47 protein-coding genes and 3 tRNA genes (2 of these 50 running past the window's edge) are annotated in these 56,859 nt (G+C 74.2%); 23 read left to right on the top strand and 27 right to left on the bottom strand.

Going from position 1 to position 56,859, the window contains the following annotated elements; all coding sequences use genetic code 11:
• Positions 1 to 1,892: the 3' portion of a Dyp-type peroxidase gene (locus ABT093_RS21305; protein WP_350566478.1), read on the top strand. The gene continues 481 nt to the left of window position 1, outside the view; only the last 1,892 of its 2,373 coding nucleotides appear in the window; its start codon lies beyond the left edge, outside the window; the stop codon is at positions 1,890 to 1,892.
• Between the two features lie 246 nt (positions 1,893 to 2,138).
• Complete coding sequence (locus tag ABT093_RS21300; protein ID WP_350566476.1) at positions 2,139 to 3,350, top strand: alpha/beta hydrolase; 1,212 nt, start codon at positions 2,139 to 2,141, stop codon at positions 3,348 to 3,350.
• Between the two features lie 13 nt (positions 3,351 to 3,363).
• Here ABT093_RS21300 and ABT093_RS21295 read toward each other — a convergent pair whose 3' ends face one another.
• Positions 3,364 to 4,341 carry a helix-turn-helix transcriptional regulator gene (locus tag ABT093_RS21295; protein ID WP_350566474.1) on the bottom strand — a complete coding sequence of 326 codons (978 nt, stop codon included), beginning with the start codon at positions 4,339 to 4,341 and terminating at the stop codon, positions 3,364 to 3,366.
• Positions 4,342 to 4,648: 307 nt separating this feature from the next.
• Positions 4,649 to 5,110 (bottom strand): MerR family transcriptional regulator, encoded by a 462-nt coding sequence (locus tag ABT093_RS21290; protein WP_350566472.1) that lies wholly within the window; start codon positions 5,108 to 5,110, stop codon positions 4,649 to 4,651.
• A gap of 108 nt (positions 5,111 to 5,218) precedes the next feature.
• On the opposite strand from ABT093_RS21290, the gene ABT093_RS21285 reads away from it, so the two are divergent.
• Positions 5,219 to 6,049, top strand: coding sequence for a serine hydrolase domain-containing protein (locus tag ABT093_RS21285; protein ID WP_350566470.1), 831 nt, complete (start codon positions 5,219 to 5,221; stop codon positions 6,047 to 6,049).
• 5 nt (positions 6,050 to 6,054) lie between these two features.
• On the opposite strand, the gene ABT093_RS21280 is transcribed toward ABT093_RS21285, so the two are convergent.
• Positions 6,055 to 6,831, bottom strand: a complete 777-nt coding sequence (locus ABT093_RS21280) for a pirin family protein (protein WP_350566468.1) — start codon at positions 6,829 to 6,831, stop codon at positions 6,055 to 6,057.
• 289 nt (positions 6,832 to 7,120) lie between these two features.
• Here ABT093_RS21280 and ABT093_RS21275 point away from each other — a divergent pair, with 289 nt between their 5' ends.
• From ABT093_RS21275 to fabF, 5 genes are all read left to right on the top strand, one after another.
• Complete coding sequence (locus ABT093_RS21275) at positions 7,121 to 8,317, top strand: PucR family transcriptional regulator (protein WP_350566500.1); 1,197 nt, start codon at positions 7,121 to 7,123, stop codon at positions 8,315 to 8,317.
• Positions 8,318 to 8,407: 90 nt separating this feature from the next.
• Positions 8,408 to 9,355, top strand: coding sequence for an ACP S-malonyltransferase (locus ABT093_RS21270; RefSeq protein ID WP_350566466.1), 948 nt, complete (start codon positions 8,408 to 8,410; stop codon positions 9,353 to 9,355).
• Positions 9,352 to 10,386, top strand: a complete 1,035-nt coding sequence (locus tag ABT093_RS21265) for a beta-ketoacyl-ACP synthase III (protein ID WP_350566464.1) — start codon at positions 9,352 to 9,354, stop codon at positions 10,384 to 10,386. Before ABT093_RS21270 ends, ABT093_RS21265 begins: the two co-directional genes overlap by 4 nt.
• Positions 10,387 to 10,465: 79 nt before the next feature.
• Positions 10,466 to 10,708, top strand: a complete 243-nt coding sequence (locus ABT093_RS21260; protein WP_350566462.1) for an acyl carrier protein — start codon at positions 10,466 to 10,468, stop codon at positions 10,706 to 10,708.
• Positions 10,709 to 10,849: 141 nt separating this feature from the next.
• On the top strand, positions 10,850 to 12,115 hold the full coding sequence (gene fabF, locus ABT093_RS21255; RefSeq protein ID WP_350566460.1) for a beta-ketoacyl-ACP synthase II: 1,266 nt from the start codon (positions 10,850 to 10,852) through the stop codon (positions 12,113 to 12,115).
• A 128-nt stretch (positions 12,116 to 12,243) separates the two neighbouring features.
• Here the strand turns inward: fabF and ABT093_RS21250 are convergent, their stop codons facing one another.
• Positions 12,244 to 12,738: a DUF3145 domain-containing protein gene (locus ABT093_RS21250; protein WP_350566458.1), complete on the bottom strand. Its 495-nt coding sequence runs from the start codon at positions 12,736 to 12,738 to the stop codon at positions 12,244 to 12,246.
• A gap of 363 nt (positions 12,739 to 13,101) precedes the next feature.
• Positions 13,102 to 14,145: an NADP-dependent oxidoreductase gene (locus ABT093_RS21245; protein WP_350566456.1), complete on the bottom strand. Its 1,044-nt coding sequence runs from the start codon at positions 14,143 to 14,145 to the stop codon at positions 13,102 to 13,104.
• 90 nt (positions 14,146 to 14,235) lie between these two features.
• Between ABT093_RS21245 and ABT093_RS21240 the strand changes: the two genes are divergently transcribed.
• Entirely contained in the window at positions 14,236 to 14,700 is a 465-nt protein-coding gene (locus ABT093_RS21240) for a MarR family winged helix-turn-helix transcriptional regulator (protein WP_350566454.1), read from the top strand.
• Between the two features lie 149 nt (positions 14,701 to 14,849).
• A complete protein-coding gene (locus ABT093_RS21235; RefSeq protein WP_350566452.1) occupies positions 14,850 to 16,370 on the top strand; it encodes an LCP family protein in 1,521 nt (506 codons plus the stop codon).
• Positions 16,371 to 16,395: 25 nt separating this feature from the next.
• Here ABT093_RS21235 and ABT093_RS21230 read toward each other — a convergent pair whose 3' ends face one another.
• A complete protein-coding gene (locus tag ABT093_RS21230) occupies positions 16,396 to 17,292 on the bottom strand; it encodes a pyridoxal-phosphate dependent enzyme (RefSeq protein WP_350566451.1) in 897 nt (298 codons plus the stop codon).
• Positions 17,293 to 17,489: 197 nt separating this feature from the next.
• Positions 17,490 to 17,563, bottom strand: a tRNA-Ile gene (locus ABT093_RS21225).
• 254 nt (positions 17,564 to 17,817) lie between these two features.
• Between ABT093_RS21225 and ABT093_RS21220 the strand changes: the two genes are divergently transcribed.
• Complete coding sequence (locus tag ABT093_RS21220) at positions 17,818 to 18,567, top strand: trypsin-like serine peptidase (protein WP_350566449.1); 750 nt, start codon at positions 17,818 to 17,820, stop codon at positions 18,565 to 18,567.
• Between the two features lie 120 nt (positions 18,568 to 18,687).
• Here the strand turns inward: ABT093_RS21220 and ABT093_RS21215 are convergent.
• Positions 18,688 to 18,760: transfer RNA gene (locus ABT093_RS21215), tRNA-Asn, on the bottom strand.
• A gap of 60 nt (positions 18,761 to 18,820) precedes the next feature.
• Positions 18,821 to 18,893, bottom strand: a tRNA-Asn gene (locus tag ABT093_RS21210).
• Between the two features lie 247 nt (positions 18,894 to 19,140).
• On the opposite strand from ABT093_RS21210, the gene ABT093_RS21205 reads away from it, so the two are divergent.
• From ABT093_RS21205 to ABT093_RS21190, 4 genes are all read left to right on the top strand, one after another.
• Entirely contained in the window at positions 19,141 to 19,434 is a 294-nt protein-coding gene (locus tag ABT093_RS21205; RefSeq protein WP_350566447.1) for a hypothetical protein, read from the top strand.
• Between the two features lie 175 nt (positions 19,435 to 19,609).
• Positions 19,610 to 21,043 carry an FGGY family carbohydrate kinase gene (locus tag ABT093_RS21200; protein ID WP_350566445.1) on the top strand — a complete coding sequence of 478 codons (1,434 nt, stop codon included), beginning with the start codon at positions 19,610 to 19,612 and terminating at the stop codon, positions 21,041 to 21,043.
• A gap of 163 nt (positions 21,044 to 21,206) precedes the next feature.
• Positions 21,207 to 22,613 carry a glutamate decarboxylase gene (gene gad / locus ABT093_RS21195; protein ID WP_350566443.1) on the top strand — a complete coding sequence of 469 codons (1,407 nt, stop codon included), beginning with the start codon at positions 21,207 to 21,209 and terminating at the stop codon, positions 22,611 to 22,613.
• A gap of 448 nt (positions 22,614 to 23,061) precedes the next feature.
• Positions 23,062 to 24,213 (top strand): helix-turn-helix domain-containing protein, encoded by a 1,152-nt coding sequence (locus ABT093_RS21190; RefSeq protein WP_350566441.1) that lies wholly within the window; start codon positions 23,062 to 23,064, stop codon positions 24,211 to 24,213.
• Here ABT093_RS21190 and ABT093_RS21185 read toward each other — a convergent pair.
• From ABT093_RS21185 to ABT093_RS21165, 5 genes are all read right to left on the bottom strand, one after another.
• Entirely contained in the window at positions 24,210 to 25,409 is a 1,200-nt protein-coding gene (locus ABT093_RS21185; protein ID WP_350566440.1) for an RNA polymerase sigma factor, read from the bottom strand. The two genes, ABT093_RS21190 and ABT093_RS21185, sit on opposite strands and share 4 nt — an antisense overlap.
• A 119-nt stretch (positions 25,410 to 25,528) precedes the next feature.
• Positions 25,529 to 27,436, bottom strand: coding sequence for a DNA primase (gene dnaG, locus ABT093_RS21180; protein ID WP_350566438.1), 1,908 nt, complete (start codon positions 27,434 to 27,436; stop codon positions 25,529 to 25,531).
• 79 nt (positions 27,437 to 27,515) lie between these two features.
• A complete protein-coding gene (locus ABT093_RS21175; protein WP_350566436.1) occupies positions 27,516 to 28,832 on the bottom strand; it encodes a deoxyguanosinetriphosphate triphosphohydrolase in 1,317 nt (438 codons plus the stop codon).
• Between the two features lie 132 nt (positions 28,833 to 28,964).
• Complete coding sequence (locus tag ABT093_RS21170; protein ID WP_350566434.1) at positions 28,965 to 29,963, bottom strand: SGNH/GDSL hydrolase family protein; 999 nt, start codon at positions 29,961 to 29,963, stop codon at positions 28,965 to 28,967.
• A 161-nt stretch (positions 29,964 to 30,124) separates the two neighbouring features.
• Positions 30,125 to 31,069: a PAC2 family protein gene (locus ABT093_RS21165; protein WP_350566432.1), complete on the bottom strand. Its 945-nt coding sequence runs from the start codon at positions 31,067 to 31,069 to the stop codon at positions 30,125 to 30,127.
• Between the two features lie 706 nt (positions 31,070 to 31,775).
• On the opposite strand from ABT093_RS21165, the gene ABT093_RS21160 reads away from it, so the two are divergent.
• The gene (locus ABT093_RS21160; RefSeq protein ID WP_350566430.1) at positions 31,776 to 32,504 is read left to right on the top strand and encodes a GNAT family N-acetyltransferase; all 729 of its coding nucleotides are present in this window, start codon (positions 31,776 to 31,778) and stop codon (positions 32,502 to 32,504) included.
• A 3-nt stretch (positions 32,505 to 32,507) separates the two neighbouring features.
• Here the strand turns inward: ABT093_RS21160 and ABT093_RS21155 are convergent, their stop codons facing one another.
• Complete coding sequence (locus ABT093_RS21155) at positions 32,508 to 33,758, bottom strand: ADP-ribosylglycohydrolase family protein (RefSeq protein WP_350566428.1); 1,251 nt, start codon at positions 33,756 to 33,758, stop codon at positions 32,508 to 32,510.
• Between the two features lie 110 nt (positions 33,759 to 33,868).
• Here ABT093_RS21155 and ABT093_RS21150 point away from each other — a divergent pair, with 110 nt between their 5' ends.
• Positions 33,869 to 34,870, top strand: coding sequence for a putative endonuclease domain-containing protein (locus ABT093_RS21150; RefSeq protein ID WP_350566426.1), 1,002 nt, complete (start codon positions 33,869 to 33,871; stop codon positions 34,868 to 34,870).
• 129 nt (positions 34,871 to 34,999) lie between these two features.
• Here ABT093_RS21150 and ABT093_RS21145 read toward each other — a convergent pair whose 3' ends face one another.
• The 6 genes from ABT093_RS21145 to ABT093_RS21120 form a co-directional block, all read right to left on the bottom strand.
• Positions 35,000 to 35,542, bottom strand: coding sequence for a ribonuclease domain-containing protein (locus ABT093_RS21145; protein ID WP_350566424.1), 543 nt, complete (start codon positions 35,540 to 35,542; stop codon positions 35,000 to 35,002).
• 287 nt (positions 35,543 to 35,829) lie between these two features.
• On the bottom strand, positions 35,830 to 38,538 hold the full coding sequence (gene ppdK / locus ABT093_RS21140; protein WP_350566422.1) for a pyruvate, phosphate dikinase: 2,709 nt from the start codon (positions 38,536 to 38,538) through the stop codon (positions 35,830 to 35,832).
• A 564-nt stretch (positions 38,539 to 39,102) separates the two neighbouring features.
• The gene (gene dusB / locus ABT093_RS21135; RefSeq protein ID WP_502884272.1) at positions 39,103 to 40,176 is read right to left on the bottom strand and encodes a tRNA dihydrouridine synthase DusB; all 1,074 of its coding nucleotides are present in this window, start codon (positions 40,174 to 40,176) and stop codon (positions 39,103 to 39,105) included.
• 259 nt (positions 40,177 to 40,435) lie between these two features.
• Entirely contained in the window at positions 40,436 to 41,329 is an 894-nt protein-coding gene (locus tag ABT093_RS21130; RefSeq protein ID WP_350566419.1) for a DUF4097 family beta strand repeat-containing protein, read from the bottom strand.
• Entirely contained in the window at positions 41,326 to 41,970 is a 645-nt protein-coding gene (locus ABT093_RS21125; protein ID WP_350566417.1) for a response regulator, read from the bottom strand. Before ABT093_RS21125 ends, ABT093_RS21130 begins: the two co-directional genes overlap by 4 nt.
• Entirely contained in the window at positions 41,958 to 43,187 is a 1,230-nt protein-coding gene (locus ABT093_RS21120; RefSeq protein WP_350566415.1) for a sensor histidine kinase, read from the bottom strand. Before ABT093_RS21120 ends, ABT093_RS21125 begins: the two co-directional genes overlap by 13 nt.
• Positions 43,188 to 43,321: 134 nt before the next feature.
• Between ABT093_RS21120 and ABT093_RS21115 the strand changes: the two genes are divergently transcribed.
• The gene (locus tag ABT093_RS21115) at positions 43,322 to 43,948 is read left to right on the top strand and encodes a hypothetical protein (protein WP_350566413.1); all 627 of its coding nucleotides are present in this window, start codon (positions 43,322 to 43,324) and stop codon (positions 43,946 to 43,948) included.
• A 368-nt stretch (positions 43,949 to 44,316) separates the two neighbouring features.
• Here the strand turns inward: ABT093_RS21115 and ABT093_RS21110 are convergent, their stop codons facing one another.
• Positions 44,317 to 45,225, bottom strand: a complete 909-nt coding sequence (locus ABT093_RS21110; RefSeq protein ID WP_350566411.1) for a helix-turn-helix transcriptional regulator — start codon at positions 45,223 to 45,225, stop codon at positions 44,317 to 44,319.
• A 100-nt stretch (positions 45,226 to 45,325) separates the two neighbouring features.
• Between ABT093_RS21110 and ABT093_RS21105 the strand changes: the two genes are divergently transcribed.
• Entirely contained in the window at positions 45,326 to 46,798 is a 1,473-nt protein-coding gene (locus ABT093_RS21105) for an MFS transporter (RefSeq protein ID WP_350566409.1), read from the top strand.
• Between the two features lie 65 nt (positions 46,799 to 46,863).
• Here ABT093_RS21105 and ABT093_RS21100 read toward each other — a convergent pair whose 3' ends face one another.
• The 4 genes from ABT093_RS21100 to ABT093_RS21085 form a co-directional block, all read right to left on the bottom strand.
• Entirely contained in the window at positions 46,864 to 47,130 is a 267-nt protein-coding gene (locus ABT093_RS21100; RefSeq protein ID WP_350566407.1) for a hypothetical protein, read from the bottom strand.
• Positions 47,130 to 47,636, bottom strand: coding sequence for an RNA polymerase sigma factor (locus ABT093_RS21095; RefSeq protein WP_350566499.1), 507 nt, complete (start codon positions 47,634 to 47,636; stop codon positions 47,130 to 47,132). The genes ABT093_RS21100 and ABT093_RS21095 overlap by 1 nt, the downstream gene beginning before the upstream one ends.
• 302 nt (positions 47,637 to 47,938) lie before the next feature.
• Entirely contained in the window at positions 47,939 to 48,496 is a 558-nt protein-coding gene (locus ABT093_RS21090; protein ID WP_350566405.1) for a hypothetical protein, read from the bottom strand.
• Positions 48,497 to 48,893: 397 nt separating this feature from the next.
• The gene (locus ABT093_RS21085) at positions 48,894 to 51,203 is read right to left on the bottom strand and encodes a DUF7927 domain-containing protein (protein WP_350566403.1); all 2,310 of its coding nucleotides are present in this window, start codon (positions 51,201 to 51,203) and stop codon (positions 48,894 to 48,896) included.
• 284 nt (positions 51,204 to 51,487) lie between these two features.
• On the opposite strand from ABT093_RS21085, the gene ybiA reads away from it, so the two are divergent.
• Both ybiA and ABT093_RS21075 read left to right on the top strand, forming a co-directional pair.
• Positions 51,488 to 52,081 carry a riboflavin biosynthesis intermediates N-glycosidase gene (gene ybiA, locus ABT093_RS21080; protein WP_350566401.1) on the top strand — a complete coding sequence of 198 codons (594 nt, stop codon included), beginning with the start codon at positions 51,488 to 51,490 and terminating at the stop codon, positions 52,079 to 52,081.
• A 190-nt stretch (positions 52,082 to 52,271) separates the two neighbouring features.
• Positions 52,272 to 53,609, top strand: a complete 1,338-nt coding sequence (locus ABT093_RS21075; RefSeq protein ID WP_350566399.1) for a hypothetical protein — start codon at positions 52,272 to 52,274, stop codon at positions 53,607 to 53,609.
• Positions 53,610 to 53,703: 94 nt separating this feature from the next.
• Here the strand turns inward: ABT093_RS21075 and ABT093_RS21070 are convergent, their stop codons facing one another.
• Entirely contained in the window at positions 53,704 to 55,086 is a 1,383-nt protein-coding gene (locus tag ABT093_RS21070; RefSeq protein ID WP_350546272.1) for a glycine--tRNA ligase, read from the bottom strand.
• Between the two features lie 191 nt (positions 55,087 to 55,277).
• Between ABT093_RS21070 and ABT093_RS21065 the strand changes: the two genes are divergently transcribed.
• Positions 55,278 to 56,264 carry a metal ABC transporter substrate-binding protein gene (locus ABT093_RS21065; RefSeq protein ID WP_350566397.1) on the top strand — a complete coding sequence of 329 codons (987 nt, stop codon included), beginning with the start codon at positions 55,278 to 55,280 and terminating at the stop codon, positions 56,262 to 56,264.
• A 12-nt stretch (positions 56,265 to 56,276) separates the two neighbouring features.
• Positions 56,277 to 56,859, top strand: partial view of a metal ABC transporter ATP-binding protein gene (locus ABT093_RS21060; RefSeq protein ID WP_350566395.1) — the 5' portion only. The gene runs 197 nt beyond the window's last position; only the first 583 of its 780 coding nucleotides appear in the window; it begins with the start codon at positions 56,277 to 56,279; its stop codon lies off the right edge, out of view.

The following is a 56,859-nucleotide window of genomic DNA, read 5'->3' as shown; positions in this document are numbered from 1 at the left end:
AGAAGGACCTCCAGGCGGCCGTCGAGGCCCAGCGGATCGCCGCCGCCGAGTGCCGGGTGCTGATCGTCTACCAGCAGAACGCGCAGACCCTGCTCGGCAGCCGCCGCGGCAAGGAGCACTTCGGCTTCAAGGACGGCATCAGCGAGCCCGGCGTGCGCGGCTTCGACCGGCCCGCCCCCGACCGGCCGGAGGAGGTCGAGGGCCACCCGGGGACCCGGATCATCCCGGCCGGGGAGTTCGTCTGCGGCGAGGAACCGGCCCCCGGCAGCTTCCGGGACTTCCCCGCGTGGGCGCACGGCGGCTCCTTCCAGGTCGTCCGCCGGCTCGCCCAGGACGTCCCCGGCTGGTGGTCGCAGGCCGGCGTCAAGCTCAAGGAGCTGAGGCTCGCCAAGGCCGTCCCGGACGGCGCCACCACCGAGTGGCTGGCCGCCCGGATGGTCGGCCGCTGGCGCTCCGGCGCCCCGGTGTGCCACTTCAGGGACCACGACGTCCCGAACGACCCGGGTGCCGCCTCCGACAACGACTTCGACTTCCGGGACGACCTGGAGGGCCTGGTCACCCCGCTCTGGTCGCACCTGCGCAAGACCAGCCCGCGCGCCGGCCTCCAGGCGCCCGACCCCGGTCAGCCGCCGCTCGACGCCAAGGCGCTCGACGGCCGCCGGATCATGCGCCGCGGCACGCCCTACGGGGCGCCGTTCGACCCGGCCTCGGAGGGCCCGGGCGGACCGGACGACCCGCGCGGCCTGCTGTTCGTCTGTTACCAGGCCGACATCCAGCGGCAGTTCGAGTTCATCCAGGCCGACTGGATGGACCAGCCGGACTTCCCGCCCGGACGCAACCCGGTGCCCGGGAAGGACCCGGTCACCCAGGAGGCCCCCGACGTCGACTTCGAGAGCCGGGAGTCGAACGGCAGCATCAAGCACACTCCGCTGAGCTTCGCCCAGTTCGTGCAGACCACCGGATCGGTGTACGCCTTCATGCCGTCCCTCAGCACCCTGCGGGGGCTCGCCGACGGACGGCTCGTCGGCCCCGCCGCCGGCGGCCAGACGGGCCAGACAGGTCAGACGGGCCAGGGCGGCCAGGGCGGCGGGCAGAGCCAGACCCAGACCCAGCCGGGCGGCCAGAGCACCGCCGTGGGCGGTCCGGCGTACCCCTGCGACGACTTCCTGCCCGTCCCCGACCAGTGGCGGCGCGGCGGCCGGAGCCAGTTCTGGGTCGGCCACGGCGACCGGTACCGGAAGATCTCGGTGGCCGACGGCTCCGCCCACACCGACCAGGTGGTCAAGGGCGACACCCCGCTGAGCAGCCACCCCTGTTTCCAGGGCGTCGGCCGGATCGACTGCGTCCTGCCGATGCCCGACCTGCAGAACCCCGGCGGCAAGAGCTGGTACTGGGTCTTCCACAGCACCGGCGGCCGCCAGCAGTACCGGGCGGTCTCGATCAGCGGCGGCGGCGGGCACACCGGCGCGCTGGAGCGCCCGGACCGCGACCTCACCTCCTGGGCCTCGCTGGGCGGGGTCGAGCGGGTGGACTGCTTCCTGCCCGTCCCCGACCAGCAGCGGGTGGGCGGCAAGAGCTGGTACTGGTGCTTCCACACCACCGGCGGCCGCCAGCAGTACCGGCTGATCTCGGTCGCCGACGGCGCCGCGCACACCGACGTCCTGGAACGCTCCGACCGGCAGCTGTCCCAGTGGGGCTCGCTGAACGGCGTCACCGCGGTGGACTGCTTCCTGCCCGTCCCGGACGCCCAGCGGATCGGCGGCAAGAGCGAGTACTGGGTCTTCCACGGCGACAGCTACCGCCGGATCTCGGTGGCCGACGGCAGCGGCCACCCGGACCGCCTGGTCAGCGGCGCGCGCTCCTGCTCGGCCTGGAACTCGCTGAGCGGGTAGGGCCTCCGGCCCCGTCCCGGCCCCGCCCCGGCGCCCCCGCGACCGCCCGGTCGCGGGGGCGCACCGGTGCTCACGCGAACGATCGGGACGCATCCGGGACACTCCCGGTTCATGTGATCCATCCCACAGTTTGAGCCGCGCCCAGCGCGCCTCCTGGCCCCTAGGCTTGCGCAGGGAAGTTGGCAGTCGTACCACCCTCCGGGCCCCGTCCGGGATCGGTGACGGGACTCTCAGGGAGTTGAGGCGATGCGCCGTCGGCGGTGGAAGCACGTCCTGATCGGCGCCTTCGCGGGCGCCGCCGTCCTCGCCGACGCCGGTGCGGCGGCCGCCCAGGCCGCGGCGGCCACCGAGCAGTTGGCCATCTCCACCCCGCCGGCCGGCAGCGCCGCCTGGGTCGAGGACCACACCTACGACCGGGACCTGCCCGACCCGGCCACCACCGCCCCGGCCGCCGCCGCCGAGTTCTTCGCCCAGCTGTCCCCGGCCGAACTGGACCGGCTGGTCGAGGCCTACCCACTGGTGGTCGGCAACTTCGACGGCGCCCCGCTCGCCCTGCGCTACCGGGCCAACCGGATCGCGCTGGCCGCCGAGCGCGACCGCGCCCGGGCCCGGGCCGCCGACCACGCCCTCGCCCCGGAGCAGCGCGCGCTCGCCGTCTCCCGCGCCAACGACGTGCAGAGCCTGCTCGCGCCGGGCCGTCAGATCCTCGCCTTCGACCCGCGCGGGCGCGGCCTGCTCACCGAGGTCTGGGGCGACCTCGGCGGCGCCGACCGGGTCGCCGTGCTCGTCCCCGGCTCCGACGCCGACCTCGGCCACTTCGACCAGGCCGTCGAACCGCTGCGCTCCCCCGCCGGCATGGCCCGGGCCCTGTACCAGGAGGAGCACCGGCAGTCCCCGGGCACCCGCACCGCGGTGGTCGCCTGGACCGGCTACGTCACCCCCTCCGGCCTCGGTCCCGACGCGGTGACCTCCCGGCTCGCCGACGTCGGCGCCCCCCGGCTGCGCCGGCTGCTCGCCGGGCTCAAGGAGACCACCCGGCCCCAGGCCCCGCCCGCGCTGTTCTGCCACTCCTACGGCTCGGTGGTCTGCGGCACCGCCGCACCGGACATCCCCCGGGCGGCCGCCTCGCCGGCCGACACCACCGGCATCACCGACCTGGTGGTGTTCGGCTCCCCCGGCATGGGCGTGGAGAGCAGCCCGGAACTCGGCGCCGGGGTGCACGTCTGGGCCACCCGCAACGAGACCGACTGGATCGGCAACGTGCCGTACCTGGAGGTCGGCGGGCTCGGCCACGGCGCCGACCCGACCTCGCTGGACTTCGGGTCGGAGCGGATCTCCTCGGCCCGGTCCTCCGGCCACAACGGCTACTTCGCCACCGGAACCGACAGCCTGCACAACTTCGCGGCCGTCGCCCTCGGCGCCTACCAGGACGTGGTCCGCCCCGCCCCGGAGGCCTGACGGCTCGGCGTCCTCAGCGCCCCTCGGGGTAGAGCCGGACGGCCTCGGCGGCGGCCCGGCCCATCTCCCGGCGGGCGGCCGGCGGGGAGAGCACCTCGGCGTCCGCGCCGAACGCGAGCAGCGCCCGGACGGCGGGCAACGACTGGAAGCCGAGGGCGAGTTCGACCCACTCCTCGGGCGCCCCGCCGCCGGTCTCCGGCGGCGGGGCGGTGAGCCGGGCGCCGTGGATCCGGACGAACATGTCCAGCCGTCCGCGCCGCACCCGCACCTTCACCGTCAACTCCTTGGGCAGCCGCTCGACCTGCTCGCGCAGTACCGCCCAGACCTCGCCCAGCGTCACCCCGGGCCGCCGGCGCACCGGCTCCTCCGAGGTCTCCGCGTAGAGCACCCGGTCGGCCCGGAACAGCCGGGGCTCGCCGTGCAGATCGGCCGCCAGGTACCAGACCGAGGCCTTGCTGACCAGGCCGTACGGGTCCACGGTGTACTCCAACGGCGCGGGCGTGCCGCTGTGCCGGTAGCGCAGCCGCAGCCGGCGGTCGGCGAACACCGCGTACTGCAGCTCGCCCAGGTCCGGCCCCTGCGGGGCACCCGCCTGCAGCCAGCGCGCCGGGTCGACCAGGACGCGCTCGCTGATCCGCTCAGCGCCCGGCCGGTGCGGGGCGGGCAGCGCGGCCATCACCTTGCGCAGCGCCGAGCCGAGCGCGCCGTCCAGCCCGAGGTCGCTGTGCGCGCCCTGGGCGGAGAGCACGAACAGGGCGCGCGCCTCGTCGGCGGTCAGACCGCTGACGTCGGTGCGGTAGCCGGGCAGCAGGCTGATGCCGCCGTGCCTGCCGCGCTCGGTGCAGACGGGAACGCCGGCCGCCGAGAGCGCCTCGACGTCGCGGTAGATGGTGCGCACCGACACCTCCAGCCGTTCGGCCAGTTCGGTGGCGGGCACCCGGCCGCGGGTCTGGAGCAGCAGGAGGATCGAGAGCAGGCGGTCGGCCTTCATGAACCGAGGATCCCAGAAATCATGACGACGGTTGTCAGGTTTTACCGGGAGATTGCCTCCCGCAGCGAAAACCTTCCGCACCAATGGAGTTGACCCGTCCCACGGACACCACCCAGGACCCCCGCCCGCTGTACCGGCTCGCCCTCGACCGGCTGGAGGAGCTGATCGCCGAGGCCGCGCCGGCGATCGCCCCGGCCGCCTGCCGGCCGAACCACGCGGCGGCGGCGTCCCGTTCGGCCCGCCCCGGCCGGTGCCGACCCGTACACCCGGCTCGCCGCCCACCTCGGCCGCGCGCTCCGACCGGCCCTCAGTGGCTCGCCGCGCACCGGGCGAGCCGCCCGTTGTACACGTCGATCTTGTGGTCGAGCACGGCCAGCGTCGCGTGCAGGTCCGCGATCTGCTGGCGCACCGCCTCCCGGTGGGCGAGCAGCAGGTCGCGGCGGTCCCCGGAGGTCCGCTCGCCCTCCCGGGCCAGCTCCACGTACCGCAGCATGTCGGCCACCGGCATCCCGGTCAGCCGCAGCCGCCCGAGGAAGGCCAGCCGGTGCAGGTCGGCGTCGCTGTACCGGCGCTGGCCCGAGGCCGAGCGGTCCACCGGGTCGAGCAGGCCGATCCGCTCGTACCAGCGCAGGGTGTGCGCGGTCAGCCCGCTGGCCGCCGACACCTCGCCGATGGTGTGCCGAGGCGTGCGGTCGGGCGCGCCGACCGGATCCCGGAACACGTCCCAGCAGGTGCGCAGCTCGGCCTCGAACGATGCGAGTGCGGTCATGGTCGGCCCCCCGGTGACGAACGTGACGACGACCCTAACGGCTTGGAGTGCACTCGAAGCAAGCCGGCCGTCCCGCCGGGCCGACCGGCCCGGTTAGAGTCGGGGCCCATGGAGAGCTTGCGGAAGATCGAGACCTGGCCGGTGCCGCACGCGGCGGCGGCCGTCGTACGGGGCGCGGACGGCGCGGTGCTGGGCGCGTACGGACCGCAGGACCACCTGTTCCCGCTGGCGTCGGTGACCAAGCTGCTCACCTCGTACGCCGTACTGGTCGCGGTCGAGGAGGGCGTCTTCGAGCTGGACGACCCGGCCGGGCCGGAGGGCTCGACCGTCCGGCACCTGCTGGCCCACACCTCGGGCCTGGCCTTCGACGAGAACAAGGTGATGGCCGCGCCCGGCAACCGCCGGCTCTACTCCAACGCCGGCTTCGGCGTCCTGGCGCAGGCCCTGGAGCGGGCCGCCGGCATCGAGTTCGGCCGCTACGCCGCCGAGGCCGTGTTCCAGCCGCTCGGCATGCACGCCACCCTGATCAACACCGCGCACCGCTCCCCCGCCGGGGCCGGCGGCCTGTCCACCGTCGCCGACCTCACCCGGTTCGCCGCCGAGCTCCAGGCGCCCAAGCTGCTCGACCCGGGCACGCTGCGCGCCGCCACCCGCGAGGTCGCCTTCCCGGGCACCAGCGGCGTGCTGCCCGGCTTCGGCCACCGCCGGCCCAACGACTGGGGCCTCGGCTTCGAGATCCGCGACGGCAAGGCGCCGCACTGGACCGGCACCGCCAACTCCCCGGCCACCTTCGGCCACTTCGGCCAGTCCGGCACCTTCCTGTGGGTGGACCCGCAGGCCGGCGCGGCCTGCATCGCGCTCACCGACCGTGACTTCGGCCCGTGGGCCGCCGAGGTCTGGCCGGCCCTGAGCGACGCCGTCCTCGCCGAACTCCCGTAGGGCCCTCAGCCGTACGAGACCGGCGAGTGCATCTCCCACAGGAGCAGCTCCGCGCCGTCCTCGCCGGCCGTCGGCGCCACGAAGGCGTCCCCGGTGATCCGCACGCTGTCGCCGGGGACCATCGAGCGGCCCCCGCCCTGCGGGCCGGGCACCGTCCGGTAGCCCAGCGAGCCGGCCGTCAGGTGCGCGTACCGGTAGGCGGCGGCCGGCAGGGCGGGCAGCGGCTGCCACGGCCCGGCCGTCACCAGCCAGAGCGCGGCGTCACCGCGCCGCAGCCGCAGCGCCCGGGTACCGGCGTCCCGCGCCAGCCCGGAGGCGAGCAGCGTCAACCCGTCGGCCGCGCGCTCCACCCCGCGCAGTCCGTACGCGGGGGGCGCGTCGAAGACGTCGGGCTGGAGCCACATCTGGACGAACCGGACCGGCCCCTCGGCCCCGCCGACGTTGCGCTCGGTGTGCGTGACGCCGGAGCCGGCGCTCAGGTGCTGGACCATGCCGGGGCGCACCACCCCGTCGTGCCCGCACGAGTCCCGGTGGGCGAGCGCGCCCTCCAGCACCCAGGTGAGGATCTCGGTGTCCCGGTGCCTGTGCTCGTCGAACCCGGCGCCGGGGGCGAGGAGTTCCTCGTTGCACGCGAGCAGGGCGCCGAAGTGGGTGTTCTTCGGGTCGTAGTGCCCGGAGAAGGAGAACGCGTGCCTGGTCTCGACGCCCTCGGCGGGCGTCGAGCGGTAGCGCTCGGCGGTGCGGCGCAGATCGGCGCGGGGGCGGGCGGGGGCATCGGTCACGGGACCCACCGTAGCCTGCTCGATGGCTCGGTCCGGGCGCTCTGGACCCGGTGCCGACACTCGTCACGCCCGCCCACTCGCGCGTGGCACCGGTGACGGGTGTGACCGCCACCACCCCGCCGCTGTGCCGGGCCCTGTGCACGAGCAGTCACTCCGGTGAGGCAGTCTTGTCCCTGTGCCAGCCGCTTCCGCGAACTCCAAGAGCGATCCGACCGCCAATCCCGACAAGAGCGGGAAGAGCCCGACGCCGGGCGCCGGGAGAGACCGGCCCGGACGGGCGGCACCGCGCCTGACCGCGCAGGAGCGCCGGCTCGCCGCCGAGCGCGCCGAGCGCCGGGCCGCGACCCTCAAGCGGCTGGAGAAGTCCTCGGGCAAGCTCGCCTCGGCCGCGATCGCCCGGATGGACGACCAGCTCGGCTGGTACCGGCGGATGCCGCCGGAGCACCGCTCCTGGATCGGCCTGGTCGCCCAGGCCGGCATCGCCGCGTTCACCGAGTGGTACCGCAAGCCGGACGCCCCGCAGGCGATCTCCACCGACGTCTTCGGCACCGCGCCGCGCGAGCTGACCCGGGCGATCACCCTGCGCCAGACCGTCGAGCTGATCCGCACCACCATCGAGGTGATGGAGGAGGCCATCGAGGAGGTGGCCGCCCCCGGCGACGAGGCCGACATGCGCGAGTCGGTGCTGGTCTACGCCCGGGAGATCGCCTTCGCCACCGCCCAGGTGTACGCCCAGGCCGCCGAGGCCCGGGGCGCCTGGGACGCCCGGCTGGAGGCGCTGGTGGTCAACTCGCTGCTCTCCGGCGACGCCGACGAGGGCGTGCTGTCGCGGGCCGCCGCGCTCGGCTGGGGCCAGCCGAGCCAGGTCCGGGTGGTGATGGGCTCGGCTCCGGACGGGGACAGCGAACTGGTGGTCGAGGCGATCCGCCGCGCCGCCCGGTACGCCAAGCTGCACGTGCTGACCGGGGTGCTGGGCAAGCGCCTGGTGGTCGTGGTGGGCGGCGACAAGGAGCCGGTGCACGCGGCCCGGGCCCTGATCGGCCAGTTCGCGCCCGGCCCGGTGGTGGTCGGCCCGACCGTGCCGGACCTGCTCTCGGCGACCCGCTCGGCGCACGCCGCCGCGGCCGGCCTGCGGGCCTGCGCGGCCTGGCCGGACGCGCCGCGCCCGGTGCTGGCCGACGACCTGCTGCCGGAGCGCGCGCTGGCCGGAGACCAGGCGGCCCGGCGCCAGCTGGTGGAGGAGATCTACACACCGCTGGACGAGGCGGGCTCGGCACTCCTGGAGACCTTGAGTGTCTATCTGGAACAGGCCTCCTCGTTGGAGGGAGCCGCCCGGATGCTCTTCGTCCACCCCAACACGGTGCGCTACCGGCTCCGACGTGTGACCGACGTCACGGGCTACGCTCCCTCCGACGTGCGTTCGGCCTTCACCCTGCGTATCGCACTGGCGCTGGGGCGGCTCACCGCCGCTGGGGAGTCAAGCTGACCACGCTGTAGGGACCTTACAATCCCGGATGCTTTTCTTCGTTACCGTCGCCTACCCGCCCGCGGGCGCCTGGCGAGAGAGGGTTGAACCGTGCTCGTAATCGTCGCCCCTGGACAGGGTGCCCAGACCCCCGGTTTCCTCCGCCCTTGGCTGGAGCTCGACGGTGTCGCCGACCGCCTTCAGGGCTGGTCGGAGGTCGCCGGGCTCGACCTCGTGCGCGCCGGAACGGAGGCGGACGCCGAGGAGATCAAGGACACCGCCGTCGCCCAGCCGCTGCTGGTGGCGGCCGGCCTGGTGACCGCGCGGGCGCTGTTCCCGGACGAGGACGCCGCCCGCGCGCTGGTCGGCGCGGTCGCCGGCCACAGCGTCGGCGAGATCACCGCCGCGGCCGGCGCCGGCGTGCTGAGCGCCCGCGACGCGCTGACCTTCGTGCGCGAGCGCAGCCTCGCGATGGCCGAGGCCGCCGCGGCCACCGAGACGGGCATGCTCGCCCTGCTCGGCGGCGACCCGGAGGAGGTCGCGGCGAAGCTCGCCGAGCACGGCCTGACCGCGGCCAACAACAACGGCGGCGGCCAGATCGTCGCGGCCGGCACCCTGCCGCAGCTGGACGCGCTGCGCGAGGACCCGCCGGCCGGCGCCCGCCTGGTCGCGCTGAAGGTGGCGGGCGCGTTCCACACCGCCCACATGGCCCCCGGTGTCGAGCGGCTGGCCAAGCTGGCCCCGACCCTGCCGGTCTCCGACCCCAAGGTCGCGTACGTCTCCAACCAGGACGGCGGGGTCGTCGCCTCCGGCGCCGAGGTGCTGAGCCGCCTGGTGTCGCAGGTCTCCAACCCGGTCCGCTGGGACCTCTGCATGGAGACCCTGCAGCGGCTGGGCGCGACCGCCGTCATCGAGCTGGCCCCCGCGGGCACCCTCACCGGACTGGTCAAGCGCAACCTCAAGGGCGTGGCGACGCTTGCCCTCAAGACCCCCGCGGACCTGGACAAGGCCCGCGAGATCGTCGCGGAGCACGGCGGTCAGGAGCAGGAGCAGGCATGAGCAACACCCCCCAGATCCGCCCGGTCACCGGGGCGCGGTACTCCCGCATCCACGGTGTGGGCGGCTACCGCCCGGTCCGGGTGATCCCGAACGCCGAGGTGCTGACCTGGATCGACTCCTCGGACGAGTGGATCCGCACCCGCAGCGGGATCGCCGAGCGCCGCTGGGCGGGCCCCGAGGAGTCGGTCGCCGAGATGTCGGTGCAGGCCGCCGGCAAGGCGATCGCGCAGGCCGGGATCGACCCGGCGCGGATCGGCGGCGTGATCGTCGCCACCGTCTCGCACCTCAAGCAGACCCCGGCCATCGCCACCGAGATCGCCCAGCGGCTCGGCTGCGGCACCGCCCCGGCCTTCGACATCTCGGCCGCCTGCGCCGGCTTCGGCTACGGCCTGGGCCTGGCCGACGGCATGGTCCGCGGCGGCACCGCCGAGTACGTGCTGGTGATCGGCGTGGAGCGGCTCAGCGACCTGACCGACACCTCGGACCGCTCGACCGCGTTCATCTTCGGCGACGGCGCCGGCGCCGCGATCGTCGGCCCCTCCGACACCCCCGGCATCGGCAAGCTGATCTGGGGCTCGGACGGCTCGCAGAAGGACGTCATCTCGCAGACCGAGGCCTGGGACACCGCCTTCGCCAAGGAGGACGCCGTCAACGGCGCCGGCGAGGAGGTCAAGTGGCCGGCCCTGCGGATGGAGGGTCAGACCGTCTTCCGCTGGGCCGTCTGGGAGATGGCCAAGGTCGCCCAGCAGGCGCTGGACGCCGCCGGGATCACCGCCGACCAGCTCGGCGCGTTCATCCCGCACCAGGCCAACATGCGGATCACCGACGCCATGATCAAGGCCCTCAAGCTGCCCGAGTCGGTCCCCGTCGCCCGTGACATCGCGGAGACCGGGAACACCTCGGCGGCCTCCATCCCGCTGGCGATGGAGCGCATGCTGGAGAGCGGCGAGGCGCGCAGCGGTGACCTCGCCCTGATCATCGGGTTCGGGGCGGGTCTCGTGTACGCCGCGGCAGTCGTTACGCTCCCCTAGGCGTTTTCGCCCGATCCACCCGCAAACCTGCGTCCGTCCGCCGGGCAGGCGCATTCAACACCGAAGAGGAGCAGCCAGTATGGCTACCAAGGACGAGGTCCTGGACGGTCTCGCCGAGATCGTCAACGAGATCGCCGGCATCCCGACCGAGGACGTCGAGCTCGACAAGTCCTTCACCGACGACCTGGACGTCGACTCGCTGTCCATGGTCGAGGTCGTCGTGGCCGCCGAGGAGCGCTTCGACGTCAAGATCCCGGACGACGAGGTCAAGAACCTGAAGACCGTCGGCGACGCCGTGGACTACATCCTCAGCCACGCCTGAGCAGTCGGCTCGTTCGACGCCTGACATCGGCCGGCTCCTCCCGGGTCGGCCGACCCGCCGGCCGGGACGCCCACCGGGCGCCCGGCCGGGCTCACCCTCGGCCGCCGCCGACCCCCGCACAACGTGAGAGAAGAAGATCCAGTGACTGTTGAGAACCGTACCGTGGTCGTCACGGGTATCGGCGCCTTCACGCCGCTGGGCGGCGACGCCGCCACCACCTGGGAGAACCTGCTCGCCGGGCGCTCCGGGGTGGCTGCCCTGACCGAGGAGTGGGCCGCCGAGCTGCCCGTGCGGATCGCCGCGCGCACCGCCGTCGAGCCGGGTGAGATCCTGCCCCGTCCGCTGGCCCGCAAGCTGGACCGCTCGGCCCAGTTCGCGCTCATCGCCGCCCGCGAGGCCTGGGCCGACGCCGGCTACGAGACCCCGGCCACCGACGAGTCGTCCAAGCTCGCCCCGGAGCGGCTGGGCGCCGTGATCGCCTCCGGCATCGGCGGCGTCACCACCCTGCTCGACCAGTACGACGTGCTGCGCGAGAAGGGCGCCCGCAAGGTCTCCCCGCACACCGTCCCGATGCTGATGCCCAACTCTCCGGCGGCCAACGTCGGCCTGGAGGTCGGCGCCCGCGCGGGTGTGCACACCCCCGTCTCCGCCTGCGCCTCCGGCGCCGAGGCGATCGGCTACGCGATCGAGATGATCCGCAGCGGCCGTGCCGACGTCGTGGTGGCCGGCGGCACCGAGGCGGCGGTCCACCCGCTGCCGATCGCCGCGTTCGCCAACATGATGGCGATGTCCAAGAACAACGACGACCCCGAGCGCGCCTCCCGCCCGTACGACAAGGCCCGGGACGGCTTCGTGCTGGGCGAGGGCGCCGGCGTGGTCGTGCTGGAGTCCGTGGAGCACGCCGAGGCCCGCGGGGCCCGGATCTACTGCGAGGCGGTCGGCCAGGGCCTGTCCTCGGACGCCCACCACATCGCCCAGCCCGAGCCGACCGGCGCTGGCGTGGCCCGCGCGCTGGCCGACCTGTTCGAGCGCAACCAGCTGGACAAGTCCGAGATCGTGCACGTCAACGCGCACGCCACCTCGACCCCGCAGGGTGACACCGCCGAGCTGAAGGCGCTGCGCAAGGAGCTGGGCGAGGACCTCGACCACATCGCCATCTCGGCCACCAAGTCGATGACCGGTCACCTGCTCGGCGGCGCCGGCGGCATCGAGACGGTCGCCACCGTGCAGGCGCTGTACCACCGCGTCGCCCCGCCGACCATCAACGTCGACGAACTGGACGAGGACGTGGAGGCGGACATCGTCCGCGGCGAGGCCCGCAAGCTGCCCGAGGGCCGGATCGCCGCGCTGAACAACTCGTTCGGCTTCGGCGGCCACAACGTGGTGCTGGCCTTCCGCACCCGCTGACCGCGCTTCGAACCCGACAGGACGGGGCCGGCGCTCACCGAGTGAGCGCCGGCCCCGTCCTCGTCCGTTGTCCCGGTGATCGGACCAGCCCCGTGATCGGACCACCTGGTGATCGGACCACCTGGTGATCAGACCACCTGGTGCAGCCAGCGCACCGGGGCGCCCTCCCCGGCGTAGCGGAAGGGCTCCAGCTCGTCGTCCCAGGGCTTGCCGAGCAGCATGGCGATCTCCGCCTCCAGGTCCGCCCCCTCGCTGCGGGCGCGCAGCAGGACGGCCCGCAGCCGGTCCTCGGGGATCAGGATGTCCCCGTGGATGCCAGTGACGGCGTGGAAGATGCCGAGCCCGGGCGTGCTGCTGTACCGCTCGCCCTCGGCGGCGGCGCAGGGCTCGCTGGTGACCTCGTACCGCATCAGCTGCCAGCCGCGCAGCGCGGAGGCGAGCTTCGAGGCCGTACCGGGCTCGCCCTGCCAGGACAGCTCGGCACGCCAGTGCCCGGGCGCGGCCGGCTGGCGGATCCAGTCCAGGCTCACCCGCACGCCGAGCACCCCCGCGACGGCCCACTCGACGTGCGGGCACAGCGCGCGGGGCGCGGAGTGGATGTACAGGACTCCACGTGTCGTCACCGGGACCTCCAGGCTGTGGACGAGGGTCGCCTTCCCCAGCTGCCTCGCGTTCGTGCCCGTAGTTGATCCACAGTTACCCACGTTAGCTGACATTAAGCCACTAAATTGAGCAAAACGGACAGGCTTTCGCTCAATGCTAGTCGAATCCGCAACGAGGTCCACCCCTCGGTCGGATCTCTCCCCCGAACGGCCCCATCGCCAGGCAAAACCACCGTACCGCGCCGCCCCTCGGCGCGGATGACGCACTTTCGGATCCGGCCGGAATGCGGTAGTGCGGCCGGACTCCCTCTGCCGGGTACGCGAACCGCCTCGCACCGGGCGGGCCGGTGCGAGGCGGTGCGGGCGGGCGGCCCGGACGCGGCGTCAGCCGTCCAGGCGGACCACCATCTTGCCGGTGTTGGCGCCGCGCAGCATGTCCAGGAAGGCCTGCGGGGTGTTCTCGAAGCCGTCCACCACGGTCTCCTCGAAGCGCAGCTTCCCGTCCTTCAGCCAGCCGCCCACCTCGGCGAGGAACTGCGGCCGCAGCGCGTCGTGGTCGCCGACCAGCACCCCCTCCAGGCGCAGCCGCTTGCCGATCACGGACAGCGCCAGGTTGCGCGGACCGGGCGCCGCTTCGGTGTCGTTGTACTGGGCGATGGCGCCGCACAGCACGGCGCGCCCGTGCACGCCCAGCGCGCCGATCGCGGCCTCCAGGTGATCGCCGCCGACGTTGTCGAAGTAGAGGTCGATGCCCTCCGGGGCGGCCTTGGCGAGTTGCTCGCGGACCGGGCCGTCCTTGTAGTTGAAGGCGGCGTCGAAGCCGTACTCCTCCGTCAGCCGGGCCGCCTTCTGCGCCGAGCCGGCCGAACCGACCACCAGCGAGGCGCCCTTCAGCCGGGCGATCTGGCCGACGATCGAGCCGACCGCGCCGGCCGCGCCGGAGACGAAGACCCGGTCGCCCTCCTTGAGGCCGCCGACCGCCAGCAGGCCCGCGTACGCGGTCAGGCCGGGCATCCCGAGCACGCCGAGGTAGGCGGAGAGCGGCACGCCCTCGATCCGCGGCACCTTGACCGCGTGCTTCGCCGGCAGGGTCGCGTACTCGCGCCAGCCGAGCCCGTGCAGCACGGCGTCGCCCGGGGCGAAGCCCTCGGCGTTCGAGGCGACCACGCGGCCGACGGCGCCGCCGTCCATCGCCGCCCCGACCTCGAACGGCGGGATGTAGGACTTCACGTCGTTCATCCGGCCGCGCATGTAGGGGTCCACCGACAGGTGGGTGTTGCGGACCAGGACCTCGCCCGGACCCGGGGTGCGCACCGGCGCCTCGACGAGGGCGAAGTCGGCCGGGGTCGGCCAGCCCTGGGGGCGGGCGGCGAGGTGCCACTCGCGGGTGGTGGCGGGCGCTTCCGGCGCGGTCGGCTCGGCGGTCATGGTGATCTCCCCACATGAAAGGTTGAGTAGGTGAAGTAACAATGTGCATGAAAATTTCACGTTGTCAAATATTCAGGTAGAGTGGTGACCATGAACGCCCAGCCGACCCGGGACACCGCGCCACCGGCCGACGAGATCACCCGCGAGGTCGTCGACCTCATGGCCAACCTGGTCGCGCTCTTCCACCGCGAGTACGAGGAGGCCGCCGCCGCCCGCTCGCTCACCGGAGCGCAGGCCAAGGTCCTCGCCCTGCTGCGGCGCGGCCCGATGCCCATGCGCCAGATCGCCCAGACGCTCAGCTGCGAGCCCTCCAACATCACCGGCATCGTCGACCGGCTGGAGACCCGCGGCTTCGTCACCCGCCGGCCCGACCAGCAGGACCGCCGGGTCAAGCTGGTCGCCGCCACCGACACCGGCAGCACCGCCTCCGAGGAGCTGCGCGAGTCGCTGAACTTCGCCCGCGAGCCGCTCGCCGCGCTCGGCCCGGACGAGCGGACCCAGCTGCGCGACCTGCTGCGGCGGATGCTCACCGGCGCCTCCGGACCGGGCGCGTGAGGAGCATCACAGCGCCGGCCGGCGAATTGGCCGCCGATCGGAGGTAACCGAACACTCCCCCGAAACGTCTAACGTTCGAAGACCGGCACCTGTCCGCGACCAGGCGGGACGGGTGGGGAAACAGAGCAGAAGACGGGGGGACGGGAAGGATGAGCAGCAGCTCGCGCCGTCGGCGTGTCATACGGACCGTCATAGGACTCGCCGCCGTCCTGGTGCTGTCCGTGGCCGGAGCCGGGGCCTGGTTCTACCACCGGCTCGACACCAACATCACCACCTTCGACGCCGGCGGCGTCGCCACCGAACGCCCGCCCGCGCCCGTGCCGACCGCACCGGGCGCCTCGGTGCCGGTCAACGTCCTGCTGCTCGGCTCGGACACCCGCAACGACGGCAACGCCGACCTCGGCGGCGGCGACGAGGGCGTCGGCCACTCCGACACCGCGATCCTGCTGCACGTCTACGCCGACCGCAAGCACGCCGTCGGCGTTTCCATCCCCCGCGACACCCTGGTCACCATCCCGTCCTGCCGGCTGCCCAGCGGCGACTGGACCAAGCCGCGGACCAACCAGATGTTCAACGAGGCCTTCACCATCGGCGAATCGGAGCAGGGCAACCCGGCCTGCACCCAGAACACCGTGGAGGCCCTCACCGGCCTGCGCATGGACCACACCATCGTGGTCGACTTCAAGGGCGTCGCCGCGATGACCGAGGCCATCAACGGCGTGGACGTCTGCGTGCCCAACGACGTCAACTCGCACAACATCAAGCTCAAGAAGGGCCCGCAGAAGATATCCGGCCCGCCCGCCGTGGACTACCTGCGCGCCCGCTACGGTTTCGGCGACAACTCCGACATCGGCCGGATGAAGCGCCAGCAGGCCTTCCTCTCCTCGATGATCCGCAAGATCCAGTCCCAGGGCTTCTCGCTGCCGACCCTGCTCCCGCTGGCCGACGCCGCGACCCGTTCGCTCACCGTCGACGAGGGCCTGGGCACCGCGATGAAGCTGGTCGACTTCGCCCAGTCGCTGCAGCAGATCAAGCTCTCCGACATCACCTTCGTCACCGCCCCCTGGCGGTTCTCCACCGTGCAGTCCGGCCGGATCGACCTGGTCCACCCCGACGTGGACACCCTGTGGCGGCTGCTGCGCGAGGACCGCACCCTGGACGGCCAGGCCACCGGCGAGCTGCCCGATCCGGCGAGCGCGAGCGCCACGCCCACCGCGTCCGAGCCCTCGCCGACCGCCACCCCGCTCAGCGCCGAACAGCTCGCCACCCCGGTCACCGTGGTCAACGGCGTCGGCACCGACGGGCTCGCCGGCCGCGGCTCCGCGGCGATCCGCGCCCAGGGCTTCCAGAACGTCGCGCTCGGCCAGACCACCGGCGGCCGGCTCAGCACCGAGATCGCCTACGACCCGCCGTTCAAGGCCGTCGCCGAGCGGATCGCCACGCTCTTCCCGGGCTCCCGGCTGACCGAGGAGCCGGGCTCCGAGGGCGTCACGGTCACCCTCGGCCGCGACTACCGGCCCGCCGCCGCGGGCCCCGCCGCCGGCACCCCGGGCACCCCCGGTGCCCCGTCCGCCGCCGCCACCGGCCCGCTGCCCACCGGCATCCCCAGCGGGATCACCGAGAACGCCCGCAGCGCCGACACCGACCCCTGCTCCGACCTCATCGGCTGAGCCGGCCGGCGCCTCCCGGCCCGGTTCACACCGGGTCGGGCAGCCCGGTGACGACGGCGGTCAGCCGGGTGCCGGGCGGAAAGGCGCCGGCCGCCGTGAGGGCGTACAGGGCGGCCAGCGTCTTCGCGACGTAGCGGCGCTCCAGGGCGACGCCGTGCCGCCCCTCGAAAGCGGCCGCGAACTCCTCCAGGGCGGCCGGCACCCGCCCGTAGCCGCCGCCGTGGTGCCCGTGGTCGATCCGCCAGCCGCCGAACTCCCGCCCGTACGCCTCCCGGTGCAGCCGCGTCACCTCGCCCTCCAGGTAGCCCTCCCCGCCGCGCAGCACCGCCACGCCCAGGGCCCGCGCCCCCGGCGGCAGCCCGGCCGCGATCCCGGCCAGCGTGCCGCCGGTGCCCACCGGACAGCAGACCACGTCCCGCTCCCCGAGCCCGGCCAGCTCCGCCACGACCTCCTGCGCACCGCGCGCCGCGAGCGCGTTGGACCCGCCCTCCGGCAGCACCAGGCACGGCCCCCAGCGCCGCTGCGCCTGCCCGTCCCCGGGGCCCTCCGCACCGGCCCGCCCGGTGGCCTCCCGGTACTCGGCCCGGGAGAGGAACACCAGCTCCATCCCGGCCTCCTCGGCGGCCCGCAGCGACCAGTTCCGCGGCGCCCCCGCCAGCTCCTCGCCCCGCACCAGCCCCACGCTCGACAGCCCCAGCGCCCCGGCCGCCAGCGCCACCGCCCGCAGATGCGTCGAGTACGCCCCGCCGAAGGTCACCAGCCGCCGGTGCCCCTCCCGCACCGCCAGCTCCAGGTTGGGCCCCAGCTTGCGCCACTTGTTCCCCGGCACCAGCGGATGCACCAGATCGTCCCGCTTCAGCCGCAACCCCACCCCGGCCCGCTCGAACACCTCGTCGGCACACTCGACCAGCGGAGTCGGCACACACGCAGCTTCGAGCACCCACCCAGAATACGGAGCCGCCCCACCCGCTCCCCCACCCTCCCGGGCCTGACGGGTCGGCAGGACGGCCTCACGGGGGTCTCATCGTCCGGGTTAATCCTGGCGCGTCGCGGCGTGGCACCATGCCCGATCCCCTAGGGTTTTCCCAGCCAGGGGGCCGATCGCGCGGGTACGGAGGGTGGGGCGGGTGGGACTCGAACCCACGACCAAGGGATTATGAGTCCCCTGCTCTAACCGGCTGAGCTACCGCCCCGGTTCGCAGCGCGCGACGGCGGGGCCGGTCGCGGCAGCAGCAGACGGCCCCGGAAGGCCGTCCCGGGCAGCATAGCCGGTCGATCACCCGTGGTGCGCGCCGGGGGCGCAGCCGGGTGCGCGGGGGCCGGACGGGTGCGGGACAGGCGGGCGGGCGACGGTGGCGCGGGGCGGGTCCGACTGGTAGATCTTGGTCCCGAACGGCGGATCGCGTGGGACGGCCACGCCCGCCCCGAGGACGAGACGGAGCCCCGGATGCCCTCCCGCCCGGTCCGGACCGCGCGTGCCGCCAGGACGGTCACGGTGGCGGCCCTGCTGCTGGCCGCCGCGATCGCGTGCGGGGACGGCCGGGGCGACGGGCGGACGGCGGCGGTGGCCCCGCAGAACCCGGCCTGGGACCGGGTCGGCACGCTCTCGGTGCGCAGCCCGCAGGGGCCCCGGGCGTGCACGGCGAGCGTGGTGCAGAGCCCCCGGCGCAATCTGCTGGTGACCGCCGCGCACTGTGTGGAGAACCACCGGATCGGGCTGCTGGACGGCCTGGTGTTCACCCCCGGCTACCGCAACGGGTACTCGCCCTACGGGAGTTGGCCGGTGGAATCGATCACCGTCGACCCGCGCTGGTCCCTGGACGCCGACCCCGAGTACGACGTGGCGTTCGTCACCGTGGGCTCGGTGGGCGGGCGGCAGGTCGAGGAAGCGGTCGGCGGCAACCCGCTCGGCACCGACCAGGGCTTCGGCCTCGCGGTCTCGGTCACCGGCTACCCCAACGAGGGCGACGAACCGATCACCTGCTCGGGCGTGACCGCCTCGCAGAGCCCGACCCAGGAGCGCTTCGACTGCGCCGGCTACACCGACGGCACCAGCGGCAGCCCCTGGCTCACCACCAGCGGCCGGGTGATCGGCGTGATCGGCGGCTACCAGGAGGGCGGCGAGACGCCGGGCACCTCGTACAGCATCACCTTCGACGAGCGGGTCGCCGACCTCTTCCAGCAGGCCTCGGCGTGAGCGGCGCGAACGGCGTGAGGCGGCTCACGCGGGCCGGACGGCCCCCCGGGGCAACACGAAGGCCCCCCGGTCTACCGAGGGGCCTTCGCTCTGAGCAGTCACCGGGCGGACCCGGCGCAGCTCCCGCATTTGGACTCGAACCAAAAACCTGCCGGTTAACAGCCGGCTGCTCTGCCAATTGAGCTATGCGGGATCGCGGTACACGACTCCCGTACCACGTCCGGGCGACCGGCCCCAGGGGCCGCCACCCGAGCTCCCCCAATTGGACTCGAACCAATAACCTGCCGATTAACAGTCGGCTGCTCTGCCAATTGAGCTATGGGGGATCGAGCTTCCCGCTCCGGCTCCCGGTCTCCCGGGCTCCTCGGCGCTCGCTGCGGGACATACATTAGCGCACTCGGGGGGGTGCTCCGCCAATCGCTTTCCCCGGCCGCCACCGGGCGCCCCCGCCCGGCGCGTTCCCCGCGCGCCCGGGGCACCGTCCGTGGATGCTGGGGGCACCGACGGTTCACCGTCCCGGCAGACGGGTAGGGCAATGCGGCAATGGCCGCCAGGAGAGGGTGGAATCCGACCATGTGGAAGCTGTCGTTCGGTGTCGGACTCGCGACGGGCTACGTCCTGGGAACGCGGGCGGGGCGCCAGCGGTACGAGCAGATCGCCAGGATGACCCGGCAGGTCGCCCAGAACCCCACGGTGCAGGGCGCGGCCGGCAAGGCCCGGCAGCAGGCCGGCGCCGTCGCCGGGAAGGCCGCCGGCGCGGTCGCCGGCAAGGTCGGCGACCGGCTGCCCAACGCCGTCACCGACCGGGTGCCGTACTTCACCCGGGCCAGGACCGAGGACGACAGCTGGGGCACCTACCGGCCCTGACCGCCGTCCCGCACCGGTCCGGCGCCGGTCCCGGCCCCGCCGGCAGCCCTCCGTGACGGGCGGGTGAGCAGGCGGTGACGCCCGGCCGGACGGGGGCTCCCGGGCGCGGTACCGAACGGGCAACACTTGCCCGGCCGGACCGCGTCCGGGAGCCCGCTGAGGCATGATCTCGACTATGGCCATCGTCGCGGGTATAGACAGCTCGACCGGTAGCACCCGGATCGTCGCGTGCGACGCCGGAACCGGCGCGGTCCTGCGCTCCGGCAAGGCACCCCACCCCGTGTCCGACGACCCGGACGCCCGCCCCGGCGAGACCGACCCGCAGCTGTGGCTGCACTCGCTCGGCGACGCGGCGGCCGGCGGCCTGCTGGAGGGCGTCCGGGCGATCGGCGTCAGCGCGCAGCAGCACGGCCTGATCGGCCTGGACGCCGGCGGCGTGCAGGTGCGCCCGGCGATCCTGTGGAACGACCCGCGCTCCAGCGGCGCCGCCGCCGCCCTGCTGGACGAGCTGGGCGGCCCGGCGGCCTGGACGGCGGCGATCGGCGCCGTCCCCAGCCCCGCGTACACCGTCGCCAAGCTGCGCTGGCTCGCCGAGTTCGAACCGGCCAGCGCCCGGCGGATCGCCGAGGTGCTGCTGCCCCACGACTGGCTGGTCTGGCAGCTGCTCGGCCACCCCAAGCGCCGCACCACCGACCGGGGCGACGCCTCCGGCACCGGCTACTGGTCCCCGATCACCGGCGAGTACCGGCAGGACCTGGTCGAGCTGGCGCTCGGCCACGAACTGAAGCTGCCCGACGTGCTCGGCCCCGCCGAACCCGCCGGCCACACCCCCGAGGGCCTGCTCATCTCGGCCGGCACCGGCGACAACATGGCCGCCGCGCTCGGCCTCGGCCTCGGCCCGGGCGACGCGGTGGTCTCGCTCGGCAGCTCCGGGACGATCTTCGCCGTGCACGAGCGGGCCGTGGTGGACGCCACCGGCCTGGTCTCCTCCTTCGCCGACGCCACCGGCCGCCACCTGCCGATGGTCGCCACCCTGAACGCCGCCCAGGTGCTGCGCTCCACCGCCGCCCTGCTGGGCCGCGACCTGGAGGGCCTCAGCGATCTCGCCCTGCAGTCCTCCCCCGGCGCGTACGGCCTGGTGCTGCTCCCCTACCTGGACGGCGAGCGGACGCCCGCGCTGCCGCACGCGGCCGGCACGCTGACCGGGCTGCGGGCCGAGTCGATGGCCCCTCAGCACCTGGCCCGGGCCGCCGTCGAGGGCATGCTCTGCAACAGCGCGGACGCCCTGGACCTGCTGCGCGCCCGCGGCGTGGAGGTGAAGCGGGTCTTCCTGCTGGGCGCCGCCGGGCGGCTGGCGGCGGTGCGGCACGTCGCGCCGCAGCTGTTCGGCGTCCCGGTGGTCGTCCCGCCGCCCGGCGCGCACGCGGCGCGCGGCGCGGCGCGGCAGGCCGCCTGGGCACTGGCCGGGACGCCCGAGCCGCCGCGCTGGGACCTGCCGGAGGCCGTCACCGTCGTCCCGGACGCCGAGCACGACCTGCCGGTCGGGTCGGCGGTCCGCGCGCAGTACCGGGCCGCCCGTGAGCAGATCCACCCGGAGACGGCCGGCTGAGACGGGCGTCAGGGCGCGGGGGACGGCCCCGGGACGGTTCCCGGCGGCCCCGGAGGCCCCGGAGGCCCCCGGAGACGGCCCGGCGGATGAAGATGCGTCACCCGGCGACCGGTGGCAGCGTGGGAAGCGACGCGTCCACCGGACGGAAGGGCGGCAGGATCCCATGGCACTGCACAAGGGCGCCGGCGACGACCGCCGGCTCACCGTCACCCCGTTCCTCGGCACCGCCGCCGACCCGCTCGGCGCGATGGAGCTGTCGCCACCGCTGCACCGGCTCGCCGACGGCCCCGTCCCGGCCGACACCACGTACCAGCTGATCCACGACGAGCTGCTGCTGGACGGCAACGCGCGGCTCAACCTGGCGACCTTCGTCACCACCTCGATGGAGGTGCAGGCCACCCGGCTGATGACCGAGTGCCTCGACAAGAACATGATCGACAAGGACGAGTACCCGCAGACCGCCGAACTGGAGCGGCGCTGCGTGTCGATCCTGGCCCACCTCTGGAACGCCCCCGACCCGGACTCCGCCGTCGGCTGCTCCACCACCGGCTCCAGCGAGGCCTGCATGCTGGCCGGCCTCGCGCTCAAACGGCGCTGGATGCGCCGCAACGCCCACCGGTACGCGGCCGGCGCCCGGCCCAACCTGGTGATGGGCGTCAACGTGCAGGTCTGCTGGGAGAAGTTCTGCACCTTCTGGGAGGTCGAGGCCCGGACCGCGCCGATGGACGGCGAGCGCTTCCACCTCGGCCCGGAGCAGGCGGTGGAGCTGTGCGACGAGAACACCATCGGCGTGGTCGGTGTGCTCGGCTCCACCTTCGACGGCTCCTACGAGCCGGTCGCGGAGATCTGCGCCGCGCTCGACGACCTCCAGCGGCGCACCGGCCTGGACGTCCCGGTGCACGTGGACGGCGCCTCCGGCGGCATGATCGCGCCGTTCCTGGACGAGGACCTGCTCTGGGACTTCCGGCTGCCCCGGGTCGCCTCCATCAACACCTCCGGCCACAAGTACGGGCTGGTCTACCCGGGCGTCGGCTGGGCGCTGTGGCGGGACCCCGAGGCGCTGCCCGAGGAGCTGGTGTTCAAGGTCAACTACCTGGGCGGCGACATGCCGACCTTCGCGCTGAACTTCTCCCGCCCCGGCGCCGAGGTGATCGCCCAGTACTACGTCTTCCTGCGGCTCGGCCGCGCGGGCTTCCGGGCCGTCCAGGGCGCCTGCCGGGAGGTCGCCGGGTACCTGGCCGACGGGATCGAGCGCCTCGGCGGCTTCCGGCTGCTGACCCGGGGCGACCAGCTGCCGGTGTTCGCGCTCACCACGACGGACGAGGTCCCGTTCGACGTCTTCGACGTGTCGCGGCGGCTGCGCGAGCGCGGCTGGCAGGTGCCCGCGTACACCTTCCCGGCGAACCGGGAGGACCTCGCGGTGCTGCGGGTGGTCTGCCGCAACGGCTTCACCCGCGACCTCGCGGACCTGCTGCTGGGCGACCTCGAACGGCTGCTGCCGGAGCTGCGCCGCCAGCCGTTCCCGCTCCAGGAGCTCGGGGTGCCGGCCCGCACGGGCTTCCACCACTGACGCGTCGCCGCCCGAGGGGCCGTCCGCGCCGGCGGACGCCCGCGGGCGCGGAGGTGGTCGCGGCGGGGAGGGCGCAGCACGAGCGCCCTCCCCGCCGCGCGTCCCTGCGGCCCGGGGCAGCCTCCCCCCGTGGAGGCTGCCACGCACCGGTGGGGGCCAGGGCACGGCGGGTGCCGGGCCGTCGAGAACGGTCCCCGGACGAAGGACCGGGGCGGCGAACCGCTCCGGCCGGAAGAACGATGCCCTACGGCCATATGAATGTTCGAGCCTCTCCCGGTGTTGTGAGACACTTCCGTCCGTCTCAGCGCCAGGACCTGGGTTTTGGGACGCCGGGCCGGCCAGGTTTGAGACGCGAAGCCGCCCCCCAAGGCCCCGGGCGGCGCCCCGCCGGGTGCCGTCCGTTCCAGCCCCGCCGCCCCGCCCGCCTCGCATGTTTGGAAGAGACCGCATGGGTTCCGCCTGGAAGCAGCTGCCGGACGACCTCTCCGAGCCCGCCAAGCGCCTGACGGAGGAACTGCGCACCGTCAAGGACACGACCGGGCTCTCGCTCTCCGAACTGGCTGCCCGGACCCACTACAGCCGGGCCTCCTGGGAGCGCTGGCTGAACGGCAAGCGGGTCGTCACCGAGCAGGCGCTGGAGGCGCTGATCGGGGCCGTGGAGTGCGACGGTCCGGCACTGCGGGCGCTGTGGGCCGAGACCGCGGCCGCCGGGACGGCGCCGGGCGAGGCGGAGCCGGCGGGCGGCGACGCGGCGGACGCCGTGGCCGAGACCGGTGCCGAGGCCGGTGCCGAGACCGGCTCCGGTGCCGGTGCCGAGGCCGAGGTGGACGCGGAAACCGGCGCGGAGACAGGAGCCGTGCCGGAGGCCTCGGCGGCCGCCCCCGCCGGGCGCCGGGTGCGGCGCCCGGTGGCCCTGGTCGCCGCCTCGGTGGTGGTGGCGCTGCTGGTGGCGCTCGTCGGCACGCGGCTCGTCTCCTCCGACGGGGACGACACCACGCCCACCGCCGCCACCGTGCCGCCCTCCGCCCCGGCGAGCGGCACCTCCCCGGCGTCCGCGCCGGCCGCCGTGCCCGCCAACCCCGCCCCGCCGGTCCCGGCCTGCCAGGCGCTCGGCTGTACGCACAAGGATCCCAAGGTGACCGGCTGCGGCGGGGACGCCCGGACCCTGCTGACCACCAACGTCGGCAAGGTCGTCGTCTACCTCCGGTACAGCCAGAAGTGCCAGGCGGCCTGGGCCGCGATCACCGAGGGCCAGCCCGGCGACCGGGCGACCATCACCACCAGCGCCGGCGAGTCGGAGACCGCGCTGATCCACTGGGGGTACGACAACTACTCGTGGATGGTGAACGCGGCCGACCCGGCGGTCACCTTCCAGGTCTGCGGGCAGCGCAAGGAGCCCGAGGGCGCCTCCTGCACGCCCTCGACCTCGGACCTGGCCCGGACGGTCGCCTCGACCCCGATCCCGCCCGGCCCGGCCACCCCGCCGCCGGCCACCACCGACCCGGCCCAGCCCGCCCCGGCGAGCCCGTCGGCCCCGGCGGCCCCGTCCGGTCAGCCGTCCGCGGCGAGCCGGCCGAGTTCGCCGGGCCGGTCGAGCTAGTCGAGGTAGCCCCGGAGCTGGGCGGAGAAGGCATGGTCGCGGAGCTTGACCAGGGTCTTCGACTCGATCTGGCGGATCCGCTCCCGGGTGACGCCGAAGAGCACCCCGATCTCCTCCAGCGTGCGCGCCCGCCCGTCGTCCAGGCCGTAGCGGAGCTGCACCACCTGGCGCTCGCGCTCCCCGAGGGTGTCCAGCACCGCCTCCAGGTGCTGACGCAGCAGCAGGAAGGCGGCCGACTCGGCGGGTGAGGCGGCGTCGGCGTCCTCGATGAGGTCGCCGAGCGCGACGTCGTCCTCCTCGCCGACCGGGGTGTGCAGCGAGATCGGCTCCTGGGCCAGCCGGAGCAGCTCGCGCACCCGGTCCCCGGTGAGTTCCAGGACCGCCGCGATCTCGGCCGGGGTCGGCTCGGTGCCGCGCTCCTGGAGCAGCGCGCGCTGCACCCGCACCACCCGGTTGATCAGCTCGACCACGTGCACCGGCACCCGGATCGTGCGGGCCTGGTCGGCCAGCGCGCGGCTCATCGCCTGGCGGATCCACCAGGTCGCGTAGGTGGAGAACTTGTAGCCGCGGGCGTAGTCGAACTTCTCCACGGCCCGGATCAGTCCGAGGTTGCCCTCCTGGACCAGGTCCAGCAGGGTCAGCCCGCGGCCGACGTAGCGTTTGGCGACCGAGACCACCAGACGCAGATTGGCCTCGATCAGCCGGCGCTTGGCCTGCCGGCCGGCCGCCGCGAGCAGGGCCAGTTCGCCGGCCAGCCGGCCGGTGGGCGGCGGTTGGCGGTCCAGCCGCTCCTCGGCGAACAGGCCGGCCTCGATCCGGCGGGCCAGCTCGACCTCCTCGGCGGCGGTGAGCAGCCGGATCCGGCCGATCTCGCGCAGGTACTGGCGCAGCAGGTCGGCCGCCGGGCCGCCGGGTTCGGCGCCGGGCCGTTCCGCGGGCGCGTCGGCGGTGTCGCCGTCCTCCCCGGAGGCACCGCCCGCCTCCTCGGCGCCGTCGTCGTCCTCGGCGTCGGGATGTCCGGGTGGCAGGCCCTGGGCGGGCACCCGGGCGGCGGCGTCGTCCGGGAGCGCTCCCGCCCGGCCGTGGTCCTCGGGCGGAGCGTCCTCGGCCCGGGCACCGTCGGGCGGCGCGGGCGGGGCGGGCGGGTCGGTGGTGGGCTGGGCGGCGGTCGCGGCAAGGCCTCGGTCCACGGGCATCCCCTCGGGGCGGGCGCGACTCTGGCGGACCCGCGCTGAACGGAGGTGGGACGCCCTCCAGTGTGCGGCACGCCACACTCCGTGGCCGAGACTCGTGCGCGGACTTTCTGAACGCGGCCCTACAGGGCGGCGGCGCCCCCGCTGCGCAGCGACTGCCCGTACTGCTGGAGCTGCCACAGCTCGGTCTGCACCGCGTGCAGCTCCTCCGGGGCGGCCCGGTTGCCGAGCCGCTGGAGGTGGGCGCGGACCTCGTCGACCCGCCGGTCGACCGCCAGCAGCCGCAGTTTGACCAGGAACTCGCCCGCGTAGACGGCGTCCGCCTTGCGGCGCGAGCGCACCGGCTCCACGGTCAGCTCGGTGACCAGCGAGCGCACCCGGTCGTCCGGGCAGACCTCGCGCACCACGGCGGTGAAGTCGGCCAGCGTGGCCCCGTACGCGGCGCCGCCGGCCTGGCCGATCGCACGGCGCACGGCGGTGTACGGCGGGGTCGGGAACTCGTCCTCGCCGTAGTTGTCGAAGGCCGGCGCGACCAGGTCCGGGTGCTGCAGGGCCAGCTTGAGCAGCTCGCGCTCGACGAACTGCGCCGGGTCGCGCGGGTTGACCACGAAGGCGGGCCGGGCCGGGCGGACCGGCTGCGCCGGCTCGGGGCGGCGCAGCCGGTCGCCCCCGCGCGGGTTCTGCTGGCGCTCGCGGTCCCAGCGGGCCAGCTGGGCGACCCGGCGGACCACGAACGGCTCGTCCAGGATGCCGAGCATGCCGGCCAGCCGGACGGCGTACTCGTGCTGGATCGAGCGGTCCTTGATCTTGGCGACGATCGGCGCCGCCTCCTCCAGCGCCGCCGAGCGGCCCTCCGGGGTGTCCACCCGGTGCTTGGCGACGGCCGAGGTGAGCGCGAACTCGAAGAGCGGGACGGGGTTGTCGATCAGCTCGCGGACCGCCTCGTCGCCCTTGGCCAGGCGCAGCTCGCACGGGTCCATGCCGCCGGGGCTGACCGCGATGGAGGTCTTGGCGGCGAACTTCTGGTCGTCCTCGAAGGCGCGCAGCGCGGCCTTCTGACCGGCGGCGTCGCCGTCGAAGGTGAAGACGGTCTCGCCGCGGTACTGGGAGGTGTCCATCAGCAGCCGGCGGATGATCTTGATGTGGTCCTCGGCGAAGGCGGTACCGCAGGTGGCCACCGCGGTGGTGACCCCGGCCAGGTGGCAGGCCATCACGTCGGTGTAGCCCTCGACCACCACCGCCCGGCCCGACTTGGCGATCTCCTTCTTCGCCAGGTCGATGCCGTAGAGCACGTGCGACTTCTTGTAGATCGGCGTCTCGGGGGTGTTGAGGTACTTCGGCCCGTTGTCGTCCTCGCGCAGCCGCCGGGCGCCGAAGCCGATCACCTCGCCGGCGATGTCGCGGATCGGCCAGACCAGCCGGCCCCGGAAGCGGTCGATCAGGCCGCCGCGCTGGCCCTGCGAGGCGAGGCCGCCGAGCAGGATCTCCTTGTCCGTGAAGCCCTTGCCGCGCAGGTAGCGGACCAGGTGCTCCCAGCCGGCCGGGGCGTAGCCGACGCCGAAGGTCTTCGCGGCCTCCTCGTCGAAGCCGCGCTCGGCCAGGAAGCGGCGGCCGATCTCGGCCTCGGGCGAGACGAGCTGCTCCTGGTAGTAGGCGGCGGCCACCTTGTGCGCCTCGACCAGCCGGGTGCGCTCGCCCTGCTGGTGGCGGGGGCTGTAGCCGCCCTCCTCGTAGCGCAGGGTGATGCCCGCCTGGGCGGCCATCCGCTCGACGGCCTCGGCGAAGGTGAAGTGCTCGATCTTCATCAGGAAGGCGATGGTGTCGCCGTTCTCCTGGCAGCCGAAGCAGTGGAAGACGCCCTTGGAGGGGTTGACGTAGAAGGAGGCGGACTTCTCGTCGTGGAAGGGGCAGACACCCTTGTACTCGCCGCCGCCGCCGTTGGTCAGCTGTACGTAGTCGCCGACCACCGCGTCGATCGGCAGTGCGCTCCGCACCGCCTGTACGTCTTCGTCCCTGATCCGCCCGGCCACCCCGGAAGTCTACTGGGACGGCCGGGCCGGACGGCGGGGGCGAGGCGCCCCGGTTCCGGCCCCGGACCTCCCGGTGCGGTCAGCTCCGGTCCGGACCGACCAGCCGGGCGTGCAGGGCCAGGGCGGAGGCGTCGGTGAGGGTGGCGATCTGGTCGACCACCGTGCGCAGGGCGGCCCGGTCGTCCTCCGCCTCCCGGTACATCGCGGCGAAGACCGGGTCGAGCACCTCGGGGGCGCGCCGGGCGAGGACCTCGGCCAGCTCGGCGATCACGATCCGCTGCCGGGCCCGCAGCTGGGCCTGCTCGTCGCGCTGCATCACGTACCGGACGGCGACCGCCTTGAGCACCGCGCACTCCAGCCGGACCTCGCGCGGCACCACCAGCTCGGCCGCGTAGCGGGTGAGCCGGCCGGGGCCGTAGCGGGCCCGGGTGGCCTGCTCGGCGGCCAGGCAGAACCGGCCGATCAGCTGGCTGGTGAGGTCCTTGAGCCCGGCGCGGGCGCGGGCGGTGCCGTCGTAGGAATCCGGCCACCACTCCTGGGCCAGCAGCCGGTCCAGGGCGGCCGACAGCTCCTCGGGCCCGGCGTCCCGGGCGTAGCGCCCGGCGACCTCGAACAGTTCCTCGCGCTCGCCCGGGGCGCGCAGCGCGGCCGGGTCGATGTGGCCGGCCTGGAGGCCGTCCTCGACGTCGTGGGTCGAGTAGGCGACGTCGTCGGACCAGTCCATGACGGTGGCCTCGAAGCACCTGCGCCCGGCCGGGGAGCCGGTCCGCAGCCAGCGGAAGACCGGCAGGTCGTCGGCGTAGACGCCGTACTTGGGGGAGGCCGGGTCGGCGGGGTGGGCGCCGTGCGGCCACGGGTACTTGGTGGCGGCGTCCAGGGCGGCACGGGTCAGGTTGAGACCCACGCTGCGGCCCGGCCAGGGGGCCAGCCGGGCGGGCGCCTCGTCCTGCGGGGCGAAGCGCTTGGGCTCCAGACGGGTCAGGATGCGCAGCGACTGCGCGTTGCCCTCGAAGCCGCCGCAGGCCTCGGCGGCCTGGTCGAGCGCCTCCTCACCGGTGTGGCCGAACGGCGGGTGGCCGATGTCGTGGGCCAGGCAGGCGGTCTCCACGAGGTCCGGGTCGCAGCCGAGGGCGGCGCCCAGCTCGCGGCCGACCTGGGCGCACTCCAGCGAGTGGGTCAGCCGGGTGCGGGGGAAGTCGCTGCGCATCGGGGCGACCACCTGGGTGGTGCCGGCGAGCCGGCGCAGGGCGGCGGAGTGGAGCACGCGGGCGCGGTCGCGCTGGAACGCCGTGCGGCCGGGGCGCTTGTCCGGTTCGGGAACCCAGCGGGCCTCGGCGGCGCGATCGTACGGGTTCAAGGTCGGGGCGGCGGTGAGGCGGTGCGCGGTGTCGTCCATATGACCCTCACGGTACGCCGCGGCGGTGACACCGGAAGTGTGCCGCGCGCGACGGCGCGCGGGCCGGGGCGTGAACCCTGAGGGTCCGTCGTCGGACCCCCGTCCGCCGGCGCCCGGAGGGGCCCGCGCCGGTCAGCCGCGGACCGCCTTGAGGACGGCCGCGGCGGCGCCCTCCTGGCCCTTGGCGTTCGGGTGGATCGCGGCCAGGCCGGGCGCCGGGAACGGCGGCTCCACCCACCGGGCGCCCTCCCCCGCGCACATGTCGTGGCCGGCCGACGGCGCCGCGAGGTCCACGAAGACCGCCCCGGCCGCCTCCGCGCGCTTCTTGAGCATGGCGTTGAGCTGCTGTTCCTTCTCCACCAGGAAGCCCAGGTCCCCGCCGGCCACGGTCGAGCCCAGCACCGGGAGGCAGCTCGCCGGATCGGCGGGCAGCAGCGACGGGTAGCCGACCACGTACACCCGGGCCTGCGGGGAGCGGCGCTTGATCTCCTCCAGCTGCCGGCCGAGCCGCTCGCCCGCGCTGTCCACCTTGCGCTGCACCTGGTCGCCGCCGTCCGCGGTGCCGTAGGAGTCGCGGCAGGGCGCGGCGGCGCGCTCCGAGCCGACCAGGCCCTTGAACGCGTCCACCAGGTTCTCCCTGGCGCACTGGCCGACGACGTCCATGAAGCCGGCGTCGTTGCCGCCGATGCCGACGGTCACCAGACGGGTGGCCGTGGTGAGCGCGTCCAGTTGCGGCGGGTTGCTGCCGCCGTCGGTGTTCTGGGCACCGCTCAGGTCGCCGGTGCGGGCACCGCTGCAGCTGACGTCCCGGAACCGCTCCCCGGTCAGGCCGAGCGCCTGGGCCACCAGGGACGGGTAGTTGACCGCCGACCGGGAGCAGCCCTTCGGCTCGCCCGCCTGCGGGCTGATCTTCAGGCCGGCCGTGTAGGAGTCGCCGAGCGCCACGTACGGGCCGGTGGGCGTGGGCGTCGGGGTGGCCGCGGCGGCGGCCCGCGCGGGCGCGGAGCCGTCCGCGGCGGCGGCGACGGTCGCGGAGCCGGTCGAACCGGAGCAGCCGGCGACCAGCAGGGCGGCGAGGCCCGCGCCCACCGCGCCGGTGAGCGCGGTGGTCGGGCGTACGGAAAGCGGCACGGGATCCCCCCGGGTAGGAGCCGGTGATCTTCCTACGACGGCCCGTCCCCCGGGCACCGCAGGGCCCAACGGACGGGCGCGCCCGATCGCTCCCGCCCGGGGCGGTGACTTTCCGGCGCCGGCGCGGTTCCTCCGGGCCCGGTCCGCTCCCCGATCCGGGGCTACTCCGGACCGCGCTCGTGCTCGGCCAGGAACTGCTCGAAGCGCCGGCCCAGCTCGTCCGCCGACGGCAGGTCCGTCGGCTCGGCCAGCAGGCTCTCCCGGCCCTCGGCACCGGCCACCGCGTCGTACTGGCCCTCCATGCCGCGGATCGCCGAGCGCAACTCGCCGTCGCCCTGCGCCAGCTGCTCCTCGATGTCGGCGTACACCACGTCGACCCGCTCGCGCAGCAGGGTGCCGGGCAGCACCAGCCCGGTCGCGGACTGCACCGCTTCCAGGATCTGCACCGCGGCCGCCGGGTACGCCGAACGCGCCACGTAGTGCGGCACGTGCGCGGCGAAGCCCAGCACGTCGTGCCCCGCCTCAGCCAGCCGGTACTCCAGCAGCGCCTGGGCGCTGCCCGGCACCTGGGCCTGCTCGAACCACTGCGGGTAGCCGGCCGCGAGGTCCAGCCGGTTGCCGTGCGGCGTCAGGCCGACCGGCCGGGTGTGCGGCACGCCCATCGGGATGCCGTGGAAGTCCAGGCTCAGCCGGACGTCGAAGCGCTCGACCAGCTGGCGCACGGCGGCGACGAAGCGCTCCCACTCGACGTCCGGCTCCGGGCCGGTGAGCAGCAGGAACGGCGAACCGGCCGTGTCGTGGACCAGCTGGAGCAGGATCTCCGGCGGCTCGTAGGACGACCAGTGCTCGCGGTCGAAGAGCATCGCGGGGCGGCGGGCCCGGTAGTCCACCAGGCGGTCGTGGTCGAAGCGGGCGACCACCTGCGGCGCCCCGGTCTCCAGCAGGTGGGCGACCACCTGGGCGCCCGCCTCGCCGGCGTCCATGAAGCCCTCGAAGTGGTGGAGCAGCACCAGGCCGGCACCGGTGTCCGCCAGCGCGGCCCTCGCCGCGGCCACGGCGGCCACACCCTGTTCGTCCAGCTCGTACAGCGCCTGGGGATCACGCACCGCTCACCCACACCCCGTTTCTCTCCTCGTCGCGGTTCGCCGCGTCCGCTCCCCCGCGCGTCGGCGCGCGCGGGAGGGCTCGTGCCCGGCTCTCCTCGTCCAGCGTGCGGGGCGCCGCCGGAATTCCCGGCGGGCCGGGACGTTTGCCCGGACCGCCCGCGGCGGGCCCCCGGCCGGCCGGTCCGGCCATGATCGCACCCGCCTCGAAAGGCCCAGGTCAGCGGGGAGCGGACGGGCGCGACGACCCGTCCGGGCGCTGTCCCGGGGGCCATTCGTGTGCCGCGAAGTGACGCACCGCCTTCTGACGGGTATCGTCCTCTCGCTGCCTCGCATCGTCGCGTCGTCGTCACGTCGTCCGTAACGCCGTCGACCACGTCCCGGACCGGTGTTCGGCCAGCCACCCACGACGCATCTTGCCTTCACCTGGCCGCCTGCTTCCCTTCGCGCACTCGTTTCCTCCTCGGCCATCTCGCGGACGCACACTGTCCCCTCGCTCATCCCGCCGGACCGGTCCGTGGACCCGTGTCCGTTCCGGCACCGCGCTGCCCGTCTCCGGGCCGTCGCTCCCCGCTCCGCTCGACCGGACCTCCGGCGTGCGCGGGCACCGGTGGGCGCGCTCCGGGGCGGGGCGAACCAGTCATCGCTCGCCCGCGCCGCACCCCGGCACGGGCCAGCGCCCTCCGACCGATGAAGGACCGAAGGTTCCGTGCCCGTACCTGTCATCCTCACCGGCCGCACCGTGCGGCTGGAGCCCCTCGCCGCGCACCACGCCGAGGCCATCGCCAAGGCCGGCGCCGAGGACCGTACGACCTACGCCTTCACCCCCGTCCCGCACGGCCTGGAAGCGGCCCGGGAGTACGTCGCGCGCGCCCTGGCCGACCAGGCCGCCGGCCGGTCGCTGCCGTTCGCCACGGTGAACCAGGCCGACGGCCGGGTGGTGGGCTCCACGCGGTTCCTGGAACTCGACTACTGGCAGGGGCCGCTGGTCTGGCCGCCGGTGCCGGGCGTGCCGTTCGGCGATCCGGACACCGCCGTCCCGGACGCCGCCGAGATCGGCAACACCTGGCTGTCGCCGCGCGCCCAGGGCACCGGCATCAACACCGAGGCCAAGCTGCTGATGCTCCGGCACGCCTTCGAGGTGTGGGGCGTGCAGCGGATCTCGCTGCGCGCCGACGCCCGCAACCTGCGCTCGCGCACCGCCATCGAGCGGCTCGGCGCGACCTCCGAGGGAGTCCGCCGGGCGCACTCGCGCGGGCTGGACGGGGTGGTCAGGTCGACCGCGTTCTACTCGATCCTGGACGACGAGTGGCCGGCCGTCCGGGACATCATCGAACTGCGGATCGCCGCCGCCACCTCGCCGAGCGCCCCGGACCCGGCGATCAACCAGGAGTGCCTTAGACACGGCGGCGGCGCCGGGCACCTGATCACCGCCTGACCGTCAGGACCCGAGCGGCTCCCCGGTGGCGGCGGCCCGCAGCAGCCGTACCAGCAGGCCGCTGCCCCCGCCGTCGCGCGGCCCGGGCGCGCGGTGGGGACAGGTCTCGACGACGGCGGACACCGGGCGCCAGCCCTCCCGGCCCGGGGCGACGGCCAGCTCCCAGACGGGGTGGCCGTCGCGGCAGAGCCGCAGGGCGCCCCCGCCGGTGAGGACCCGCCAGCCGCGGTCCGGCTCCGCGCCGGTCCGCAGCGCCCGCCACTGGGCGTCCGTCCACACCACGTCCGGCACCGGGCAGGAGCGCGGCACCAGCATGTCCGCGCCGCCCCGGCCGCCGGGGACGCCGGGGACGCTCCCGGGCTCCGGGAACGCCCAGGCGGGCAGCGGCTCGCGGGCGGCCAGCCAGGCCGCGGGGATGCCGGCCGTCCCGGTGTGCGCGGCCACCACGCCACCGGTGATCGCGGCGACGGTGTCCATGTCGCCGCCGGCGGCCACCGCCTCCCAGACCGCCGCCGGGTAGTCGGCGAGCCGGCGGGCCGCGCACCACAGCGCGTACGGGACGGTGTCGGCGGCGCTGGTGCGGCTGCCGTTGCCGAGCACCCGGGCGGCGCGCTCGGAGTCCGGCTCGGCGAGAAGGGCGATCGCCTCGGTCAGGCCGTCGTGGACGGCGCCGCGCGGGGTGAGCCGGCGGACCTTCTCCAGGAAGTTCTCCGGCGTCATCCGCGTGGTCCGGGCCCGCACCGCGAGGGCCGCCGCCACCGCGACGGCGATCGCGCCGTCCACGGCCTGCGGGTGGGTGTGGGTGATCAGCGCCGACTCGGCGGCCGGGCGCACCGCCCGCACCGGGTCGGCCGCGTACGCCGCCCCGAGCGGGGCGACCCGCATCGCGGCGCCGTTGCCGTACGAACCCCGGCCGTCGAACAGCCCGGCGGCCAGCGCCGTCGCGTCGCCGCCCTCCCGGATCAGCCGCAGCAGGCGGTTGGCGGACGGGCCGTAGCCCCGGTCGAAGTCGTGCCGGCGGGCGAAGGCATGGGTGAGGTCGAACACGTCGATCCCGCCGCGCTCGGTGTGCGCGGCGTACACCGAACACGCCATCTCGGTGTCGTCGGTCCACGGCCAGCAGCCGGGCGGAGCCGTGCGGGCGGTCAGGTGGGTGCGGGCGGTGGCGGGGACGAAGAACTGGGCGCCGAGGGCGTCGCCGACGGAGAGGCCGTTGAGCGCGTCGAGCGCCGGGCCGGTGTGAGGAGTCGTCATCGCGGACAAGCCCACCCTCCGCACCGCCCCGCGTCAACCTCGTTTGACCGGACGGCCCCCCGGCGGGCGACGTTCCGCATACCGCCGATCCGGGCGGGAACCACCGGGGCATGACCAGCGCCGGCTCCCTCGTCGACCCCCTGCTGCTGCTCGGCGCCGACCAGCAGCACATCGTCACCCGCGCCCAGCTGCGCCGGCTCGGCGTGCCGTCCGGCACCATCGCGCACCGGCTGCGGCCCGGCGGGCCCTGGCAGCGGGTCCTTCCCCGGGTGATCTGCCTGCAGACCGGCCGGCTGACGGTGCGCCAGCGGCTGCGGGCCGCCGTCGCCTACGCGGCTCCCAAGGGGCTGCCCGCGCCACCCGGCGGGGAGGTGCTGCTCACCGGCGTGGCGGTGCTCGCCGACGCCGGACTCCCCTCGGCCGGGCACCCGGCGGACCTCACCGCCGTGGACGTGCTGATCCCCGCTCGGCGCAGGGTCGCCGACCGGGCCTTCGTGCGGATCCACCGGGCGAGCGGACCGATGCCCGGCGGCTTCGAGCGCGACGACGGCCTCTGGAGCACCTCGGTCGCCCGGGCACTGGCGGACCTCGCGCCCCGGGAGAGCGGACGGCACCGGTTCCGCGCGCTGTGCGCCGAGGCCGTCCAGCGCCGGCACTGCGAACTCGGCGAGCTGCTGGACCAGTTGCTGGCCCGGCCGGACGTGCGCGAGCTGCCCCGGCTGGCCTCGGTGGTGGAGGAGCTGACCGCCGGGGTGCGCTCGGTGGTCGAGGGCGAGGCGCGGGACGCGGTGCGCGGCGCCGGGCTGCCCGAGCCGCTGTGGAACCCGGTGCTGTTCCTGGACGGGAGGTTCCTGGCCGTGCCGGACGCCTACTGGCCGTCGGCCTGCGTCGCGCTGGAGATCGACTCCCGGGCCTGGCACCTGCGGCCGGCCGACCACGAGCGGAGCCTGACCCGATCCAACCGGCTGACCGCCGCCGGCCTGCCGGTGGTCCGCACCACCCCCGTCCAACTGCGCCGGGACCCGGGCCCCGTGCTGCACGAACTGGCCGCGCTGCTCGCGTCCGGCCCGCACGGCCCGCACGCCCGGATCAGCTGGCGCCGGGCCCGCTGACCGGCGCGGGCCCCGCCCCCGTCCTGGAACCCGGCGGCCGGTGGTAGCCGGTCTGCCGGGCGGCGGCGGCCGAGAGCCGCCCGAGGTTGTCCGGATCGAAGGGGCTCGACGGCGGGGCCGCCGGGACGCTCAGCAGCGGGCGTCGATCTCCTGGAAGGTGCCGTAGTGGTCGGCGGTCCAGTACTGCTCGCCGGAGTCGCCGGTGACCACGCGGCGGGCGCCGCGGTCGGCGGAGCCGGGGGTCACGACGGTGAACTCGTGGTAGTAGCCGGAGGCCTTGCGCGGGAGGCGGTTCTCGCGGTTCTCGAAGACGATGCCGTCCGAGCGGTAGGGGTAGGGGCCGCCCTTGGCGATCAGGCCGAGGGTGTCGCGGGCCTGGCCGGGCAGCGTGGTGCGGCAGACGTCGGCCATCGCCGGGTCGGTCGGCACCCAGCCGGTGGCGGAGCCGGCCGCGGGCGGGGTGGCCGGTGCGGAGGGCTTGGGCGCGCTCGGCTTGGGTGCGCTCGGCTTCGAAGCCGAGGGGCCGCTCGACGCGGCGGCCGGTCCGGTGGAGGTCGCGGCGGCCGTGGGCGTGCTGTCGCCGGTGCCGTCGGACACGACGTAGCCGACTGCGGCGGCGATCGCGCAGAGCAGCACGGCGAGGACGGTCCACAGGCGGTTCTTGCTGGTCATGGATTCCAGCTTGGCAGCCGGCGGCCCCGTACCCGGCGAGCCACACGCGTGGCCGCGGCCACATCCGGGCTCTCGGGCACGGCACGGGGAAGGCCGCGCGGCTCGCCCCGGCCTCTGGAAAAGCCGCGCGGCCGGGGCGGGTACGGACGCCGTTGTCCGTTCCCGCCCCGGCCGCTCTCACGTACGCCGGTTCTCCTGCGCCGAGCTCCGGTGTACGCCCCTCCCCGATGGAGGGGACACGGTCAGCGGTCGCGCCGGGCCGGGGGGCTCGGAGCCCCCCGGCGTTTTCAGCGCGAGTCGCTGCCCGCGGACTCGATGGCGGCGCGGCCGGCCTCCAGGCGCGCCACCGGGATCCGGAAGGGGGAGCAGGAGACGTAGTCCAGCCCCACCTCGTGGAAGAAGTGGACCGAGTCCGGGTCGCCGCCGTGCTCGCCGCAGACGCCGAGCTTGAGGTCGGGGCGGGTGGCCCGGCCGGCCTCGACGGCGTGCTTGACGAGCGAGCCGACGCCGTCGCGGTCGATGGTCTCGAACGGCGAGACCCCGAAGATGCCCTTCTCCAGGTAGGCGGTGAAGAAGGAGGCCTCGACGTCGTCGCGGGAGAAGCCCCAGACCGTCTGGGTGAGGTCGTTGGTGCCGAAGGAGAAGAACTCGGCGGCCTCGGCGATCTGGCCGGCCGTCACGGCGGCGCGCGGCAGCTCGATCATGGTGCCCAGCTTGATGTCCAGCTGGACGCCGGTGGACTGGGCGACCTCGGCGAGCACGCGCTCGCACTCGTCGCGGACCAGCTCCAGCTCCTGGACGGTGCCGACCAGCGGGATCATGACCTCGGGGCGCGGGTCCCCGCCGGCCAGCTTGCGCTCGGCGGCGGCCTCGGCGATGGCCCGGACCTGCATGCCGAACAGGCCGGGGATGACCAGGCCGAGGCGCACGCCGCGCAGGCCGAGCATCGGGTTCTGCTCGTGCAGCTTGTGCACCGCCTGGAGCAGGCGCAGGTCGTTCTCGTTCGGGTCCTTGCGGGCCTCGGCGAGGGCGACGCGCACCGACAGCTCGGTGATGTCCGGCAGGAACTCGTGCAGCGGCGGGTCGAGCAGGCGGACGGTGACGGGCAGGCCGTCCAGCGCCTGGAAGAGCTCGACGAAGTCGCCCTTCTGCATCGGCAGCAGGGTGGAGAGCGCCTGCTCGCGGTCCTTGTCGTTGTCCGCCAGGATCAGGTGCTCGACCTCCTTGCGGCGCTCCTCGCCGAGGAACATGTGCTCGGTGCGGCACAGGCCGATGCCCTGGGCGCCGTAGCGGCGGGCGCGCGAGCCGTCCTCGGCGTTGTCGGCGTTGGCGCGCACGGCGAGCCGGCGGCGGACGTCGGCGTGCGACATCAGCCGGTGCACGGCCTGGACCAGGCCGCCCTGGACGTCGGCGCCGGCGTGCAGGGTGCCCTCGAAGTACTCGACCACCGGGGAGGGCAGCACGGGTACCTCGCCGAGGTAGACCTTGCCGGTCGCACCGTCGATGGAGACGATGTCGCCCTCTTCGAGGACCAGGCCGTCGGCGGTGGTCATCCGGCGGCGCTTGGTGTCGACCTCCAGCTCCTCGGCGCCGCAGACACAGGTCTTGCCCATGCCGCGGGCGACGACGGCGGCGTGCGAGGTCTTGCCGCCGCGCGAGGTGAGGATGCCCTCGGCGGCGATCATGCCGTCCAGGTCGTCCGGGTTGGTCTCGCGGCGGACCAGGATGACCTTCTCGCCGGAGCGCGACCACTTCACCGCGGTGTAGGAGTCGAAGACGATCTTGCCGATGGCGGCGCCGGGCGAGGCGGCGAGGCCCCAGGCGATCTGCTTGGACTCGGCGTTCGGGGCGAAGCGCGGGAACATCAGCTGGGAGAGCTGGCCGCCGGTGACCCGCATCAGGGCCTCGTCCAGGTCGATCAGGCCCTGGTCGACCAGCTGGACGGCGATCCGGAAGGCGGCCGCGGCGGTGCGCTTGCCGACCCGGGTCTGGAGCATCCAGAGCTTGCCGCGCTCGATGGTGAACTCGATGTCGCAGAGGTCGCGGTAGTGGTTCTCGAGCTTCTGCATGATCGCCATCAGCTCGTCGTACGACTTCTTGTCGAGCTTCTCCAGCTCGGACAGCGGCAGGGTGTTGCGGATGCCGGCGACGACGTCCTCGCCCTGGGCGTTGGACAGGTAGTCGCCGTAGACGCCCTGGGTGCCGGTGGAGGGGTCACGGGTGAAGGCGACACCGGTGCCGGAGTCCTCGCCGAGGTTGCCGAAGACCATGGTGCAGACGTTGACCGCGGTGCCCAGGTCGTTCGGGATGCGCTCCTGGCGGCGGTAGAGCCGGGCCCGGTCGCCGTTCCAGGAGTGGAAGACGGCGTGGATCGCGAGGTCCATCTGCTCGCGCGGCTCCTGCGGGAAGGCCCGGCCGGTCTCGCGTTCGACGATGCCCTTGAACACCCCGACCAGCCGCTTCAGGTCCGCGGCGTCGAGGTCGAGGTCGTTGGCGGTGCCCTTGGCGTGCTTGGCCTCGTCCAGGGCCTCCTCGAACAGCTCGCCGTCGACGCCCAGCACGGTCTTGCCGAACATCTGGACCAGGCGGCGGTAGGAGTCCCAGGCGAAGCGCTCGTTGCCGGACTGCGCGGCCAGGCCGGCCACCGAGGCGTCGGAGAGGCCGATGTTCAGGACGGTGTCCATCATGCCGGGCATGGAGAACTTGGCACCCGAACGCACCGAGACGAGCAGCGGGTTGTCGGCCTGGCCGAGCTTCTTGCCCATCTCGTGCTCGAGGGCGTCCAGATGGGCGCTGATCTCCTCGTGCAGCGAGGTGGGCTCGCTGCCGGTCTCCAGGAAGACCTTGCAGGCCTCGGTGGTGATGGTGAACCCCGGGGGAACCGGAAGGCCCAGGTTGGTCATCTCGGCCAGGTTCGCGCCCTTACCGCCAAGAAGATCCTTGAGGTCCTTGTTTCCTTCAGTGAAGGAGTAAACAAACTTCTGCTGGGACGCCACGGGTCGGTCTCCTCGCACACGGTTGCCCTGACGCCGGAGAACATACCCATTTCGAAGGCGCTCCCGCGCCGCCAATAGGGCGTACGTCGTCAGGATCGGCAAGTAACCCGCTAGATCGAATGCCCTGAATCGTGTTCACCTCTGGTGGTGAAATCGTCCGGTTGACGCTAGCGAGTGTTCAAGTCTTGAAGGCGGCGAAACCGGAAGATCACATCACCGGAACGCACGGTAGCCGCGGACCCTCCGGGCTGACGGACCGGCTTGATTTCCTGCACCCTCAGTGCCCGATCCGCCACCGCTCCCCTTCGGGAAGCGATCCGCCCCCGACTTGTTCATTTCGTCCTGTCGGCCACCTCCGACCGCCAGGGTATGTGGCCAGCGTCACGAGCGCATCTCATCGTTCGAGCGTAGGCCCGCTGCGCCCTTCGTCGCACAGCGTCCAGAAATGAGTCCGCTCCGTGATGTCCTGCTGCCAAAAAGGAGCCCTCTTGGCCAGATCGGCGAAGAGGGCTGGGACGCCGCGGCAATCGACCCGGAGGGGTCAATTTTGCCAATGCGTAGTGGTCAGCCGCCAGAAGTGTCCGATTCGGCATCCTCACCCGGTCGGGCGCAGTCATACGGATCGTCCAACCAGCCGTCCGGCAGAACGACCCGGTTGTTGCCGCTGGTCCGCCCGCGGGGGCCGTCCGCACCGGCCGGCCAGTCCTGGGACTGCTCCACCAGGGCGAGGGTTTCGGCCAGTTCGGACAGGGAGGAGGAGTTGGCCAGCTTCACCCGCAGCTCCGAGCCCACCGAGAAGCCCTTGGTGTACCAGGCGACGTGCTTGCGGAAGTCGATCACGCCACGGGCCTCGTCGCCCAGCCACTCGCCGAGCAGCTGCGCGTGCCGGACCATCGCCCGCGCCACGTCGGCGAAGGTCGGGCGGGCGTAGTCCACCTCGCCCTCGAAGATCGCCACCAGGTCCTTGAACAGCCACGGCCGGCCCAGGCAGCCGCGGCCGACCACCACGCCGTCGCAGCCGGTCTCGCGCATCATCCGCACCGCGTCGTCCGCCGACCAGATGTCCCCGTTGCCGAGCACCGGGATCCCCGCAGGGACGGACTCGCGCAGCCGGGCGATCGCCGACCAGTCGGCGGTGCCGCCGTAGTGCTGGGCGGCGGTGCGGCCGTGCAGGGCGATCGCGGAGACGCCCTCCTCCGCGCCGATCCGGCCGGCGTCCAGGTAGGTGAGGTGGTCGTCGTCGATGCCCTTGCGCATCTTCATGGTGACCGGAAGGTCACCGGCGTTGGCCACGGCCTCGCGCAGGATCTCGCGCAGCAGGTTGCGCTTGTACGGCAGCGCCGAGCCGCCGCCCTTGCGGGTCACCTTGGGGACGGGGCAGCCGAAATTGAGGTCGATGTGGTCGGCGAGGCCCTCGTCGGCGATCATCCGGGCCGCCTTGCCGACGGTCACCGGGTCCACCCCGTACAGCTGGATCGAGCGCGGCTTCTCGCTCGGGTCGAACTTGATCAGCTGCATCGTCTTGGCGTTGCGCTCGACCAGGGCCCGGGTGGTGATCATCTCGGAGACGTAGAGGCCCTTGCCCCCGCTCTGCTCGCGGCACAGGGTGCGGAACGGCGCGTTGGTGATGCCGGCCATCGGCGCCAGCACGACGGGCGGCCAGACCTGCAGCGGGCCGATGGACAGCGGCGCGAACTCGCCGCCGGCCGGGCGGACGGGGCCGCGCGCGGTGGCGGCCGCGGTGGTGTCGCCGTCGGCGGGGCCGGTCGCGGTGGCGGTGGCGGTCGCGGTGCTCGGCTCGGTGGGTGCGGGCGGGACTGTCATGCGCGGCTGACCTCGGGGACGGCGGGTGGGGGACTCTTCATTGTCCCCCACCCGGCCGAGCCGCCCGGGGCCGTCACCTGTCGGGCACGCTCTCCCGCCTGTCGTCCCTCGCGGTGTCCTTCGCGAAGACCGACACCGTTCCGGAGCTGACCGAGATCCTGATCTTGTTCGGACTGGAGCGGTCGGCCAGCGTCGGGTCGATGCCACCGCGCGCCAGCGGGGACGCCCCGCCGTCGAAGTCGTAGCGCGTCCCGCTCGGCAGGCCCAGCATCACCGATCCGGAGGTCACCCCGATGTCCACGGCGGCCGGGGGCGCGGTGAAGCCCAGCTCCATCGAGCCCGAGGTCGCGGCGGCGTTGACGCCGGGAGAGGTGAGACGGCTGCCCCGGACGGAGCCCGAGGTGGTGCGCACGGTCACCGGGCCGGACACGTCGGCCAGCAGGACCTCCCCGGAGGTGGAGAGCAGGTTGACCTCCCCCGCCACCCCGGCGACGTCGATGGTCCCGGTGGACTGCTTGCCGGTCACCGCGACCCCGCGCGGCACGTCCAGCTCGATCACCGCACCGCAGCCGAAGTCGCCGGCCGGCAGCACCCGCTTGCAGTCCATCCGGACGTCGAGCTGGTCCTGCTCGAAGAGCGCCGAGACGACCGGCATCCGGACCATCCAGTTCAGGTACTGGCGGACCACCACCCGGCCCTCCTCCCCCGGCCGGATCCGCACGCTGGCGTTGCCCGTGTCCAGCCGGACCCTGGTCACCGCGACCGGGTAGGACATCTCCGAGCGGGTGCGCTGCTGCACCGCGATCGCCCAGGTCTGCACGGCGCCGACGAGCAGCGCCACGACGAGCGCGAGCGTGCCGAACACCCGCCAGGCCCGGTGGCCGCGGCGGGCGGGCCCCGGGGCCGGCCGCCCCGCGCCCTCCGCCGTCCCGTTCCGCGCCGCGCCCCGCTCCGTCGTCATCGTCATCCCAGTTCCAGGAAGCGGAGCACCGCCATCACCCGCCGGTGGCTGTCGTCGGCGGGCGGCAGGTCGAGCTTTCCGAAGATCGAGTTGATGTGCTTGGCCACCGCGCTGTCGCTGACCACCAGGGCGGCGGCGATCGCGGCGTTCGACCGGCCCTCCGCCATCAGGGCGAGCACGTCGCGCTCGCGCGGGGTCAGCCGCTCCAGCGGATCGCGGTGGCGGCGCACCAGCAGCTGGGCGACCACCTCCGGGTCCAGCGCGGTGCCGCCCTCGGCCACCCGCTGCAGCGCGTCCACGAAGTCGTCGACATTGGCCACCCGCTGCTTGAGCAGGTAGCCGACGCCGCTGGTGTTGCTGGTCAGCAGGTCCGCGGCGTACCGCTCCTCCACGTACTGGGAGAGCAGCAGCACCGCCACCTCCGGCCACTGCCGGCGGATCAGCAGCGCCGCCCGCACGCCCTCGTCCGTGAAGCCGGGCGGCATCCGGACGTCCGCCACCACCACCTGCGGGCGGTGCTCCTGCACCGCGGCGAGCAACTCCTCGGCGTCCCCGACGGCAGCGGCCACCTCGTAGCCCACCGCCTCCAGGACCTTGACCAGGCCGACCCTGAGCAGGACCGAGTCCTCGGCGATCACAGCACGCACGGCAACTCCACGGTGATGGTGGTCGGGCCCCCGACGGGGCTGAGCACGGACAGGGACCCGTCGACCGAGGCGGTGCGCCGGCGCAGACCGGTCAGGCCGGTGCCGCGCGAGGCCTCCGCCCCGCCCACTCCGTCGTCGCTGACGATCAGGCGCAGCCGGCCGCCGACGGTGCGCACCGAGACGTCCGCCCTGGTGGCCCGGGCGTGCTTGGCGACGTTGGTCAGCGCCTCGGAGACGGTGAAGTAGGCGACCGCCTCGACGGTCGGCGCTATCCGCTCGGTCAGGTCGACGTCCAGCCGGACCGGCAACGGGGTACGGGCCGCGATCCCGGAGAGCGCCGCGTCCAGCCCTCGGTCCTCCAGGACGGCCGGGTGCAGGCCGCGGACCAGGCCGCGCAGCTCGTCGATGGCCGCCTGCGCCTCCTCGTGCGCCTCGACGATCACCTGCATGGCGTCGGGCGGGACGTCCTTGAGGGTGCGGCGGGCCAGGCCGAGGTTCATGGCGAGCGAGGTGAGCCGCTGCTGGGCGCCGTCGTGCAGGTCGCGCTCGATCCGGCGGCGCTCGGCGTCCACCGCGTCGACCAGACCGGCCCGGCTCTCGACCACCTCCTCGATCCGGTGCTCCAGCTCGGCGGTGCGGCCCGGACCGAGCATCCGCACCGCGGTCGCCTCGTCCAGCCGGGCCAGCAGGTGGACCGCCCAGGGCAGCACCACGAGCAGCAGCAGGCCGCCGACGGTGAGCGAGACGTCCAGCTCGGCCCACTGGTGGTGGACCGGGGAGGTGGCCGGCATCAGCCAGGCCCAGCCGTAGACCGTCGAGGCCACGAGGGCCGCGCCCCATCCGTAGACGACGACCGCCGCGCCGGCGGCGACCAGCGGGCCGACCAGCAGGTGGTAGCCGACCTGGCGCCAGCTGACGCCGGTGCGCAGCCTGGTGAACAGCCCGGCGGGCGTGGCGACGGGGCGCAGCAGCGGCGGGATGTCCACCCCGCGCAGGGCGCGCAGCCGGCCGCGCTGGGCCACGGTGAGCGGGCGGATGGAGAGCAGGATCGCGCCCAGGAGGACCAGCGTCACCTTCGGGGTGAGGACGGCCAGCCAGGCGGGCAGGGAGAGCGGGATTCCGGCGGCGAGGAAACGGGTGTCCCGCCAGGCCACCGCCGACCACGGGGGCCGGAAGGCGCTCCCGGCGAGCGCGGCGTTCGGCGTCGTGGAGGGCATGGCGGACAGCCTAGAGCGCGGTGATCAACCGTCACCATGAAGGGGGCTGCCGAGAAATGGTGAAGCTGGGTACACCCCGGATTCGGATCGGTGCACTACCGACAACGCGGCGCGCGGCCGCGAGTCTTGACGGCATGACGAACACTGCATCGCACTCCGCCAACCCGCCGCACGGGCGTCCGGACCGCGGCACCGGCCACGGCGCGGCCGCCGCCCCGGCCGCCCGCGCCGAGGGCCGGCTGCCGGTCGGGCCCGCCGGTGTGCTCGGCGGGTTCCACGAGCCCGGCGGCCCGGTCGGGCCGTGGTCGGTGCGCAGCGTGCCGGCCGGCCGCGGGCGCGGGTGCGGGCGGGCGGCGCTGGAGGTGTACGAGCACGGCGAGCTGGTGGACGTGCTGGTCGCGGCCCGGCTCCGCCGCGGTCTGCTGCGCGGCGCCCGCGCCTGGGCCGGTCCGGGCGCGGGTACGGGCGGGCGCCGGCGCACCCGGCACGGGCTCGCCTGGGGGCGGCTGCCGCACGGCGGCGCCGTGCCCACCGTCGGGTTCACCGGCGGGCGGCTGCTGCGGCTGCCGGGGCGGCCCGCGCCGGTGGTCGCGGTGGGCGAGGTGGTCGCCGTCGCCGGGGAGTTCTGGCTCGCCTGGGCCGAGGGCGTCTTCGACGGCGTGCTCGTCGAGGCGGCCGGCGGGGCCGGGCCCGAGCGGTCCCCGCTGACCAGGGTCCGCGCCGCCCGCGCGCTCGACGCGGAATGCGGGGGCGCCCGGTGAACGCCGCCGTCCGCCCCGCGCTCGCCTCGCTCACCCCGTTCGCCTCGCGGGTGCCCGCCGTCGCCGCCCTCGCGCTGCTGCCCTGGGTGGCGGTGCTCGCGGCCGCCGGCGAGACGGCGTGGGTCGTCCTGGACCTGTGCGAGTTCGCCGCCCTGCTCCGGCTGGACGCCGTGCTGCGCCACCGCCGCCCGGCCGCCGTCGCACCCGCCGGCGTGGTCGCCCTGCTGCTCGCGGCGGACGCCCTGGTCGACATCGCGACCGCGGGCCCGGGCGCCGAGACGCTCGCGGCGCTGATGATGGCGGGCTGCGTCGAGCTGCCGCTCGCCGCGCTCTGCCTGGCCCTCGGGCTGGCCCGCGCCGGGCGGCCGTCAGCGGACCGGCGCCGCCGGGGCCCCCGCCATGGCCCCGGCCGACGGCAGCCGGGTGGGCAGCCGCGTCACCAGCGCGGCGGTCTCCTCGTCCTTCGGGGTGTAGACGACCATCCGCGGGCCCTGGGACGGGCCCAGCCAGAAGCTGGTGTACTCGAAGCGCAGCAGCCCGATCTCCGGCAACAGGAAACGCTTCAACCCGTTCCCCGGCCGCAGCACGTCATGCCGCTGCCAGGCCTCGTCGAACACCGGGGAGGCCTTGCGCAGACGGCAGAGCAGCGCCCGCCAGGCGGGCTCGCCCCCGTGGTCGCCCATCCCGGAGCGGAACCGGGCCACCATGACGTCGCGCTCGTCCTCGTGGTCCACCAGCACGTCACGGAAGCGCGAGGGGGTGAACGCCAGCCACATCAGATTGCGGTCCTCGGGCGGAAGCGCCTCCAGGTCCCCGACGATCCCGGTGTACTGCGCGTTGTGGGCCAGCACGTCGTAGCGGGAGTTGATCACCGCGGCCGGGTAGGGCGCCATCCGGTCCAGCGTCAGCCGGATGCTCGGGGTGACGGTCAGGCACTCCCGCACCGGTGTCGGGTCCTCCGCCCCGGCCAGCGTGAACAGATGGGCCCGCTCGCTCGGGTCGAGCAGCAGGGCGCGGGCCACCGCGTCCAGCACCTGCACCGACACCTGGATCTCGCGCCCCTGCTCCAACCACGTGTACCAGGTGACCCCGACGGCCGCGAGCTGCGCCACCTCCTCGCGGCGCAGCCCCGGCGTGCGCCGCCGGCCGGTCATCGGGAGCCCCACCTGCTCGGGGGTGATCCGCTCCCGGCGGCTGCGCAGGAACGCCGCCAACTGGTTCCGCCGCGGATCGGCGGGCGCTTTCCCGGTGGTCGCCGTGACGGCGGTCAGACTCATGCCACCAGCATGCGCCAGGCGCCATCCTGTTGCCAGGTACTTCTTATACCTGGATAAGCACACTCTGGTACCAGGGTGCGGAGAGCCGGATCGTAGGACCGTGACCCAGCAACTGACCGCCGCCAAGCCCCTCACCCCCACCTCCTCAACGACCTCAGCCGCCTCTCCCGCCACCGCCTCGCCTTCCTCCTCGCCCTCCCTCGGCACTGCCGGACTGGTCACCGTCCTGCTCGGGGCCTTCCTCCCGATGCTCGACTTCTTCATCGTCAACGTCGCACTGCCGACCATCGACCACGACCTCGCCGCCGGCCCCGCCGTGCTGGAGCTGGTCGCCGCCGGGTACGGCATCGCCTTCGCCGTCCTGCTGGTCCTCGGCGGACGGCTGGGCGACATCTTCGGCCGACGCCGCCTCTTCGTCGCCGGGGCCGCCGCCTTCGCCGTGACCTCGCTCGCCTGCGGGCTCGCCCCCGGCGCCTGGTCCCTGGTCGCCGCCCGGGCCGCCCAGGGCGCCTCGGCCGCGCTGCTGATCCCTCAGGTCCTCGGCACCATCACCGCCGCCACCCACGGCGCCCGGCGCGGCCGCGCGCTCTCGGTCTACGGCGCGGTCGGCGGCATCTCGGTGGTCATCGGCCAGGTGCTCGGCGGCATGCTGGTCGCCGCCGACCTCTTCGGCAGCGGCTGGCGCTCGGTCTTCCTGCTGAACGTCCCGTTCGCCCTGCTGGCCCTCGTCCTCGCGCTGCGCTTCGTCCCGGAGAGCCGCGCCGAGCAGGCCGCCAGGATCGACACCGCCGGCACCGTGCTGCTCACCGCCTCGCTGCTCTCCCTCCTGGTCCCGCTGATGGAGGGCCGCGCCGCCGGCTGGCCGCTCTGGTCCTGGGTGCTGCTCGCGCTGTTCCCCGTGCTCGCCACCGCCTTCGCCCTGGTCGAACGGCGGGCCGAGCGGCGCGGCGGGACCCCGCTGGTGCCGCCCAGCCTGCTGCGCATCCCCGAGATGCGGCGCGGCCTCGGCATCGCGCTCCCCTACTTCGGCGGCTTCGGCGGCTTCATGTTCGTCATCGCGGTCGCCCTCCAGCAGGGCCTGCACCTCGGCCCGGTCGCGGCCGGCTGGGCGCTGGTCCCGATGGCCGTCGGCTACTTCACCGCCTCCCTCTCCGGCCCGCGCCTGATCGGCCGGTTCGGCAGCCGCGTGCTCACCGCCGGCGCCGCCGTCCAGGCCGCCGGCCTCGCCACCCTGGCCGCCACCGTCCTCGCCGACCCGGACGGTTTCTCCGCGCTGCGGATGGCTCCGGGCGTCGCCCTCGCCGGCATCGGCCAGGGACTGATCGGCACCCCGCTGTTCCGCGTCGTCCTCTCCAAGGTCCCCGCCGACCGGGCGGGCGTCGGCAGCGGTGTGCTCGCCACCAGCCAGCAGTCCAGCCTGGCTCTCGGCGTCGCCACCCTGGGCTCCCTCTACCTGGCCCTCTCGCCGAGCCTCGGCATGGACCGCGCGCTCGCCCTCTGCCTCGGCATCCAGCTCCTGGGCTCGTTCACCATCTTCTACCTGACGACCCGTCTCCCCCGTTCCATCGGCTGACGGCCGGGCCGGGTCCCCGGTTCCGTCGTGGCCACCGCCGGTCGGGCGGCCACGACGGAACCGTCCTACTCGGCCCCGCCGGGACGCAGCTCGCACCGCCCGTCGACGCACTCGCGCTGCAGCCGCCCCCGCGACACCGTCTCCAGCAGCCCGATCACCCAGCACGTCGGACACCCGCGGAACGCGAGCAGCCCGACCGGCAGCAGGAGCAACGCCACCGGCCCGGCGAACGGCAGCAGCGCGAAGGCCCCCAGCAACGCCGCGAATCCCACCCCGCCGCGTGCCAGATGCCCGGCCAGCGTCCGGCTGGCGTACCCCGAGTCCCCGGCCATCACCACTCCCCTGCGGTGGTGACGGCGCGGACCGCCGCCCGGGCCCGGTGCAGCCGCGACTTCATGGCGGCCGTGCTCAGCCCCAGCCGATCGGCGACCATCCGCCCGCTGAGCCCCTGCACGTCGCGCATGATCAGCACCCGCCGCTGGTCCGCCGGCAGCGCGGCGATCGCCTCCGCCACCCGCCCGGCCTCCAGCCGCCCCAGCACTTCCTCCTCGGCCGACCGGTACGGCGCCTCCCCCGCCACCGAACGCTCCCGTAGCACCAGGCGAGCCCGCCGCAGGCACTCGTTGCGCACGATCCGGAACATCCAGGAGCCCAGCGCCCCGGTCGCACGCAGCATCCCGATCTTGCGGTACAGGATGATCAGCGCCTCCTGCGCCGCGTCCTCGGCGTCCTCCGGCGTGGCGCACAGCGACCGCGCGAACCGCTGGACGTGCGGATGCGCCCCCGACACCAGCGCGGCGATCGCCTCCACGTCCCCGTCCTGCGCCGCGGCCACCACCGAACTCCCCGGCCACGCCCCCACCTCAGCCACGCCGCCGCCCCCACTTCCGCAGCACCGTCACACTGCACGCCCCGACCAGCGCCACCCCGACCGCCACAGCCACCCAGACCATCATCACAGCCTCCTCTTCCGCCCCGGCCCTCACCGAAGCCACCCATAAGAGGCGACCACCCCCCGAAAGGATTCACCCCACCCGCCCCCGCCCACACCGGAACGGGACGGAGCGGAACGGGACGCCGGGCAACGCCGCGCCCTCCCGCCGGCGCCCGGTCGGACCAGCCGTCACCGCGCGCCGCCCCTCAGGGCCGCCGGCGCGGAGCCTCGTCATCGGGGGTGTCGGGGCCGGCGAAGTGGAAGGGAACCGACAGGTGCGCGGCGAGAGCGCCGCCGGCCCGCTCGGCGGCCACCGCCGCCGGGTGGCGCGGGTGGTGATCCCCCTCCTCGCCGAGGTAGCGCTCGGCCGTCGACCAGTGGACGGTGGCCAACCGGGCCTCGCCCACGGGGTCGGCCGTGATGGCCAGCAGCCGCACGAACCAGTCGCGGACGGTGTCACCGTCCCAGATCGCCTCGATCGCCACGACGCGGCCGCCGCACCCGGCCGCCCGACAGGCCAGCGACTCCAGGTCGAGAGGACTCTCCGGCTCGCGGGCGATCCGGTCGCCGTAGTGGAGGTAGCGGTCGTTGGCGATCAGCTGCGCGGTTCCGACCCCGATGCCGTGCGGAACGAGACCGACGTCGGTGATCACATGCACCGCACCGAGCAGGGAGTCCTGAAGGACGTACCCGTCGATCTCCTCGCGGATCCCGGCCGGCAGACTCTCCCACCACACGGCCCTGGCCGCCTTGTCCATGACCATCGAGCCCCCACCCCCCTCGGAGACCTCGACGACGGAGCCGCGCGCCACCCTACTGCGCCCTCGAAGCCGCAGCGTGTGCTCGTCCGTCGCGCGGCACTCCGTCAGGCGACCACCCGGCAAGCCGGTCGAGGCGCGGCGGGTCGGCTGGGGGCGGGTGGGGCCGGCAGGTGGGTGGTCAGGTGAACCAGACGATCTTGCGGTGGCCCACCAGAAGGCCGCGTGCCCCGGGCGGTCACGGCGAGGCGGGAGGTTCACCGCGTTCACCGCGTTCGCCGCGTTCGCCGCGTTCGCCGCGTTCGCCGTGCTCACCGCGTTCGGTGAGCAGAGCGGCGAGGAACGGGGAAGGCGGCCCCACCGGCAACAGCGGTGGGGCCGCCTTCAGTTCACGGGCGGTACGTCAGTGCCGGTGGCGCCGACGGCGCGAGGCGAGGACGAGGGCCGCGCCGCCGAGGGCGACGGCGGCACCGATGCCGCCGATCAGCGCGACCTGGCTGCCCGTCTCGGCGAGGCCGCCACCGCCGGGCTGGTGCGGCTTGCCGCTGTGCGACGGGTGCGGGCTGTGACTGCCGGTCGCGGTGGGCGAGGGCTCCGACGTGGGCGAGCCGGTCGGCTCGGGCGTCGGGGAGGTGGTGGCGGTCGGGGAGGAGGTCGGGGACGCCGTCGGCGACGGCGAGGACGTGGTCACCGTGACCGTGGCCGTGCACTCCCCCGCCGTCGTCCCGGGCGGGCAGTTGCCGCCGGGCCGGTCGGACACCACGGTGTTGCGCAGCGTGTGGTCCCCGGCGGCCGGGTCCTTGACCTTCACCGTGTACGTCACCCGGGCGACGGCGCCGACCGCCAGGTCGCCGGTCCAGCTGAGCACCGGCTGGGCGTAGGACGGCGTGCCGGCGGTGGCGGTGGCGTCGTTGTTGTACGTGGCGTCGTCGAGGACGGCGCTCAGGTCGTCGGTGACGGTCAGTCCGGTGAGCGCCGCGTTGCCGGTGTTGGTGATGTCCACGTGGTACGTGACGGTGTCACCGGGGAGGGCCTGCGCCTTGTCGGCGCTCTTGGCGAGCCGGTAGCCGGCGTGCTCGGTGACGGTGTTGCGCACGGTGTTGCTGGTCCGCTGCTGGTCACGGCCGGTCTGGGGGCTGTGGTAGGCGAGGGACGAGGTGTTGTCGAGCTTGGTGCCCGGCGCGAGTGCGGCGTCGACCCGGGCCCGGAAGGAGATCGTCGCCTCGGCGCCCGGCGCGAGGTCGGCGGCGGTGCAGGTGACGTTCTGCCCGGAGGCGGTGCAGCCGGCGCCGGAGCCCTCGACGTAGGTGGTGCCGGCGGGCAGCACGTCGGTCAGGGTGACGCCGGTGGCGGTGTCCAGGTCGGCGGTGCTGCCGTCCGAGTGCCGGTTGGCGATGGCGAAGGAGTAGGTGATCTCGGCGCCGGGGTCGACGAGCCCGGGCGGGTTGTCCGTGGTGGAGCCGGCCGGGTTGTTGGCCTTGGTGATCTGCAGGTCCGGTTCGAGGGCGTCGACGGCGAGCCAGACCGCCTGCGGGTGCAGCGCGTCGCCCGCGCCGTTGATCCGGAGCACGGCCTGGGTGCTGCCCGCGGGGATCTTGCCGGTGACGTCGATCATCCGGGCGTCGTAGCCGTAGTTGTTGACCGGCGCGGGGTCCCGGGTGGTGATGTTGGTGCCGGTGCCGTCCGCCGCGACGTGGTCGATCCGGCTGGTGAAGGCGTTGTCGGTGGTGACGCCGCCGAACGGGTTGGGCATCGGCAGCAGCGTCAGGTTGTCGGTCGAGGAGCCGACCAGCAGCTGGTCGCCCTGGATCGGCACGTCGCCGTCGCCGACGGTGACACCCATGGTGGCCGGCGGGGCGGTGGCGGGTGTGCGGATGCCGGCGAGGGTGAGCGTCGCCAGGTTGTCGGGGCTGCGCAGCAGCTGGAAGCCGTCCCAGACCTGGAGGTAGCGCAGCGGCTCCGCCTGGTCCTCGTAGGCGACCACCAGTGACCAGCCGCCCCAGCAGCCCACGTTGTTGCCGCCGAAGTTCTGCGCGGAGGAGCGTCCGGCGCACGCCTGGATGTCGGCGACGGTGTAGCTGCCCGGACCGGCGGCCTTCACCTGGGCGGTGACGTCCTTCACGCCCGCACCGGCCAGCAGCGGCTCCGGCGGGTTGCCGCCGACCTGCTGGTCGAACCAGTCGTAGGTGTCGGCGGTGAGCTGCTCGTAGGAGGAGCTGCCCGGGACCTTCCAGGACACCAGGTTGCCGGTGTTGATGTCCCCGGAGGTGCCGCCGGCGGTGCTGGTGTTGGTCGGGTTGAACTGCCAGTACAGGCGGGCCGACAGCACCTGGGCGCCGGCCGGGATCACCAGCTGCGCGGAGGACGCGTTGTCGCCGGGCGCGTTCGGGTCGGTCTTGACGTACTTGGTGCGGCCGTTGTTGGTGCCCTCGGTGTCGTTGCAGACCGAGCCGTCGCTGTCGTCACAGGTCAGCACCGAGTTCGACGCCATCGTGAGGTTGCCGTGCGCCAGCAGGTCGAGCACCGGGTCCGGGCCGATCGGCCGCTGGGTCCCGAGACCGCGAACCGCCTTGCCGGCCTTGCCCGCCGGAGCCTGGGCCTTGCCCGATGAGGACGAGGCCGACGGAGCCGACGGCGAGGTGGACGCCGACGGGGCGGCGAGCGGCGCGGAGGGGGCGAGCGCCAGCGCCGAGGCGGCGAGGGCACCGAGCACCGCGCGACTGGGCAGACGGCGGACCCGGCTTCCGGATGCCGGGCGTTCTCCGCGCGTGGCGGGTGGCGTGCGGTCTCTCACGGGGGACTCCAGGAGATGTTCGAGGGTACGGGAGGGTGAGGGGGCCCTCCCGGACGAATCATGACGTTACGTCCGGATTCGACCAGGTCGAATAATATGTCACATTCGCTCATCTCCCTCTCACGAACGTTCGTCACCCCGCGGCGCCGGGCGGAGAAATAACCCATTGGCCGCACCGGACCCCTTCGTGTCAGCATGACGATATGAGCGACGAACGCACGACCGACCCCGTCGACACCCGCGACCGCGCCGCGCTGACCGCCGCCGTGGCGGCCGGGGCGGAGCCCAAGTGGCTGATGTTCTGGGGCCACCAGGAGCAGCGGGACGGCTCGCTCGGGCCCGGGGTGCTGAGCCAGTGGTGGCCCGGGCACCCGTTCACCGTCGACGGCGTCGGGTACGCGACCGCCGAGCACTGGATGATGGCGGGCAAGGCCCGGATGTTCGGGGACGAGCGGACGCTCGCCCGGATCCTCGCGGCGGCGAGCCCCGGCGAGGCGAAGAAGCTGGGCCGCCAGGTCCGGAACTTCGACGACGCGGCCTGGACCGCCGGACGGTTCGAACTGGTCGTCCGGGGCAATGTCGCCAAGTTCGGCGGCCACGAGGAGCTGCGCGGATACCTGCTGTCGACGCGTCAGCGGGTCCTGGTGGAGGCCAGCCCGCTGGACCGGATCTGGGGCATCGGCCTCGGCGCCGACGACGAGCGCGCCCCGCGCCCGGCCGAATGGCGCGGCGAGAACCTGCTCGGCTTCGCCCTCATGGAGGCCCGCACCCGGCTGGCGGCAGCCGCCGCCGGGTGAGCGCCGCCGGCGCCTCCCGCGGGACGGCGCTCCCGCGGGGCGCGTGCGCCGGGTCGCCCACCACTCGCGCACTCCGTGCGCCCCCGGACACCACTCGCAAGCCAGTGGACGTACTCCCGTAACGCCGTCGCCGTATTTCGACGCGAGGATGTCTGGCCGTCAGGGTCACGATGGACAGGTTGCGGTGATCATGCGTACACGGCACACGGAACGGCCCCTCGGCGCGGACCCGGGCGGCGGCGAGGGCGAGCAGGCGGCTCTCGAACTCAGGGCGCAGCTGGACGAGTTGCTCCGCGCCCGGCAGTACGCGGGACAGCGTGAGCGGCGGCTCGCCGAGGCCCTGCGGGCGCTGCCCGAACGGCAGCACCCGGACGGGGAGCTGCTGCGGCAGCTGACCCAGGCGCGGACGCTGCGCGAGGGGCTGGGCGCCCGCTGCCTGGAGCTCAGCGACCGGCTGAAGGCGCTGGAGGAGCAGTTGCGCCAGCCGTCCCCCCGCCGCTGGATCCCGCGCCAGCCCGTCGACACGCCCCTCGGCGCTCCCTTCGACACCCCCCTCGCGACGCCCGCCGACGCCTTCGCCGGCCGGTCCGCCGCCGCGTCCGCCGACCCGTCCGCGGGCACGCCCGGCGACACCTACGCCGATACGCGCGCCGGCGGACCCGTCGACGCGACCGGCGGCACGCACGGGAGCACGCACGGGAGCGAGGCCGGCTCCGGCGGCGCGCAGGACGACGGGCGGGCCGCCGCCGAGCCGCAGGCGCCCCCCGCCCCGCCCCGGCGCCGCTCCCCCGGCGAACTGGCCGCCCTCGCCGAGCGCATCACGACCCTGTACCGCCGGGCCTCCCCGGACGAGGCCGCCGGCATCCTGGACCAGGGCGCCGAGCACCTCACCCCGCACGACACGGCCCAACTGGCCGCCCTGCTCGCCCGGCGCGGACCGACCGGCGCCTCCGTCCAGCTGGTCCGCAGCGCCGTCCACGCCGGACCCCAGCACGCCGCCACCACCCTCGCCGAACTCCGCCAGGCGGGGCTCGCCGAGGAGGCCGGCGACCTCTTCCACGCGCTGCGCTCCTGCCCGGCCGCCACCCTGCCCGCCCTGCTGGACGCCCTGGAGCGGGCGGGTCAGCACGCCGACGGCGCCACCCTGCTCTGGGAGTGGGGCTCCGCGCCGACCGCCGAGCTGGCCGCGCTGGCCACCGGGCTCTACCGGGCGGACCGCGCCGCCGACGCCCGGACCCTGCTGCGCCAGGCGGCCGGCCGGCCCACCGGCGACCTCGCCGCGCTCGCCGTCACCATGGCCCCGCCGCTGCCCACCCTGCTGCTGGGCGAGCTGGCGGCGCTGCGTCCGCCGGCCGAACTGGTCCGGCTGGCCGCCGCGCTGGCCGGCCGCCCGGACCTGTACGAGGCGCTGCTCACGCCGCTGCTCGACGACCCCGCGCGCCACCGCACCACGCTCGCCGCCCTGCGCACGGCCGGCCTGCCGGCCACCCCGGCCAGCCGCCCGCGCTCCCGCTGGGGCCGCCGGTAGGCGCGGACGCGGAGCACCGGGCACCGGGCACCAAGCACGGAGCCCCCGACCGCCCTCGGAAGGGCGACGGGGGCTCCGCGCGGGCGGACGGACGTCAGCAGCCGATGAGGCGCGCCGCCAGGTAGGACTTCACCTGGTCGAGCGAGACGCGCTCCTGCGTCATGGTGTCGCGCTCGCGCACGGTCACCGCGTTGTCCTCCAGGGTGTCGAAGTCGACCGTCACGCAGAACGGCGTGCCGATCTCGTCCTGGCGGCGGTAGCGCTTGCCGATGGCGCCGGCGTCGTCGAACTCGACGTTCCACGCGGTGCGCAGGTCGGCGGCCAGGCCGCGGGCCTTCGGCGAGAGGTCGGCGTTGCGCGACAGCGGCAGCACCGCGACCTTGACCGGCGCCAGGCGCGGGTCCAGACGCATGCCGACGCGCTTCTCCATGACGCCCTTGGCGTTGGGCGCCTCGTCCTCGAAGTAGGCGTCGAGCAGGAAGGCGAGCAGGGCGCGGTTGAGACCGGCCGCCGGCTCGATGACGTACGGGAAGTACCGCTCGCCGGACTCCTGGTCGAAGTACTTGAGGTCCTGGCCGGAGGCCTCGCTGTGCACCGACAGGTCGTAGTCGGTGCGGTTGGCGATGCCCTCCAGCTCGGAGAACTCACTGCCGCCGAAGTTGAAGCGGTACTCGATGTCCACCGTGCGCTTGGCGTAGTGGGAGAGCTTCTCCTTCGGGTGCTCGAACAGGCGCATGTTCTCGGTGCGCAGGCCGAGGCCGACGTACCAGTCCCAGCGCTGCTGCAGCCAGTACTCGTGCCACTGCTCGTCCTCGCCCGGCTTGACGAAGAACTCCATCTCCATCTGCTCGAACTCGCGGGTCCGGAAGATGAAGTTGCCGGGGGTGATCTCGTTGCGGAAGCTCTTGCCGACCTGGGCGATGCCGAACGGCGGCTTCTTGCGCGAGGTGGTCTGGACGGCCTTGAAGTTGGTGAAGATGCCCTGGGCGGTCTCCGGGCGCAGGTAGGCCAGGCCGCTCGCCTCCTCGGTGACGCCGAGGTGGGTCTTCAGCATGCCCGAGAAGTCCTTGGGCTCGGTGAACTGGCCCTTGGTGCCGCAGTCGGGACAGTTGATGTCCTGCAGGCCGTTCGGCGGCGGGAAGCCGTGCTTGGCCTCGTACTTCTCCTCCAGGTGGTCGGCCCGGTGGCGCTTGTGGCAGGAGAGGCACTCGGTCAGCGGGTCGTTGAAGGTCTGGACGTGGCCGGACGCCTCCCAGACCTCGCGGGCCAGGATCACCGACGAGTCGAGTCCGACGACGTCCTCGCGGGCCTGGACCATCGCGCGCCACCACTGGCGCTTGATGTTCTCCTTGAGCTCGACGCCCAGCGGTCCGTAGTCCCAGGCGGCACGCGTGCCGCCGTAGATCTCGCTGCAGGGGTAGACGAAGCCACGGCGCTTGCTCAGGCTGACGATCGTCTCGATCTTGTCGGCTGCCACAGTGCTCTCTTCAGTACGTACGGCACGGTCAGGGCACGGCTGGTTGCGCGTACCCGAATACCTCAGGTTACCGGCCATATGGGTACGGGGTTCAAATCGGTATCGCCGGTACCGGCCCACTCACCGTCACCGCCCGTTCACCCGTCCGAGTGATTTGACAATCATTTCCATCTAATCTGAGAATGGTTGTCATGATGATCAGACGACGTGCCCGCAGCGTCCTGGCCCTGACGGCCACCGCCCTCGCCGCCGCCCTCACCCTGACGGCCTGCGGCAGCGGCGGCGCCGGGTCCGCGGACGGCCGGCTTGACGTCGTCGCGTCCTTCTACCCGATGGAGTTCCTCGCCTCGCAGATCGGCGGCGAGCACGTGAAGGTCACCGGCCTGACCGCCGCCGGCGTCGAGCCGCACGACCTCGAACTCACCGCCAAGCAGGTCGGGCGCGTCCAGAAGGCCGACGCGGTCGTCTACCTCAAGGGCCTGCAGCCCACCGTCGACAAGGCGGTCGCCGACTCCCGCGCCAAGCAGAAGATCGACGCCACCGCGGCCGCCCCGCTGGAGGACCACCACCTCTCCGAGGGCCACACCGAGGACGACGGCCACGACCACGCCGACGAGCACGCCGACGGCCACCACCACGACGAGGCCGCCGGCGACCCGCACATCTGGCTCGACCCGACCCGCTACGCCGCCGTGGCCCGGAGCGTCGGCGCCGGGTTCGCCGAGGCCGACCCGGCGCACGCCGACGACTACCGGCGCAACACCGACGAACTGGTCGGCCGACTCACCGCCCTGGACCAGGAGTTCAAGGACGGGCTGAAGGACGCCACCACGCGCACCTTCGTCACCAGCCACGCCGCCTTCGGCTACCTCGCCGAGGCCTACGGCCTCACCCAGGTCTCCATCAACGGCGTCGACCCCGAGTCCGAGCCCACCCCGGCCCGCCTCGCCGACGTCCAGAAGGCCGCCAAGGAGAACGGCGTCACCACGATCTTCTTCGAGACCCTGGCCAGCCCCAGGCTCGCCGAGACCGTCGCCAAGGACCTCGGCCTCAAGACCGCCGTCCTCGACCCCCTGGAAGGCGTCAAGGACCGGGCGAAGGACGACTACCTGTCGGTCATGAGGCAGAACCTGACCAACCTCAGGGCCGCCCTCGGCGCCACCGCCCTCACCAGCTGACGGGACCACGGCATGACTCCCCCGACACCCCCGGCCGTCCGCCTGCACGACGCCGTCGCCTCCCGCGGCGGGCGCCCGGTGCTGCGCGGCGTCGACCTCACCGTCCGCCCCGGCGAGGTGGTCGCCCTGCTCGGCGCCAACGGCTCCGGCAAGTCCACCACCGTCAAGGCCGTCACCGGCGCCGTCCCGCTGGAGCGCGGCGGCCTGGAACTCTTCGGCACCCCGCTCGCCCGGTTCCGCGCCTGGCACCGGATCGGCTACGTCCCGCAGCGCACCACCGCCGCCTCCGGCGTCCCCGCCACCGTGCGCGAGGTCGTCGCCACCGGCCGGCTGCCGCTGCACCGGCTGCTGCCGCTGCGCCGCGCCGACCGCGCCGCCGTGGACCGCGCGCTGGCCGCCGTCGGCATGCTCGACCGGGCCCGCGACGGTGTCGGCGACCTCTCCGGCGGCCAGCAGCAGCGGGTGCTGATCGCCCGCGCGCTGGCCGGCGCCCCCGACCTGCTGATCATGGACGAGCCGATGGCCGGCGTGGACGCCGCCAGCCAGCAGGTGCTCGCCGACACCCTGCGCGCCGAGGTCGCGCGCGGCGCGGCCG

Source organism: Kitasatospora sp. NPDC002551 (assembly GCF_040296005.1).
In the GTDB taxonomy this organism is placed as follows: domain Bacteria; phylum Actinomycetota; class Actinomycetes; order Streptomycetales; family Streptomycetaceae; genus Kitasatospora.
Note: the sequence above shows the minus strand (reverse complement) of the source record. Positions and strands in the feature narration are given on the sequence as shown.

What these genes read in the sequence shown, in the direction of transcription:
- ABT093_RS21065 (WP_350566397.1), top strand. Translation starts at nt 55,278, where the DNA reads ATGATGATCAGACGACGTGCCCGCAGCGTCCTGGCCCTGACGGCCACC.
- ABT093_RS21300 (WP_350566476.1), top strand. Translation starts at nt 2,139, where the DNA reads ATGCGCCGTCGGCGGTGGAAGCACGTCCTGATCGGCGCCTTCGCGGGC.
- ABT093_RS21190 (WP_350566441.1), top strand. Translation starts at nt 23,062, where the DNA reads ATGGGTTCCGCCTGGAAGCAGCTGCCGGACGACCTCTCCGAGCCCGCC.
- ABT093_RS21220 (WP_350566449.1), top strand. Translation starts at nt 17,818, where the DNA reads ATGCCCTCCCGCCCGGTCCGGACCGCGCGTGCCGCCAGGACGGTCACG.
- ABT093_RS21265 (WP_350566464.1), top strand. Translation starts at nt 9,352, where the DNA reads ATGAGCAACACCCCCCAGATCCGCCCGGTCACCGGGGCGCGGTACTCC.
- ABT093_RS21200 (WP_350566445.1), top strand. Translation starts at nt 19,610, where the DNA reads ATGGCCATCGTCGCGGGTATAGACAGCTCGACCGGTAGCACCCGGATC.
- ABT093_RS21285 (WP_350566470.1), top strand. Translation starts at nt 5,219, where the DNA reads ATGGAGAGCTTGCGGAAGATCGAGACCTGGCCGGTGCCGCACGCGGCG.
- ABT093_RS21185 (WP_350566440.1), bottom strand. Translation starts at nt 25,409, where the DNA reads ATGCCCGTGGACCGAGGCCTTGCCGCGACCGCCGCCCAGCCCACCACC.
- ABT093_RS21295 (WP_350566474.1), bottom strand. Translation starts at nt 4,341, where the DNA reads ATGAAGGCCGACCGCCTGCTCTCGATCCTCCTGCTGCTCCAGACCCGC.
- dusB (WP_502884272.1), bottom strand. Translation starts at nt 40,176, where the DNA reads ATGGCCGGCATCACCAACGCGCCGTTCCGCACCCTGTGCCGCGAGCAG.
- ABT093_RS21205 (WP_350566447.1), top strand. Translation starts at nt 19,141, where the DNA reads ATGTGGAAGCTGTCGTTCGGTGTCGGACTCGCGACGGGCTACGTCCTG.
- ABT093_RS21075 (WP_350566399.1), top strand. Translation starts at nt 52,272, where the DNA reads ATGCGTACACGGCACACGGAACGGCCCCTCGGCGCGGACCCGGGCGGC.
- ybiA (WP_350566401.1), top strand. Translation starts at nt 51,488, where the DNA reads ATGAGCGACGAACGCACGACCGACCCCGTCGACACCCGCGACCGCGCC.
- ABT093_RS21110 (WP_350566411.1), bottom strand. Translation starts at nt 45,225, where the DNA reads ATGAGTCTGACCGCCGTCACGGCGACCACCGGGAAAGCGCCCGCCGAT.
- ABT093_RS21120 (WP_350566415.1), bottom strand. Translation starts at nt 43,187, where the DNA reads ATGCCCTCCACGACGCCGAACGCCGCGCTCGCCGGGAGCGCCTTCCGG.
- ABT093_RS21235 (WP_350566452.1), top strand. Translation starts at nt 14,850, where the DNA reads ATGAGCAGCAGCTCGCGCCGTCGGCGTGTCATACGGACCGTCATAGGA.
- ABT093_RS21155 (WP_350566428.1), bottom strand. Translation starts at nt 33,758, where the DNA reads ATGACGACTCCTCACACCGGCCCGGCGCTCGACGCGCTCAACGGCCTC.
- ABT093_RS21115 (WP_350566413.1), top strand. Translation starts at nt 43,322, where the DNA reads ATGACGAACACTGCATCGCACTCCGCCAACCCGCCGCACGGGCGTCCG.
- gad (WP_350566443.1), top strand. Translation starts at nt 21,207, where the DNA reads ATGGCACTGCACAAGGGCGCCGGCGACGACCGCCGGCTCACCGTCACC.
- ABT093_RS21290 (WP_350566472.1), bottom strand. Translation starts at nt 5,110, where the DNA reads ATGACCGCACTCGCATCGTTCGAGGCCGAGCTGCGCACCTGCTGGGAC.
- ABT093_RS21175 (WP_350566436.1), bottom strand. Translation starts at nt 28,832, where the DNA reads ATGGACGACACCGCGCACCGCCTCACCGCCGCCCCGACCTTGAACCCG.
- ABT093_RS21245 (WP_350566456.1), bottom strand. Translation starts at nt 14,145, where the DNA reads ATGACCGCCGAGCCGACCGCGCCGGAAGCGCCCGCCACCACCCGCGAG.
- ABT093_RS21090 (WP_350566405.1), bottom strand. Translation starts at nt 48,496, where the DNA reads ATGGTCATGGACAAGGCGGCCAGGGCCGTGTGGTGGGAGAGTCTGCCG.
- ABT093_RS21130 (WP_350566419.1), bottom strand. Translation starts at nt 41,329, where the DNA reads ATGACGATGACGACGGAGCGGGGCGCGGCGCGGAACGGGACGGCGGAG.
- ABT093_RS21260 (WP_350566462.1), top strand. Translation starts at nt 10,466, where the DNA reads ATGGCTACCAAGGACGAGGTCCTGGACGGTCTCGCCGAGATCGTCAAC.
- ABT093_RS21145 (WP_350566424.1), bottom strand. Translation starts at nt 35,542, where the DNA reads ATGACCAGCAAGAACCGCCTGTGGACCGTCCTCGCCGTGCTGCTCTGC.
- ABT093_RS21150 (WP_350566426.1), top strand. Translation starts at nt 33,869, where the DNA reads ATGACCAGCGCCGGCTCCCTCGTCGACCCCCTGCTGCTGCTCGGCGCC.
- ABT093_RS21100 (WP_350566407.1), bottom strand. Translation starts at nt 47,130, where the DNA reads ATGGCCGGGGACTCGGGGTACGCCAGCCGGACGCTGGCCGGGCATCTG.
- ABT093_RS21240 (WP_350566454.1), top strand. Translation starts at nt 14,236, where the DNA reads ATGAACGCCCAGCCGACCCGGGACACCGCGCCACCGGCCGACGAGATC.